57 protein-coding genes (1 of these 57 running past the window's edge) are annotated in these 57,671 nt (G+C 43.5%); 47 read left to right on the top strand and 10 right to left on the bottom strand.

What is annotated here, in order from left to right; translation table 11 throughout:
* The 14 genes from NI469_RS06045 to NI469_RS05980 form a co-directional block, all read left to right on the top strand.
* A protein-coding gene (locus NI469_RS06045) for a hypothetical protein (RefSeq protein ID WP_004647457.1) crosses the window boundary here: on the top strand, positions 1-128 show its end. 289 nt of this gene lie to the left of the window's left edge; the window shows 128 of its 417 coding nt (coding positions 290-417); its start codon lies beyond the left edge, outside the window; its stop codon occupies positions 126-128.
* Between the two features lie 268 nt (positions 129-396).
* Entirely contained in the window at positions 397-1,677 is a 1,281-nt protein-coding gene (locus tag NI469_RS06040; RefSeq protein ID WP_253174604.1) for a glycosyltransferase family 4 protein, read from the top strand.
* 20 nt (positions 1,678-1,697) lie between these two features.
* Complete coding sequence (locus NI469_RS06035) at positions 1,698-2,249, top strand: phosphatase PAP2 family protein (RefSeq protein ID WP_005107877.1); 552 nt, start codon at positions 1,698-1,700, stop codon at positions 2,247-2,249.
* A gap of 87 nt (positions 2,250-2,336) precedes the next feature.
* Entirely contained in the window at positions 2,337-2,537 is a 201-nt protein-coding gene (iscX, locus tag NI469_RS06030) for a Fe-S cluster assembly protein IscX (RefSeq protein WP_004278360.1), read from the top strand.
* Between the two features lie 110 nt (positions 2,538-2,647).
* Positions 2,648-3,079 (top strand): nucleoside-diphosphate kinase, encoded by a 432-nt coding sequence (gene ndk, locus NI469_RS06025; protein ID WP_004647460.1) that lies wholly within the window; start codon positions 2,648-2,650, stop codon positions 3,077-3,079.
* 122 nt (positions 3,080-3,201) lie between these two features.
* Complete coding sequence (rlmN, locus tag NI469_RS06020) at positions 3,202-4,437, top strand: dual-specificity RNA methyltransferase RlmN (RefSeq protein WP_253146958.1); 1,236 nt, start codon at positions 3,202-3,204, stop codon at positions 4,435-4,437.
* Between the two features lie 14 nt (positions 4,438-4,451).
* Entirely contained in the window at positions 4,452-5,252 is an 801-nt protein-coding gene (gene pilW / locus NI469_RS06015; RefSeq protein ID WP_005103248.1) for a type IV pilus biogenesis/stability protein PilW, read from the top strand.
* The gene (locus tag NI469_RS06010) at positions 5,243-6,034 is read left to right on the top strand and encodes a helix-turn-helix domain-containing protein (RefSeq protein WP_004647463.1); all 792 of its coding nucleotides are present in this window, start codon (positions 5,243-5,245) and stop codon (positions 6,032-6,034) included. Before pilW ends, NI469_RS06010 begins: the two co-directional genes overlap by 10 nt.
* Before the next feature lie 23 nt (positions 6,035-6,057).
* Positions 6,058-7,179, top strand: a complete 1,122-nt coding sequence (ispG, locus tag NI469_RS06005; protein ID WP_004278355.1) for a flavodoxin-dependent (E)-4-hydroxy-3-methylbut-2-enyl-diphosphate synthase — start codon at positions 6,058-6,060, stop codon at positions 7,177-7,179.
* Positions 7,180-7,182: 3 nt separating this feature from the next.
* The gene (gene hisS / locus NI469_RS06000; RefSeq protein WP_085064517.1) at positions 7,183-8,478 is read left to right on the top strand and encodes a histidine--tRNA ligase; all 1,296 of its coding nucleotides are present in this window, start codon (positions 7,183-7,185) and stop codon (positions 8,476-8,478) included.
* Positions 8,479-8,508: 30 nt separating this feature from the next.
* Positions 8,509-9,207: a YfgM family protein gene (locus NI469_RS05995; RefSeq protein WP_004278352.1), complete on the top strand. Its 699-nt coding sequence runs from the start codon at positions 8,509-8,511 to the stop codon at positions 9,205-9,207.
* Positions 9,204-10,352, top strand: coding sequence for an outer membrane protein assembly factor BamB (gene bamB / locus NI469_RS05990; RefSeq protein ID WP_004733039.1), 1,149 nt, complete (start codon positions 9,204-9,206; stop codon positions 10,350-10,352). The genes NI469_RS05995 and bamB overlap by 4 nt, the downstream gene beginning before the upstream one ends.
* Positions 10,353-10,520: 168 nt before the next feature.
* Positions 10,521-11,930, top strand: a complete 1,410-nt coding sequence (der, locus tag NI469_RS05985; RefSeq protein WP_004278348.1) for a ribosome biogenesis GTPase Der — start codon at positions 10,521-10,523, stop codon at positions 11,928-11,930.
* Positions 11,931-12,070: 140 nt separating this feature from the next.
* Positions 12,071-12,715: a 4'-phosphopantetheinyl transferase family protein gene (locus tag NI469_RS05980; RefSeq protein WP_253173469.1), complete on the top strand. Its 645-nt coding sequence runs from the start codon at positions 12,071-12,073 to the stop codon at positions 12,713-12,715.
* A gap of 23 nt (positions 12,716-12,738) precedes the next feature.
* Here NI469_RS05980 and NI469_RS05975 read toward each other — a convergent pair whose 3' ends face one another.
* The gene (locus NI469_RS05975; RefSeq protein WP_071850426.1) at positions 12,739-13,509 is read right to left on the bottom strand and encodes an SDR family oxidoreductase; all 771 of its coding nucleotides are present in this window, start codon (positions 13,507-13,509) and stop codon (positions 12,739-12,741) included.
* Positions 13,510-13,601: 92 nt separating this feature from the next.
* On the opposite strand from NI469_RS05975, the gene mazG reads away from it, so the two are divergent.
* From mazG to rffA, 25 genes are all read left to right on the top strand, one after another.
* Positions 13,602-14,414: a nucleoside triphosphate pyrophosphohydrolase gene (gene mazG / locus NI469_RS05970; RefSeq protein ID WP_071850425.1), complete on the top strand. Its 813-nt coding sequence runs from the start codon at positions 13,602-13,604 to the stop codon at positions 14,412-14,414.
* Positions 14,374-14,796, top strand: a complete 423-nt coding sequence (locus tag NI469_RS05965; RefSeq protein WP_071850424.1) for a ComEA family DNA-binding protein — start codon at positions 14,374-14,376, stop codon at positions 14,794-14,796. Before mazG ends, NI469_RS05965 begins: the two co-directional genes overlap by 41 nt.
* Positions 14,797-14,932: 136 nt before the next feature.
* Positions 14,933-16,405 (top strand): polynucleotide adenylyltransferase PcnB, encoded by a 1,473-nt coding sequence (gene pcnB / locus NI469_RS05960; protein ID WP_044109978.1) that lies wholly within the window; start codon positions 14,933-14,935, stop codon positions 16,403-16,405.
* Positions 16,402-16,887 carry a 2-amino-4-hydroxy-6-hydroxymethyldihydropteridine diphosphokinase gene (folK, locus tag NI469_RS05955; RefSeq protein WP_253173468.1) on the top strand — a complete coding sequence of 162 codons (486 nt, stop codon included), beginning with the start codon at positions 16,402-16,404 and terminating at the stop codon, positions 16,885-16,887. Before pcnB ends, folK begins: the two co-directional genes overlap by 4 nt.
* A gap of 53 nt (positions 16,888-16,940) precedes the next feature.
* A complete protein-coding gene (gene panB / locus NI469_RS05950) occupies positions 16,941-17,750 on the top strand; it encodes a 3-methyl-2-oxobutanoate hydroxymethyltransferase (protein ID WP_004278337.1) in 810 nt (269 codons plus the stop codon).
* Between the two features lies 1 nt (position 17,751).
* Positions 17,752-18,600: a pantoate--beta-alanine ligase gene (panC, locus tag NI469_RS05945; protein WP_004647479.1), complete on the top strand. Its 849-nt coding sequence runs from the start codon at positions 17,752-17,754 to the stop codon at positions 18,598-18,600.
* 18 nt (positions 18,601-18,618) lie between these two features.
* Positions 18,619-19,470, top strand: coding sequence for an RNase adapter RapZ (gene rapZ, locus NI469_RS05940; RefSeq protein WP_004278335.1), 852 nt, complete (start codon positions 18,619-18,621; stop codon positions 19,468-19,470).
* Positions 19,467-19,736, top strand: a complete 270-nt coding sequence (locus NI469_RS05935; RefSeq protein WP_016806787.1) for an HPr family phosphocarrier protein — start codon at positions 19,467-19,469, stop codon at positions 19,734-19,736. Before rapZ ends, NI469_RS05935 begins: the two co-directional genes overlap by 4 nt.
* A gap of 2 nt (positions 19,737-19,738) precedes the next feature.
* A complete protein-coding gene (gene yjgA, locus NI469_RS05930; RefSeq protein ID WP_004278333.1) occupies positions 19,739-20,272 on the top strand; it encodes a ribosome biogenesis factor YjgA in 534 nt (177 codons plus the stop codon).
* Positions 20,273-20,985: 713 nt separating this feature from the next.
* Positions 20,986-22,254 (top strand): sensor histidine kinase, encoded by a 1,269-nt coding sequence (locus tag NI469_RS05925; RefSeq protein ID WP_253174603.1) that lies wholly within the window; start codon positions 20,986-20,988, stop codon positions 22,252-22,254.
* Between the two features lie 173 nt (positions 22,255-22,427).
* The gene (locus NI469_RS05920; protein WP_004647482.1) at positions 22,428-23,732 is read left to right on the top strand and encodes an RNA-guided endonuclease InsQ/TnpB family protein; all 1,305 of its coding nucleotides are present in this window, start codon (positions 22,428-22,430) and stop codon (positions 23,730-23,732) included.
* A gap of 94 nt (positions 23,733-23,826) precedes the next feature.
* Positions 23,827-26,577, top strand: coding sequence for a bifunctional [glutamate--ammonia ligase]-adenylyl-L-tyrosine phosphorylase/[glutamate--ammonia-ligase] adenylyltransferase (gene glnE, locus NI469_RS05915; RefSeq protein WP_004647483.1), 2,751 nt, complete (start codon positions 23,827-23,829; stop codon positions 26,575-26,577).
* 24 nt (positions 26,578-26,601) lie between these two features.
* Positions 26,602-27,528 carry a branched-chain amino acid transaminase gene (locus NI469_RS05910; protein WP_004278329.1) on the top strand — a complete coding sequence of 309 codons (927 nt, stop codon included), beginning with the start codon at positions 26,602-26,604 and terminating at the stop codon, positions 27,526-27,528.
* 128 nt (positions 27,529-27,656) lie between these two features.
* The gene (locus tag NI469_RS05905; RefSeq protein WP_004647484.1) at positions 27,657-28,379 is read left to right on the top strand and encodes a hypothetical protein; all 723 of its coding nucleotides are present in this window, start codon (positions 27,657-27,659) and stop codon (positions 28,377-28,379) included.
* A gap of 38 nt (positions 28,380-28,417) precedes the next feature.
* Entirely contained in the window at positions 28,418-29,161 is a 744-nt protein-coding gene (locus NI469_RS05900) for a hypothetical protein (protein ID WP_253173466.1), read from the top strand.
* A 4-nt stretch (positions 29,162-29,165) separates the two neighbouring features.
* Positions 29,166-29,975 (top strand): glycosyltransferase family 25 protein, encoded by an 810-nt coding sequence (locus NI469_RS05895; RefSeq protein WP_253173465.1) that lies wholly within the window; start codon positions 29,166-29,168, stop codon positions 29,973-29,975.
* Positions 29,976-30,095: 120 nt separating this feature from the next.
* Positions 30,096-31,145 (top strand): WaaS/CpsH family glycosyltransferase, encoded by a 1,050-nt coding sequence (locus NI469_RS05890; protein ID WP_253174602.1) that lies wholly within the window; start codon positions 30,096-30,098, stop codon positions 31,143-31,145.
* Between the two features lie 74 nt (positions 31,146-31,219).
* Positions 31,220-32,287 (top strand): dTDP-glucose 4,6-dehydratase, encoded by a 1,068-nt coding sequence (gene rfbB / locus NI469_RS05885; RefSeq protein WP_180040537.1) that lies wholly within the window; start codon positions 31,220-31,222, stop codon positions 32,285-32,287.
* 14 nt (positions 32,288-32,301) lie between these two features.
* On the top strand, positions 32,302-33,195 hold the full coding sequence (gene rfbD, locus NI469_RS05880) for a dTDP-4-dehydrorhamnose reductase (protein WP_180040535.1): 894 nt from the start codon (positions 32,302-32,304) through the stop codon (positions 33,193-33,195).
* A complete protein-coding gene (rfbA, locus tag NI469_RS05875; protein ID WP_180040533.1) occupies positions 33,192-34,076 on the top strand; it encodes a glucose-1-phosphate thymidylyltransferase RfbA in 885 nt (294 codons plus the stop codon). Before rfbD ends, rfbA begins: the two co-directional genes overlap by 4 nt.
* Positions 34,073-34,633 (top strand): dTDP-4-dehydrorhamnose 3,5-epimerase, encoded by a 561-nt coding sequence (gene rfbC, locus NI469_RS05870; RefSeq protein ID WP_253173464.1) that lies wholly within the window; start codon positions 34,073-34,075, stop codon positions 34,631-34,633. Before rfbA ends, rfbC begins: the two co-directional genes overlap by 4 nt.
* A 9-nt stretch (positions 34,634-34,642) precedes the next feature.
* Positions 34,643-35,530 carry a WavQ gene (locus NI469_RS05865; RefSeq protein WP_253173463.1) on the top strand — a complete coding sequence of 296 codons (888 nt, stop codon included), beginning with the start codon at positions 34,643-34,645 and terminating at the stop codon, positions 35,528-35,530.
* 12 nt (positions 35,531-35,542) lie between these two features.
* A complete protein-coding gene (locus tag NI469_RS05860; RefSeq protein ID WP_253173462.1) occupies positions 35,543-36,112 on the top strand; it encodes an acyltransferase in 570 nt (189 codons plus the stop codon).
* A gap of 13 nt (positions 36,113-36,125) precedes the next feature.
* On the top strand, positions 36,126-36,563 hold the full coding sequence (locus NI469_RS05855; protein ID WP_253173461.1) for a MaoC family dehydratase: 438 nt from the start codon (positions 36,126-36,128) through the stop codon (positions 36,561-36,563).
* Positions 36,564-36,602: 39 nt separating this feature from the next.
* Positions 36,603-37,760, top strand: a complete 1,158-nt coding sequence (gene rffA, locus NI469_RS05850) for a dTDP-4-amino-4,6-dideoxygalactose transaminase (protein ID WP_253173460.1) — start codon at positions 36,603-36,605, stop codon at positions 37,758-37,760.
* Here the strand turns inward: rffA and NI469_RS05845 are convergent.
* The 4 genes from NI469_RS05845 to NI469_RS05830 all read right to left on the bottom strand — a co-directional run bounded on the left by NI469_RS05845 (position 37,717) and on the right by NI469_RS05830 (position 41,652).
* The gene (locus NI469_RS05845; protein WP_253173459.1) at positions 37,717-38,586 is read right to left on the bottom strand and encodes a lysophospholipid acyltransferase family protein; all 870 of its coding nucleotides are present in this window, start codon (positions 38,584-38,586) and stop codon (positions 37,717-37,719) included. The genes rffA and NI469_RS05845 overlap by 44 nt on opposite strands.
* Positions 38,587-38,604: 18 nt before the next feature.
* Positions 38,605-38,826 (bottom strand): hypothetical protein, encoded by a 222-nt coding sequence (locus tag NI469_RS05840; RefSeq protein WP_004278319.1) that lies wholly within the window; start codon positions 38,824-38,826, stop codon positions 38,605-38,607.
* A gap of 114 nt (positions 38,827-38,940) precedes the next feature.
* Positions 38,941-40,725 carry an aspartate--tRNA ligase gene (gene aspS, locus NI469_RS05835; protein WP_005103279.1) on the bottom strand — a complete coding sequence of 595 codons (1,785 nt, stop codon included), beginning with the start codon at positions 40,723-40,725 and terminating at the stop codon, positions 38,941-38,943.
* Positions 40,726-40,887: 162 nt separating this feature from the next.
* Positions 40,888-41,652 (bottom strand): DUF4184 family protein, encoded by a 765-nt coding sequence (locus NI469_RS05830; protein WP_004647491.1) that lies wholly within the window; start codon positions 41,650-41,652, stop codon positions 40,888-40,890.
* 140 nt (positions 41,653-41,792) lie between these two features.
* On the opposite strand from NI469_RS05830, the gene znuD reads away from it, so the two are divergent.
* Together znuD and NI469_RS05820 are read left to right on the top strand one after the other, a co-directional pair.
* Positions 41,793-43,907: a zinc piracy TonB-dependent receptor ZnuD gene (znuD, locus tag NI469_RS05825; protein ID WP_253174601.1), complete on the top strand. Its 2,115-nt coding sequence runs from the start codon at positions 41,793-41,795 to the stop codon at positions 43,905-43,907.
* A 106-nt stretch (positions 43,908-44,013) separates the two neighbouring features.
* Positions 44,014-45,477, top strand: coding sequence for a phospholipase D-like domain-containing protein (locus NI469_RS05820; protein WP_253174600.1), 1,464 nt, complete (start codon positions 44,014-44,016; stop codon positions 45,475-45,477).
* A gap of 84 nt (positions 45,478-45,561) precedes the next feature.
* Here the strand turns inward: NI469_RS05820 and NI469_RS05815 are convergent, their stop codons facing one another.
* Entirely contained in the window at positions 45,562-46,020 is a 459-nt protein-coding gene (locus NI469_RS05815) for a hypothetical protein (protein ID WP_004647495.1), read from the bottom strand.
* Positions 46,021-46,200: 180 nt separating this feature from the next.
* On the opposite strand from NI469_RS05815, the gene NI469_RS05810 reads away from it, so the two are divergent.
* Positions 46,201-46,653, top strand: coding sequence for an RcnB family protein (locus tag NI469_RS05810; RefSeq protein WP_253174599.1), 453 nt, complete (start codon positions 46,201-46,203; stop codon positions 46,651-46,653).
* A 183-nt stretch (positions 46,654-46,836) separates the two neighbouring features.
* Here NI469_RS05810 and NI469_RS05805 read toward each other — a convergent pair whose 3' ends face one another.
* Positions 46,837-47,334: a phosphate-starvation-inducible protein PsiE gene (locus tag NI469_RS05805; RefSeq protein WP_004647497.1), complete on the bottom strand. Its 498-nt coding sequence runs from the start codon at positions 47,332-47,334 to the stop codon at positions 46,837-46,839.
* 174 nt (positions 47,335-47,508) lie between these two features.
* On the opposite strand from NI469_RS05805, the gene NI469_RS05800 reads away from it, so the two are divergent.
* The gene (locus tag NI469_RS05800; RefSeq protein WP_004732995.1) at positions 47,509-47,715 is read left to right on the top strand and encodes a hypothetical protein; all 207 of its coding nucleotides are present in this window, start codon (positions 47,509-47,511) and stop codon (positions 47,713-47,715) included.
* A 61-nt stretch (positions 47,716-47,776) separates the two neighbouring features.
* Here the strand turns inward: NI469_RS05800 and NI469_RS05795 are convergent, their stop codons facing one another.
* The 3 genes from NI469_RS05795 to NI469_RS05785 all read right to left on the bottom strand — a co-directional run bounded on the left by NI469_RS05795 (position 47,777) and on the right by NI469_RS05785 (position 52,436).
* A complete protein-coding gene (locus NI469_RS05795) occupies positions 47,777-49,558 on the bottom strand; it encodes an acyl-CoA dehydrogenase C-terminal domain-containing protein (protein WP_253174598.1) in 1,782 nt (593 codons plus the stop codon).
* Positions 49,559-49,726: 168 nt separating this feature from the next.
* A complete protein-coding gene (locus NI469_RS05790; protein WP_253174597.1) occupies positions 49,727-51,529 on the bottom strand; it encodes an acyl-CoA dehydrogenase C-terminal domain-containing protein in 1,803 nt (600 codons plus the stop codon).
* 301 nt (positions 51,530-51,830) lie between these two features.
* Positions 51,831-52,436: a hypothetical protein gene (locus tag NI469_RS05785; RefSeq protein ID WP_216986538.1), complete on the bottom strand. Its 606-nt coding sequence runs from the start codon at positions 52,434-52,436 to the stop codon at positions 51,831-51,833.
* Positions 52,437-52,571: 135 nt separating this feature from the next.
* Here NI469_RS05785 and baeS point away from each other — a divergent pair, with 135 nt between their 5' ends.
* From baeS to NI469_RS05765, 4 genes are all read left to right on the top strand, one after another.
* A complete protein-coding gene (gene baeS, locus NI469_RS05780; protein WP_253146982.1) occupies positions 52,572-54,224 on the top strand; it encodes a sensor histidine kinase efflux regulator BaeS in 1,653 nt (550 codons plus the stop codon).
* Positions 54,225-54,237: 13 nt separating this feature from the next.
* Positions 54,238-54,924, top strand: a complete 687-nt coding sequence (locus NI469_RS05775; RefSeq protein ID WP_004278304.1) for a response regulator — start codon at positions 54,238-54,240, stop codon at positions 54,922-54,924.
* A 93-nt stretch (positions 54,925-55,017) separates the two neighbouring features.
* Positions 55,018-56,424 (top strand): hypothetical protein, encoded by a 1,407-nt coding sequence (locus NI469_RS05770; protein WP_227554897.1) that lies wholly within the window; start codon positions 55,018-55,020, stop codon positions 56,422-56,424.
* Between the two features lie 54 nt (positions 56,425-56,478).
* On the top strand, positions 56,479-57,555 hold the full coding sequence (locus NI469_RS05765; protein WP_171304322.1) for a DUF5723 family protein: 1,077 nt from the start codon (positions 56,479-56,481) through the stop codon (positions 57,553-57,555).
* Positions 57,556-57,671 lie beyond the last annotated feature (116 nt).

The raw sequence follows: 57,671 nt of genomic DNA, 5'->3' as shown, positions 1-57,671 counted from the left end.
TGCCGATATCCCAACCGGCAACTAGCCTAAGTAAATTTATTGTATTGGTACAACTAGCTGAACAACCTTCTGCTTTGACCCCAGCTGGAGTTTATAAAGACAGTTTATATGTGGATCTTATCTACTGAATTCTTTTAGTTGGCTCTTAAAAGAGAATTGGATTTTGGTCTATTTAAGTCCTTTAACCAGATTTTGAAGCTTTCTGACTGGATTTTTTAGGCATGAGCTATGGTTATGAATAGGTGAGTTAATTTACTCTTAATTGTTAGTCAAGTTAATTAGATATCTCTATAAGTACATCAACTTCCGAATAAAATGAGAGAAGGGGGTAATATCATTAAAATGCAATAAATAAGCATTAGACTTTAGCTTAAAATATAATCACATAGGTGTGATATGGAACAGCCCTGCACCTCAGCGTTATCGAAAAAAATGTCTGCACTTCAAAATATTAGCTTTGACTTAAAACAGTTGCGACAGCAAAAAACAAAAATGACCCTGCCTTTGGAAGAGTTGACTCGTCCTCGTCTCAAAATAGCCATTGTGACTGAAACCTGGTCTCCTGAAATCAATGGGGTTGCCCATGCTTTATTGCAACTGTGTAAAGGATTACAAAAACAGGGGCATAAGATTTTATTAATTCGTCCGGAACAACGACAAGCCTATAACGATTTTAAGCCGCATAGCGAATGTCTAGTTAAAGCGCATTGCATTCCTAAATATAGTAATTTGCAGTTTGGTAGGCCGCAATTTTTAAAAATCCATCAAGCTGTTGAAACTTTTACACCCGATATTATCCATGTCGTGACCGAAGGTCCTTTGGGTCTGGTAGCTCAACAGCTTGCAAAATTCCATAAAATTCCGGTTTCTAGCGGTTTTCACTCGTCATTTCAGGAATTTAGTCGATTTTTTGATTTGGCTTTTTTACTGAAGCCAATTCAAGGCTATTTAAAGTGGTTTCATAATAATACTGATTTGACCTGTGTTCCGAGTCGAGGCACGGCTCAAGCCTTAAATCAGTTTGGTGTGACTTGTCCCTTGGCAGTTGTGGGCAGAGGCGTCGATCCAGATACATTTTCACCAAAGTGGCGATCACCAGATTTGCGCTATGCTTGGGGAGTTTCAAACGAGACCCGGGTGATGTTGTATGTCGGACGGCTTTCCCCTGAAAAGGAAATTGACGTGCTGATCAAAACCTATTTTGTGCTGCGCCAAGTTCGTCAGCAAGATATACGTTTGGTGGTGGTTGGAGATGGGCCGGATCGCACTCGACTGCAACAACTGAATCAGGATGGCAGTATTGTTTTTACCGGTAGCTTGACAGGAGAAAAACTGTCAGCGGCGTATGCCAGTGCAGATGTCTTCTGTTTTGCCAGTCAGGTTGAAACCTTTGGAAATGTGGTATTGGAAGCGATGGCCAGTGGCTTGCCAGTGATTGCTTATGATTATGCTTGTGCAAACTTGCATGTGCAGCATGGTGAAACGGGATGGTTGAGTAGACTTGGACATCAGCAGGGGTTGATCCAGCAGATGCTCGGATTTCCTGATCAGCAAAAATTGCAGCAGATGGGTGCGCAAGCACGTAAAAAAGCCGAAAAAGTAGGCTGGCAATATCCGGTCCGGCAATTTGAACAGGCACTGTATTCACTGGTACAGCAACAGGAATACAGGATATAAAACAAGAAAGGAGCACCAGTGTGAAACTCCAGAATGTAAAGATTAAATTTTTAGAAATCGATTTGAAAGGCTGTGTTTATCTGAATCATTTTTCGCATTCAGTCCGTATTGCCACTTTTTTTAAAATGATTAGCCGCTTAGGAAATGGTGCATTTTGGTATTTCATGCTGATATTGGTTTGGATCATGCAAGGCTTGATCTATACCGTGCAGATTGTTTATCTGATTTTGGGAAGCACTATTGGTACCATTATTTACAAGGTGCTTAAAATCAAAACCGTACGGCCACGTCCTTATCAGGTGCATCAGGTGATCCGTTTGGGTGAGCATCCACTGGATCATTTCAGTTTTCCTTCGGGACATACCTTGCATGCCGTCATGGCAACCACCGTTTTAGGTTATGTCGCACCTTTATTACTCATGCTGATGTTGCCTTTTACGATTCTGGTCGCAGTGTCCCGAATGGTGTTGGGATTACATTATCCAAGTGATGTGGCAGTTGGCGCAATTCTGGGTGGCATGATGGCAATTGCCATTGTCCTGACCGCACCTTATCTGAATATTGTGCTGTAAAAATAAGTGAAAGCCGGAGCAAAGGCTCGCAGATTTTCACAGATTTGTTAAAGTACAGCATCAAAGCAATTATGGTGAGAAATAGAGATGGGTTTACGTTGGACTGACACTCTCGATATCGCGATTGAACTCTATGAAGCGCATCCAGATGTGGACCCGCAGTGGATTCGTTTTACTGATTTACATGCCTGGGTATGTGCTTTGCCTGAATTTGAAGATGATCCAACCAAGTCGACTGAAGGTCTGCTTGAAGCGATTCAAATGGCATGGATTGATGAGGCACGCTAAGCCCTCATCTTAAAAAAGCATTTTTTTACAGATGAAAAGCAGAAAAATGCGCATTATCTCGGTATAATGCGCCAAATTTTCATGTCAACAATTGACTTAAGGAGCCTATCATGGCTATCGAACGTACTTTATCTATCGTTAAACCAGACGCAGTTGCTAAAAACCACATCGGCGACATCTTTGCTCGTTTCGAGAAAGCTGGTCTTCAAATTGTTGCAACTAAAATGAAACATTTGACTCAAGCTGAAGCTGAAGGCTTCTATGCTGAGCACAAAGAACGTGGTTTCTTTGCTGACCTAGTTGCATTCATGACTTCTGGTCCAGTGGTTGTTTCAGTTCTTGAAGGCGAAAATGCTGTTCTTGCTCACCGTGACATCCTTGGCGCGACGAATCCTAAAGAAGCTGCTCCTGGTACTATCCGTGCAGATTTCGCTGTAAGCATTGATGAAAACGCTGCTCACGGTTCTGACTCTGTAGCATCTGCTGATCGTGAAGTTAACTACTTCTTCGCTCAAACTGAGATTGCTCCACGTACTCGTTAATTCGCAGTATTCAAGCCAGATAAGTGTTATTATACTTATCTGGTTTTTTTATTCTCTGAATAATTCTTTGCTCACATATTGAGCTTCTCCTTTCATCTTTAGACATGGTTTAGGTAATACACATGAGTACTGAAGCAGTCGCTGTATCAGCAGTTTCTGAGCCACAGCAACACACTCCATCCGCTCCAGCACAGGCAAATACTGTCGAGAAAGTGAATTTACTTGGCATGTCACGTCCGCAAATGGAAAAATTCTTTGAGGACATGGGTGAGAAGAAGTTTCGTGCCGGGCAGGTGATGAAATGGATTCACCAATTTTTTGTGACTGATTTTGCTGAAATGACCAATATTTCCGGCAAACTACGTGAAAAACTGGAAAAGATTTGTGAAATTAAAGCACCGGAAGTAGTGCATAAAAACTATTCCAAAGATGGAACCCGTAAATGGGTATTCCGTGTTGGTGATGGCGAAGGTTCTCTTGTTGAAACGGTACTGATTCCTGCTGAACATCGCAGTGGTTTACGTCGTACTTTGTGTATTTCTTCACAAGTGGGCTGTGCACTGGACTGTTCATTCTGTTCGACGGGTAAACAGGGTTTTCAGCGCGATTTGACCCAAGCCGAAATTATCGGTCAGCTCTGGATGGCGAACTATTCCTATATGGAAGATGTGCCTGTACTTGAGCGTGAACGTTCAGTCACGAACGTGGTGATGATGGGCATGGGCGAGCCATTGCTCAACTACGATGCAGTATTGAATTCAATGCGCATTATGCTGGATGACTTTGCATACGGCATGTCAAAACGTCGTGTGACTTTATCGACTTCTGGTGTAGTGCCGAAAATCGATCAGATGGTCAAAGATATTGACGTGGCGCTAGCTATTTCATTGCATGCGCCAAATGATGAACTGCGTAACGAGCTGGTGCCGATCAATAAAAAATATCCGCTTGAGCAGCTGATTGATGCATGTCAGCGTTACATTGCCAAAGACGGGAATGAAAGTTCACGTAAACATGTGACGATTGAATATGTGATGTTAGATGGCGTGAATGACCATCCTGAACATGCTCAGCAAATGATTAAGCTATTGAAGAATTTGCCAAGCAAGATTAATTTGATTCCTTTTAATCCGTTCCCGCATGCGCCATATGGCCGCTCAAGCCGCAACCGGATTATTTCTTTCCAAAAAACTTTGTCTGATGCCGGTTTTGTGTGTACGATTCGTCAGACACGCGGTGATGACATTGATGCCGCGTGCGGACAGTTAGTCGGACAAGTTGCTGACCGCACCCGTCGTGCGGAACAGTGGAAAAAGAAAATTGCGCAATCGAATGAGATCATGCGCTCACAAGGATAATAAGAGGTCGCCAGTTGAGAAATCTAACATCTAAGTTTGCTTTGATTTCAACAGTATGTGTGTCTTTGGTTTTAGTCGCGTGTCAGACGCCAGATCTGGGTCAGAAAGACCCTGAAAAGGCCACCAAAGTCCGTACCCAATTGGCGGTAGAATATTTGAGAACAGGTGACCTGGATGCAGCTAAACGTGCGCTGGATCAGGCACTTGAAAGCAGTCCGCGTGATTCTCAAGCGAATATGATGATGGGCGTGCTATTGCAGCAGGAAGGTAGCAAGCTTAATCTCGAAAAAGCAGATCATTATTTCAAGCGTGCGATTTCGGCAGATCCGAAAAATGCACAGGCGCGAAATAATTACGGCACTTATTTATATCAGCTTGAACGCTATAATGATGCGATCGAGCAGTTTCAAATTGCTGGTGCCACGTTGGGTTATGATCAGCGATTCCGTGCATTGGAAAATATGGGGCGGATTTACCTGAAACTGGGTGATACAGCAAATGCTGAAAAATCATTCAAACAGGCGCTGCAAGCCAATCGCGATTCTTATATTTCAATGTTAGAGTTGGCAGAAATATTTTATTTGAACCAGCAGTTCCCGGCGGCGACACAAATGTATCAACAGTTTGTGCGTGGTGTGGGACAGAAAAATCAGGGTGCCCGTGCGCTCTGGGTCGGCATTCGCACTGCGCGTGCCGGGGGTGATCAGTTGGGTATGCAGGTATTGGTCAACCAGTTACGTGCACTTTTTCCTGAAAGCCAGGAATACCAACGTTATTTGCAATTACAGTACAGTACTGAGGCCGTATGGAAGTAAATCCTAATTCACCATCGAATCATTCGAGCGTAGCTCCAAATGCGTTAGGAAATATTCAACGTCCGGGCGAGTACTTGCGCCAGATTCGTATCAATCAGCAGCGCAATCTGGAAGATGTAGCGAAAGAGCTGAACATCCCGGTCAAAACCCTGACTGCACTGGAACAGGACGAATATAAGTCTTTGCCTGAAGCGACCTTTATCAAAGGTTATTACCGGACTTATGCCAAATTTCTGGGTGTAGATGCGTCTAGTATTATTCAGCGTTTTGATGAAATTTATACCAATGATACCGGGCTGCTGCCGAACCATGCCCTGAACAATTCTCCAATTAAAATTATGGGGAAATTACCAGGTTCCAAGCGTGACCGTAATCGTAAGTGGTTAAAGCGCATTTTTATTACGCTGGTACTTTTGCTGATTTTGGGCGCACTGTTTGCCATGATTCAGAACTGGTCGAGTAGTAATTCCCAAAATAGCAGTGAAGTCTCTGGAGTAGGCGCTTCTAATGTCGAGATTCTGAATCTGGATACAGGTGCCGCACTTTCCGGTGATCAGCTGAAGCTTGATTTTAACCGTCCGACTTCGGTGCATATTGTCGACTCGGCGGGTAATGTTCTGGCAACTGGCCGTCAGGCATCGAGCTTGCAACTGAATGGTGAAGCGCCATTCCAGATTCGTCTGGATGATGCATCGGCTGTATCACTCAGTTTAAATAATGAAAATATTTCATTGTCACCCTACACTGTGAACGGAAAAGCAGAATTCCGTTTATCACCTTAACAGATCAAGAGTAGAGCAGAACGATGATCGTAAATCCAATTAAACGTCGTCCAACACGTAAAATTCGTGTGGGTTCAGTTTATGTGGGTGGTGATGCACCAATCAGTATCCAGTCGATGACCAATACTGAAACCTGTGATGTAGCAGCTACGGTTGCTCAGATCCAGCGCTGCGTCGATGCAGGCGCGGACATCATGCGGGTTTCTGTGCCTACCATGGAAGCGGCGGCGGCATTTGGTGAAATTCGCAAGCAGGTCAATGTACCTTTGGTGGCGGATATTCACTTCGATTATAAAATTGCTTTGGCAGTTGCCGATTTGGGTGCAGACTGCCTGCGGATTAACCCGGGCAATATCGGTTCGGAAGCGAAAATCCGTGAAGTGGTGGCCGCGGCACGTCATAACGACATTTCCATGCGGATCGGTGTCAATGCCGGCTCCCTGGAAAAAGATATTCAAAAGAAATATGGCGAGCCGACTGGTCAAGCACTGCTTGAATCTGCAATGCGTCATATCGATATTCTAGACCGTCTGGATTTCCAGGAATTTAAAATTTCAGTCAAAGCATCGAATGTGTTTCTGACCATGGATGCGTATCGTTTGCTGTCACAGCAAATTGATAATCCGCTCCATCTGGGTGTCACAGAAGCAGGTATTTACCGTACCGGTTCGGTTAAATCTGCGATCGCTTTGGGTGGCCTGCTGATGGAAGGCATCGGGGATACCATGCGTATTTCCTTAGCTGCCGAGCCTGAAGAAGAAATTAAAATTGGTTTTGATATTCTGAAATCGCTGGGTCTGCGCTCCAACGGGATTAACTTCATTGCCTGCCCAAGCTGTTCACGTCAGGAATTTAATGTGATTTCGGTGATGCAGCAACTTGAAGAGCGTTTAGAAGATATTCGTACTCCAATGGATGTGTCCGTGATCGGGTGTAAGGTGAATGGGCCGGGCGAAGCCAAAGAAGCGGATATTGGTGTTGTAGGTGCAGCACCACGTTCACTAGTATACCGTAATGGTGAAAAGAGCCATTTAATTGACACGAATCAATTGGTTGATGAAATCGAAACCATGGTTCGTCAACGTGTTACCGAGCTTGAAGAAGCTAAATCTAAAGAAATTATTCGTACAAGTTTTCCTGAGTAGATCATGAGTTCAATCGTCGCAATCAAAGGTTTTAATGACATTCTCCCAACGCAAACCCCAGCTTGGAGACGTCTTGAACAGCATCTATCCGGTTTGATGGATGCCTATGGCTATCAACAAATTCGTTTGCCTATCGTAGAACAGACCAACTTGTTCAAACGTTCGATCGGTGATGCAACCGATATCGTTGAAAAAGAAATGTATACCTTCCTCGACAAGGGTAATCCGCCTGAATCGTTGACTTTGCGTCCTGAAGGGACGGCAGGTTGTGTACGTGCCATGCTAGAGCATAACCTGCTGCGCGGTGCGACGCCTCGCGTCTGGTATATCGGACCCATGTTCCGTTATGAAAAACCGCAAAAAGGTCGTTACCGTCAGTTTCACCAGTTTGGTGTGGAAACCTTTGGTGTGGCAACGCCAGATATGGATGCTGAACTGATTCTGATGACGGCGCGTCTGTGGAAACGTATGGGTGTGGCAGACAAGGTTCAGCTTGAGTTAAATACACTCGGTGAGTCGGATGAGCGTGCAGCATATCGTGCGGCACTGGTTGAATTTCTGGAGTCGCATAAAGCGGATATGGATGAAGATTCACAACGTCGTTTAACCACCAATCCACTGCGTATTCTAGATTCTAAAGATGCCAAAACACAAAGCATCTTGGAAAATGCACCGAAACTTCATGATTTTATGGGTGAAGAAACGCTGGCGCATTTTACCCAGCTACAACAGTACTTGACCGATGCAGGCATCAGTTTTGTGATCAATCAAAAACTGGTACGTGGTCTGGACTATTACAACAAAACTGTTTTTGAATGGACCACAACCCATTTGGGTTCACAAGGTACAGTTTGTGCCGGTGGCCGTTATGACGGTCTAGTGGGTCAACTTAAAGGAAAGGCAGATCAGTCTGTCCCTGCGGTCGGTTTTGCTATGGGGATCGAGCGTTTATTGCTTCTGCTGGAACAGGTTGAAGACAATACCCCGACACGTGATTGTGAGGTTTTCCTGGTGGCTGAACCGGCTTCTCAAGGTAAAGCTTTGGTCATTGCGGAGCAGATCCGTGATCAGCTTGAAGCAGCAGGCAGTCAGGTTCGTCTGAAAGTAGGCTCACAGGGTTCAATGAAATCGCAAATGAAAAAGGCTGATCAAGCCGGTGCTTTGTATGCGGCGATTTTGGGTGAACGTGAACTGGAAGCTCAGGCGTTTACTGTGAAAGAGCTGGCAACCGCAGAGCAATCGAATGTACCATTTACGGACTTCGTTGCATTTTTTAGTACTAAAATTTCTTCAAAATAATCGATAAAACATTAGGAAAAGGGTAATCTCATGAGCGCAATGAGTGGTGATGAACAGTTTGAAAGCTTAAAATCCTTTACGAAGAAATATGGTTCTTCGATGATTACCGGGATTTTAATTGCGCTGATTGCCTTTTTTGGATGGGAATATTGGCAGAAGAAAAACTTGGCAGAGTCGCAAATGCACACTGCCAAGGTTCAGCAGTTGATGGATGATGCGCAGGCATCGAAAGGTGATGGTTTTGCCAAGTTGTCTGAAGCTGCGGACAAGATTGTCAAGGAAGCACCTGATTCAGCTCAGGCGATTCAGACCCAGTTGGTGATGGCTAAACTGGCTTATGACAAAGAAGATTATGCTGCGGCCGAGAAAGCGCTACAGAAAGTTGAAAACTCGAAGGTAGATGATAAAGGGCTAGTTCAGGTAGTCAAACTTCGTCTGGCCTATGCACAACTGGCACAGAAAAAATATGATGCTGCATTGAAAACTTTAGAAGCAGTCACTGAGCCTGCATTTAAAGCAACTGCTGATGAAGCACGTGGCGATATTTATGTTGCCAAAAATGATATTGAAAATGCGAAAAAAGTATATCAAAGTGCATGGGATGCTTTGATTGAACGTAAAGAAGAACGTCAGATTTTACAAATTAAGCTCGAAAGCGTAGGCGTATTGGTCGATGATCCGGAAATCGAACGCCCAATTATAGAAACACAAGCGGAAGAAGCTGAATGAATAGAAAATACAAAATTACCTGTGCCTTGACTGTTTTAACGCTTGCATTGGCTGGCTGTGCGGGTAAAACCAATAAAGTTCCAGAAGTAAAACCGAATCCACTTCCAAAACTGACTCAAGCCAAAACACTGGTCCCTGTATTTTCCACCAGTGTGGCTTCGACAGATGCTGCTGATCCGTTGCGTTTGCGTCTGGATGCAGACAATGGTGTGGTCTTTGCGATTGACCCGAAAGGCGAAGTGTCTGCATTTAAAGGCAAACAGCGTCTGTGGCAGAAAAAAGTCAGCAAAGACAATTTAAGTTCTGGTGTTGAAGCTGCTGAAGGTCTTGTTGTCGTGGGTAACCAGAAAGGTCAGCTGTTTGCGCTGGATCAGCAAACCGGCGAGCAAAAATGGACTGCGCAATTGACGGGTGCTTTACTGGCACCTTCATTAATTCATGCTGGTCGTGTCATTAGTGTCAGCAATGATGGCACCGTATATGCGCATGAAATTGCGACGGGTGCACAAGTTTGGACTTATAACTTACCTAATGTACAATTCAGCCTGCGTGGTATGGCTGCACCGGTTGCATTAGATGCCCGTAATGTACTGATTGCATCTTCCAATGCTTATATCTATGCACTGGATGCCTTAAGTGGTGTGCCAAAATTACAGCGTCGTGTCGCAGTGTCGGATGGACGTTCTGATATCCAGCGTCTGGTTGATATTGACGGGGAACCGGTCGTTGCAGGCCAGTTTGTGGTGACTACCAGTTATCAAGGTCAGGTGACTGTGCTGGATTTAGCTTCACAACAGGTGGTCTGGAGTGAAGATGCCAGCAGTATCCAGCGTCCAGAAGTTGTGGGCAATGGTGTATTTGTGGCGCAAACCGATGGCAAAATCAAAGCCTTTGAAATTACCTCGGGTCAACCGCTTTGGGAAAATGACCAGTTGCTGAATCGCAAGTTAAGTAATCCGGTGATGCTAGGTACTGATCTTGTAGTCGGCGATCTGGATGGTGTCTTGCACCTGATTGATCCGCGTACCGGACAGATTACTGGTCGTTCGAAAACCTCTGGGGAAGTGCGTAGCTTACGAGTCATCGACAACCAGCTTTATGTTTCTACACGCAAGGGCGCATTAAGCATTTGGCAGAACCGTTAATTTTAACGAGCCTTATGCTAAACTAGCCACAACCGTATTTTTGTGAACGCGGGGTGATTGAAAAATCAATGCCCCGTGTTTTTATTTAGGGTATTTACCCCTTATATCTTCCTATGCTTTCTGATGTTCAGGCCACTTTGACGCCTGATATTGAATAAAGGTTACTCTATGAAACCCGTAATTGCGCTCATTGGTCGTCCGAACGTCGGAAAATCAACGCTGTTCAACCAGATTACCAAGAGCCGTGACGCATTGGTGGCAGACTTCGCAGGTCTGACACGCGACCGTAAATATGGCGATGCTACCTATCAAAATAAATCTTTCATTGTGGTCGATACCGGCGGTATTGGCGAAAATGAAGGTGGGATTGACTCCTATATGGCAGAGCAATCCAAGACTGCCATTCATGAAGCTGACATCATCATTTTTGTGGTTGATGCGCGTGCCGGATTGCTGGCATCTGATGAGCAGATTGCCCGTGAATTGCGTACTTTAGGTAAAAAAGTCTTTCTGGTGGCCAACAAGGTCGACGGCGTACATGCTGAAGCTGCCTTGGTCGAATTCTACAAACTGGGTATGGGCGAACCGCTACAAGTGGCAGCCAGCCATGGTCGTGGTGTTCAGCAGATGCTGGAAGACGTACTTGCCGATGTACCGGAAGATGAAAATCCGGAAGAACATGACAAAAACACGGGTCTGCGTTTAGCGATTATTGGTCGTCCAAACGTAGGTAAATCAACGTTGGTGAACCGCTTGCTCGGTGAAGAACGTGTGGTGGCATTTGACCAGCCGGGTACAACACGTGACTCGATTTATATTCCATTCGAGCGTGATGGCCGTCAATACACCCTGATTGATACTGCCGGGGTGCGCCGTAAAGGTAAAGTTGATGAAATGATTGAGAAATTCTCGATCGTTAAAACTTTACAGGCAATGAAAGATGCTAACGTAATTGTTGTTGTGGTTGATGCGCGTGATGGTATTGTTGAGCAGGACTTGCATTTGATTGGCTATGCACTTGAAGCGGGTCGTGCCATGGTCATTGCAGTCAATAAATGGGATAACATGACTGAATATGATCGTAAGCAATGTAAGCTCGATGTAGAGCGTCGCTTCGATTTCATTCCATGGGCCAAAGTGCATTTGATTTCTGCATTGCATGGAACGGGTGTGGGTGATCTTTATCCATCGATTCACCGTGCTTATGATTCATCTCGTTTGAAAGTGTCACCAGCAAAAATCACCCAGATTTTAAATGATGCGACAGATGCCCACCAACCGCCGATGGTTCAGGGTCGTCGTATTAAAATGCGTTATGCGCATATGGGTGGGCAGAATCCGCCAACGATCGTGATTCACGGAAACAAGGTGGATAAAACCCCTGCGGATTATCGCCGTTACCTGGAAAACGTGTTCCGTAAAGTGTACAAGCTTGAAGGTACGCCCATTAAAATCGAATTTAAAACCTCTGAAAACCCGTTTGAAGGTCGTAAGTCTCAAGTGGATGAGCGTGCAGCTGCACGTAAACGTCGTTATGTACAGAAATTCAAGAAAGCCGAGAAGAAATTTAAACGTTAATTCTATAGTTTAAATTTTTTGGATAAAAGGCCTGCGTAAAGCGGGCTTTTTTATTTTGAGAAAATAATAAATTTCTTTCCCAATAAAAGTTTAAATTCTTTTACACTCAAATCAATTGACATCTTTTTTAATGGATTCACGTGGCTCGGCTGATTCAAATACATCTGCATCAACTCTCTGATCTGACTTGTGATCAATTGTCAGACCGCAAAACCCAGATTGCCGAACGGAAACGCGAAGTGGCATTTTTGCGCAATCAGCTTTTATCCCAATCTTTTGAATTGCCAGTTAGTGATCAACAGGTGGTACGGACGAATTTTGGCAAGCCTTATTTAAACGACTATCCGGATTTCAGTTTCAATCATAGCCATAGTCAGAATTTCTACGTCCTGGCAACGAGCAGAGATGTCCAAAACTTAGGAATTGATATTGAAGAACTGAGTCGTAAGGTTCGTTTCGAAGCCTTGGCACAGCACGCCTTTCATCCCGAAGAACTCAAAACTTGGCAAACGCTGGCTTATGACCCTGAATACTGGTTTAAAGTCTGGACGATTAAAGAGGCCGTGTTAAAGGCATCAGGCTTGGGAATCCGGATCAACCTGAATGAGCTCAATACCAATATCCATCCTGAGCAAAATGGTGGGCGCTGCGAACATCCAGAGATTGGCATCTATGCCTATCAAAATTATACGCTTGCTGGCTGCATGCTCACCGTGGCCTGGCAAAGTGAGGATTCCTGCAAGGGATTGAGATTTCCTGTGATCCAGATTCATCACACTGTCTAAAACAGAATCAACCCAAATATTTTTTATTTTCTAGAAATGATCAGATTACTCAGCCGATTCACAAATTGTGGACTCATCCGCGATAAATGAAATAAAAACTGGCTTTTGAATCCGACAGGATGATGGGTGGCTTGCCAGATGGAATCTTTGAGTTCTGCCAGTTTAAGAATATCTTGTGCAACATCTTCTGCTTTTAAATGCACGCCCATCTTTTTGATGCTTTCTGCCTGCATATCTTTGACCATGGCGGTACTGACGAAAAGCGGCATAACATCCAAGACTCGAATCCCATAGGGTTGCCACTCAATATCCAGACTTTCAGTCAGGCCACGCACTGCAAACTTGCTGGTGGAATAACTGCTTAAATCGGCTTGGCCATAAATCGCCGAAGCTGAAGATAGATTGATGATGCGGGCAAATGAAGATTCTTTTAAATAAGGGAAAGCGGCATGACAGCCGTTCATGACTCCTTTAACATTAATATCCAGAGTCCGATGATGCGCCATAATATCAGTTTCTTCAAAAGGGCCTGAATATAAAATCCCGGCATTATTGACCAGAATATTGATTTTCCCCGCCCAGGCCGAAAATTCAGACAAGGCTGTTTCCCAGGAAGCATAATCGGCCACATCGAGAAAGCCGGCTTTGGCATGTTCGCCCAGTTGCTGGGCCAGCTGTTCAGCCTGTGCTGTATTGATATCATAAATACCGACTTTATAGCCGTGCTGGTAAAATAACTGGGCGGTTGCTGCCCCAATTCCTTGTGCTGCCCCACTAATCAATATACTGTGCATGTGTTTGATCTCCTTATTGTCTTTTTTTTTTGAGCATAACAAGAAACCGGCAGATTGACGCGATTATTTGGTAAAAAAAGAGGTTTTTGAAAATGGAACAACTACTTCAGGTCATGCGCGAATTACGTGAAAAATGCCCATGGGATCAGCAGCAAACTCCCGAATCGCTGACCAAATATGCGATTGAGGAAGCTTATGAAGTCGAAGCAGCAGTCCGCTCTGGAAAAGTCGACGATGTCCGCGATGAGCTGGGTGATTTGCTGTTACAGGTGGTGTTCCAGTCGCAAATGTATAGCGAGCAGGGGGCATTTGATTTTCAGGATGTGGTGCAGGCTATTACCGAGAAACTGATTCGTCGTCATCCACATGTATTTCAGGCTGAACAATTTGCAAAAATGAGTCCGGAAGATGTGTCTGAGCTATGGAAAGAAATCAAACAGCAAGAAAAGCAGGGTAAGCCGCGTTCACGCCTGGATGATATTAAACATGCACCGGCTTTGGTACAGGCCGATGAAATTCAAAAAAATGTCGCTAAAATCGGTTTTGATTTTCCTGACATGGCCAGTGCCTATGCCAAGCTGGAAGAGGAGCTGGCTGAATTAAAAGAAGCGGTAGCTGGACAAAATTCCGATGAAATACAGGAAGAATTTGGCGACTGCTTATTTTCTCTGGTGAATGTTGGTCGTAAACTTGGCATTTCCAGCGAGATGGCATTATTGGGGACGATCCATAAATTCCGGACCCGCTTTGCCTTAATAGAAGATCAGGCACAATTACAACAATTAGACCTGGAAAAGCTGTCATTGGCTGAACTTGATCAGCTGTGGGAACAGGCTAAATTAGAATTAAAACAAAGAGCGGCACATGAAAAAAATACCTTATCAAATCGGTCGAACGTGGATTAATCTTCTTCTGAGTTGCTGGCTGGGCTTTATTTTTATCGGAACAGCGCATGCGACTGCGACCGATTATATGGAATGGAAGACCCAGCAACAGCAACATGACGCCCGCCTGAAGAAAAAAACTGCCGCTACGGCTTCATCGGAAAGCAATCACTATCTGGCGAAGCCTGCATTATCGGCATCTTCCGCTGCTAATAAAATCAGTTTGAATAATGCAACAGTGGAGCAATTACAGCAGCTAAATGGTATTGGTCAAAAAAAGGCTGAAGCCATTATTGAACATCGGCAAAAAAACGGAAAATTCAAAAGCATTGAAGAGATCCAGCTGGTCAAAGGCATTGGGCCGGCATTGTTTGCCAAAAACAAGGCCAAATTGGCCTTGTAAGGCGACAGCATGGATCATGACTAGCTGATTGATTTGACTCGCAGGATTGACATAATCAAATTGCCCTTTAGGCGTGTAAGCGATATGATTAGCGTCATCTTAGAATTTTACGTTCAGACGTAGGAGACAGCGTCTTTTGCAAACTTTGCGCGCGTCAAAATGTGGTTTATCAACCGCTCAATTACCTTCTTATATTCTCGATGTGATTGATGCCTTAAACAAGGCAGGCTATGAAGCTTATATCGTGGGTGGTGGTGTTCGAGATCTGATGTTAGGTTTGAATCCTAAAGATTTCGATGCAGTTACCAATGCAACCCCGGCTCAGGTCAAGGAAGTTTTCGGACGACGTTGTCGAATTATCGGACGACGTTTCGAACTGGCGCATGTCTATTCAGGGCGGGAACTGGTTGAAGTGGCAACCTTCCGTGCACCACCAAAAAAAGCAGTGACCTCGGCCGCGGGAATGATTCTGCGTGATAACAACTGGGGCAGCATCGAGCAGGATTTTGCCCGTCGTGATTTCTCCATCAATGCAATGTATTACCAGCCACGTAAAGGCATTGTGCTGGATTTCTGCAATGCAGTGGATGATATCCATAGCAAAACCTTACGCTTACTCGGTGATCCGACTTTAAGATTTGAAGAAGATCCAGTGCGGATGCTGCGAACCCTACGTTTTGCCGCCAAGCTGAACTTTAATATTGATGAAGCGATTCTGGATGTCTTTACGCCGGAAATGACCCAGTTGCTGCGTGATGTTTCTCCACATCGACTTTATGATGAATCACAGAAACTGTTTACCATGGGACACCTGAATCGTGTCTTGCCAATGCTGATCGATTTTGGGATCTGGCAGCAGTTATTTGCAGATATCAAGCCTGAAATTACGCCATTTATGGAACGCGCTGCGAAAAATACCGATCAGCGTATTTCTATCGGCAAGACCATCAACCCGGCCTTTTTCTATGCGGTATTGTTGTGGCAGCCATTCCTCGAGCGTTGTGAATTCTATCTAAATAAAGGCGTGGTAGCCGCCGAAGCTCGTGCCCAAGCTGGTCTGGACGTGTTAAAACGTCAGGCGACTCGTACCATTATTCCACGTTTTGCGGAAACCTTTATTCGTGAAGTCTGGGAAATGCAAACCCGTTTGTTGAATCCAAAACCACAGCAAATCGAGGCCTTGTCCAGCCATGCGCGTTTCCGTGCCGGCTTTGACTTTTTGCTGCTGCGTGAAAAATCAGGCGATGCAACTGCACAAGGCATGGGCAGCTGGTGGGATGCTTACCAGCAAATGAGCGGTGACGAGAAAGAACGGGCCATTAGCCAGTATAACCGTCAGCGTGCCAAGAGCCGTCGCAAGGCGAGTCAAGAAGAACATCTGGAACAGAAATTGACCCAGCAGCAAGATCTCACCGAGATCGAACCGTTGGTAAATGAACCTGAACCACGCAATCGTCGAGTGCGCAAAGCCAAGTTTGAAGACAAGGTGAAACCTCTGTCGCATGTAGCAGCCAGTGCCAGCGGTGAAATTGGCGCAGATCATCCGATTATGAAACGTAAGCGGGTGAAACGTGATCTGAGTCAGGTGGTATTTGGGCCAACACAATGATCGTGACGTATATTGGCCTGGGCAGTAACCTGGGTGATTCACGCCAGATTCTGGCAGAAGCTGTACAGAAACTGGCGACCTTGGGGCAGGTGAAAACTTCGCATCTGTATCAAAGTCCACCGATGGGACCACAGGATCAGCCAAACTATCTGAATGCAGTGGTGCAGTTAAATACCGATCTGGCCGCTTTAAGCTTGCTAGATCGTCTGCAAGCCTTTGAGCACGACGCCGGTCGGGTACGTTTACGTCATTGGGGCGAACGTACGCTGGATCTGGACTTGCTGCTCTACGGCAATGAGCAGATTCAAAATGAACGCTTAACTGTGCCGCATGTTGGTGTATTAGAACGTGATTTTGTCCTGCTTCCACTTCTGGATATTGATCCTGAAATACAGGTTCATGGACACAGATTAAAAGACCTAGACATCGTTAAACAGTCGACCCTCGCGGTACTCGATGACAGCAACTGGGCAAATATTTAATTTTTAAGTGATGGTAGCTTCGTCAGAACTTTCAAGCATAGAGGAACATTTTCATGGTCAGTCTGAGTGATTTAAGACGCTTTAAAGCAGATGGACGCAAATTTTCATGTCTGACTTGCTATGATGCCAGTATGGCCAAAGCCATGGAAATTGCCGAAGTGGACAGCATTTTAATTGGCGATTCTCTGGGAATGTCAATTCAGGGCCGTGATTCGACTTTGCCGGTTACGGTTGCAGATATGGCTTATCATACGGCTGCGGTACGCCGTGGTAACCAGCATGCCTTTATCATGACTGACTTGCCATTTATGAGCTATGCCACCTTGAATGATGCCTTGCAAAGCTCGAAAACCGTGATGCAGGCTGGCGCGCAAATGGTCAAGATGGAAGGCGGTGCATGGTTGGCAGAAACCGTGCAAGTGCTGACCCGTAACGGTATTCCGGTGTGTGTGCATTTGGGTCTTACTCCGCAGTCGGTACATGTCTTTGGCGGTTATAAACTGCAAGCCCGTACCCGTGAAGCGGCCGATCAGCTCATTGCGGACTGTAAGGCAGTGGTCGAGGCGGGTGCTGCACTATTGCTACTTGAATGCGTACCAGCACAGCTTGGCCAGGAAATCACCGAACTGTTTCCGCAGATTCCGGTCATTGGCATTGGTGCAGGTGCAGCTACAGACGGCCAGGTGCTAGTGGTACAGGATATGTTGGGTCTGACCTTTGGCCACACTGCAAAATTTGTACGTAATTTTATGCAAGAACAATCGGGTGCGACCGCCATTCTAGATGCTTTTAAAGCTTATCATGCTGCAGTTTTAGATGGATCTTTCCCGGCACCAGAACAAACTTTTCAGGTTGAATTGTAAGATGAAAACAGAAACCACCATTCAGGGCTTAGCGGCATCATTAAATCCGGCGCGTACCAGTCGCAAGATTATTGGTTTTGTACCGACCATGGGCAATCTGCATCAGGGACATTTAAACTTGGTGCGTGAAGCGCGTAAGTTGTGTGATGTGGTGGTGGTCAGTATCTTTGTCAATCCGATCCAGTTTGGACCCAATGAAGATTTTGACAGCTATCCGCGCACGCTTGAGCAGGACCAGCAGCTTTTGGCAGAGGTCGGTTGTGACATCGTTTTTGCGCCGACGGTTGAGCAAATGTATGGTAAAAAACCGCGTCTGACCAATATCAGTGTTTCTGACATTACCAATGATTTATGTGGTTTACAGCGTCCCGGTCATTTTGATGGTGTGGCGGTGGTGGTGACTAAATTGTTTAACATCGTACAGCCGAATTACGCCTTCTTTGGCCAGAAAGATTATCAGCAATTGGCGGTCATTCGTCAGTTTGTACAAGATCTGAATATTCCACTGGAAGTAATTGGTGTGCCGATTGCCCGTGCAGAAGATGGCCTGGCTTTAAGTTCGCGCAATGGTTATTTAAGCGAAGAGCATCGTGCAATCGCACCGGTCATTTATCAAAGCTTGCAAAAGGCTGAACAGCAATTACAGGCAGGCGTGGAACTGGATACGGTATTGGCGGAGCTTCGCCAGACTTTAACCGATGCTGGATTTGTAGTGGATTATATTGAAGCCAGAACTCCAGAATTACAAAAAATTCATACGTTTAATCAAGATCTTGTGTTATTTATAGCTGCAAAGTTGGGGAATACACGTCTGATCGATAACCTGCAGGTTAAATACACTGCCGGCTAAGATGAAAGGGTAGCATGCATGAAGCGCATTTTAATCGTCACGGGACAATCTGGTTCGGGGAAATCATCTGCATTACAGGTGCTTGAAGATCTGGGTTATTACTGTATTGATAATCTGCCTTTGGCATTGCTTCCCGAAATCGTGGCCAAACTGGACAGTGAAAATAATCTGGAACAGTTGGCGCTGGGCGTCGATGTGCGCAGTACCCGGGCAGATTTACAAGAATTTGATCATGTATTTGAGCAGCTGCAACAGCATGGTTCGGTCGATATTATCTATCTGACCACGCAGGATCAGGAGCTGATTGCCCGCTTTAGTGCTTCGCGTCGGCCGCATCCTCTGGCGTCACGCTTTAAAAGTCTGAATCAATGCATTCAGGAAGAAAAAATCCTGTTGATGCCGATTCAGTTGCGTTCTACAGTTCATATCGATACTACCGATAAAAGCGTACATGACCTGAAACATACCTTATTGTCCAAGCTGGGACAGGCCGATAACCTGATCCTGATTCTGCAATCCTTTGGTTATAAGCATGGCATTCCACTGGATGCCGATTATGTCTTTGATGTCCGGCATTTGCCAAATCCGCATTGGGAACTGGAACTGCGCAAATTTTCAGGGCTAGATCAGCCGGTGCAGGCGTTTTTACAAAAGAGCGATCAGGTCGAGGACATGTTCAATGATCTGTATCATTTTCTGGACAAGTGGTTGCCGACCTTTGCCGAAGGGCATCGTCATTATATGACCGTGTCGATAGGTTGTACCGGTGGTCAGCATCGTTCTGTTTATATTGTGGATAGACTAAAAAAAGCCCTTGAGGCAAAATGGTCTATTCAAGTCCTCCATCGAGAAATGAAGCACTGGTCATGATTGATACGACAGTTGACGTAATTAATAAATTGGGTTTACATGCACGCGCATCTGGTAAACTGATAGAAGTTACCACCAAATTTCGTTCCAGTATTCGGATTGGCAAGGCTGACAAATTGGTAGATGCCAAAAATATCATGTCATTGCTCATGCTTGGTGCAGGCAAAGGAACAACTTTACGCTTAGTGATTGAAGGAGCAGACGAGGACAAAGCCTTATCTGAAATTCAGGCACTATTTGCAGCAAAATTTTATGAGGCAGATTAATCGTGGCACGTCGACCGAACAGTTTAACTGAAGAAGATTTTGATTCTTTAGAGGGACGCGCAAGTAAGACCGAACAGAAAAAAGCAGTCCAGCGTATGGCTGCTTTAGGTGCGCAGCTTGCAGAGCTGAGCGCTAAACAAATTAAAAACCTACCCGTAGATGAGCGTTTGATTGACGCCTTACTTGATGTGCAGGCAATTAGTTCGCATGAAGCACGTCGCCGTCAATTTTCACGGATTGGTAAATTATTACGCAATGAAAATGAAACGGTAATTTTGTCTTATTTAACACCTAAACAAGGTCTTAAAAAGACAGCTCAATTACAGCGTTGGGTGGATCGAATTGTCAAAGATGGTGATCCAGCCATCAATGAATTTACCAAAACCTATAATGCGACAGAGCGTCATACCTTACGTCAACATTATCTTCGGGTACACCGTGATTTAAAGAATCAAGCACCTGAAGAAGAAGTGAATGCTTCTAAATTAAAGCTGTTTAACTATGTACAGCAAGTGGCGTTGATTTCTGACAATTAAGCAGCCATGTAAAAAGGCGGTCTTTTTTAGGCCGCTTTTTTATAGCTGTTTTGAACTGATTGGTTTGACTTGGACATGCATAGTCTATAAGTGGTCTATCTTAATATTACTATTCCAGCTTCTAAAACTGCATTGATGATAAAAAATACAAAATTTCTGCAATTAATTTGTTAATGAATGTAAAATCTTTACAATTCTCAGTGGCTTTTTTGGCCTGTTTTTAGTCAATATCCTGATATTTAAATATTTCGTAGACTGGAATTGTTAAGATAGTTTTAAAAATTAAAAAATAATTCTGAGTGTTATTAGATAGATGAGACCTGATATAAAATTTCTTTTTAATCATAAGGTCAAGTTATATAATTGAAAAATCATTAGCTTTTACTCCAAATAGAGTAAAAAGCTATAGTGGGTATTTTTTAGTCAATAGTGTGTTACAGTAAATACAAATAAACATGCTTATTTTAGGTGAGATATATTAATTTCAAATACTTATGTAGGTTTTTTTCGAATAGTAAATTTTCAAGTTATTCTTAATCAATTAAATATCAGTGCTTTGCGGTTAAGAATGTATCTGGATAGAAACAGGTTAACAAATCCTTTAACCTATAGGTGAGTTTTCATCGTTGAGTAAATATAGAATCTTTGTTATTGATTGTATGAATTTGGTCGGCAGTGTTTTCTATATTCCATAAACATTCAGAGAGGCAGACATGGAACTAAAACTGCTAGAGGTCGGTCAGAATACGGAGCAATTAAGCTCGTGCCGTATATCTCTCATTTTAGGTGTCTATACCTCCAATAACCTATTAGACACCTTTTGTAAGATCGCCCGTAAAGTTTTAAACGTTAAAACCAGCATTATTCGCTTCCACACGGAGCCCTATATCTGGTACAGCTGTCCGCGCGGTTTCCGGGCTTTGCACGCCCCGCAGGACGTGAATCTGCCTACGTATCTGCAACACGCAGATGTCATCGACCAGATGCATCCTGCTTATACAGAACTGTCAAATTATGTGAAAGATCTCGGTGTAGCGCATCAGAGATTGGTCGCCTTTAATTTAAAATCAAGTAGCGGTGTGTCTTTTGGACAGGTCATTTTCTTTGATGATCAGACCGAACTGTTCGATCAGGACGATATTGCCACCATCAAACAATTTGCTGAAAGTTTAGTGATTCGAATTCAGCTCAATCAAGAACATACTGAACTGAAAGAATTATATGAACAGCAATGCGCACTCAACTTCAGTAAAACCAAATTTTTCCAGATTATTGCGCATGACTTGCGTGCACCATTTCATGGTTTACTGGGCTTTTCCGAAGTGCTAGCGCAGGAGCGTGACACTCTGGACGAATCCAGTATCCAGAGCATCGCGGATTATTTATATGATAATGCACAATCGACCTATAACCTGCTGGAAAGCCTGCTGACTTGGGCGATGGCAGAGGGTGGACGCTTTATTTATCATCCGATTAATTATGAATTGAAACAATCCAGTAATATTGTGTGCAGTGTGCTGAAAAGTCTGGCCTTAAATAAAAAAATTGAACTGGTTGATAATATTCCTGAAGACATCAAGGTACATGCGGATATCAACATGATTACCTCTGTCTTGCAAAACCTGGTGTCGAATGCGCTTAAATTTACCCCGGTGAATCAAGGCGGTAAAGTGATTTTAGCTGCAGAGATGGAAGGCGAGCAGGTCAAGATTACGATTCAGGATACTGGCCTGGGCATGACCGAAGAACAGATGCAGAATCTGTTTAAACCGACTTTGGGTGTGAGTGTCAGAGGCACAGCTGAAGAGAAAGGGGTAGGTTTGGGTCTGGTACTCTGCAAGCGCTTTATTGACCTGAACCATGGTCAAATTGCTGTAGATTCCAAAGAGGGCCGTGGTACGACCTTTACTGTGCATTTGCCGATGGTTACCAATGATCATCAGGCGCTAGTGCTTGAAGATGTACATGCCGAGCAATCTTAAAAGGTAAATTTCAAACTAAAACATTCCCACTGAGACAAAACTCCTGCTATCTTTAGTGTGAAAGAGGACTCCACCCAACATTAGGGTGGAGGTGAATTTCACGACTTTTTTTTAGTGCAATATGATAGAATAATTTGCATTAAGTTTCTGTATCTAAATAGATTTAAGGCGAAATGAAGATCAACAAAGCGTACAAATTTAGGCTTGAGCCTAATGCGGAACAGGAGCTTGTTTTAAACAAGTTGCTTGGCTCTGCACGTTTTGTTTGGAATCAAATTTTAGCTGTTTCGTTCGAGATGCTTGCTAATAATGAGCGAATCAACAAAGTTAATTTAGTCAATAAAATTCCTGAATTACGCAAAAAACCTGAATGTGCTTTTCTAGAAAACAGCTCAAATGGCGTTTCACTCCAACAAAAAGTTCGTGATCTTGGTGATGCTTGGGGGAAGTTTTTTAACAAAAAGGAACAAGCTAAGTTAAAGCAAAAACCATTTAGAGCTAAGAAGCCACGATTTTTTAAATTATCCGATGGTGGTGAAGTTCAACTTAGAACACTTATGCCACGATTCAAAAAGAAATCTGATGGTTATGATTCCATTCGTATTGTTCAATTTGGCAGATATTGTTGGGTTAAAGGCAACCAAGTTAAGTTACCTAATGACATTGGCGTTGTGAAATTCAGAAAATCACAAAATATTGTGGGTGAGATTAAGAACGTCACAATCTCAAAGCATGTCGGGAAATGGTATGTGTCATTTGGTGCTGAAAACACAGTAGAAGCACCAGTCCACCCATCAAAATCAGCCGTTGGCATTGATTTAGGTGTTAAAAAGTTAATTACAACGTCTAGTGGTCAAGTATTCGACCCGATCAATAGTTTCAAGGCCAATCAAGTAAAGTTGGCTAGGCTTCAGCGCAAGCTGAGAAAGAAAAACAAGTTCAGTCAAAATTGGAAAAAGCTGAATCTCAAGATCAATACATTACACCATCATATTGCCAATATTCGGCATGACTACTTGCACAAAGTCACCACAACGCTCAGCAAAAACCACGCAATGATCGTAGTTGAGGACTTAAAAGTAGCCAATATGTCGAAGTCAGCGAAAGGCTCAATCGAGAAAAAAGGAAAGAATGTTAAAGCCAAGTCCGGCTTAAATAAATCAATCCTGGATCAAGGTTGGTCAATGCTTGTTAATATGTTGGTGTACAAACAGCAATGGCGAGGTGGTTTACTCGTTAAAGTTGACCCTAAATATACAAGTCAGACTTGTAGTTCATGTGGTCACGTTGCAAAAGAAAATAGGCTTACTCAAGCAAACTTTAGTTGTGTCGAGTGTAGCTTTGGCGAGAATGCAGATATTAATGCTTCTCGCAATATTTTGGCGGTAGGACATACCGTTTTGTCTGTGGAGGGTGGATGCGGTAAAGGTCGCCTTGCGAAGCAGAAAGCAAGTGAAATCCGTGAGGAAGTCACCTAAGAGCTTTTACTTTTAGAATCCCCCACTTGAACATCGTGAAAGTGGTGGGAGTATGTCAAAACTAAGCAGAATGTTTCAGGGGAAGAGTTGAGTGATGAATGCGGCACAATTGCAGAAAACCTTAAGAGCTAGCCAATATACCGAACAGGTATTGGCCAATCACCAGAGTTTACTGGAACAGGATTATGCAATTGATCAGTTTCAAGGCTCACTCAGTCGGGAATATATTGATCAGCTGGTGCAGCACTGCATCCTGAATATAAGCGATGAAGCAACGTGGATGCGCGCAATGCGTATTCTGCGGGCTCGTTTGATGTTTCGCTGGATCTGGCAGGATGCCAATCAACTCACCGATGTTATTACCCTCACTCAAGAACTCTCCGATTTTGCCGATGCCTGCATCTGTGCGGCGAAAGATTTTGCCCGTATTCCGGTCGCTGCCAAGTATGGCCAGCCGATTGGCTATAACGGAAAAGTCCAGGATCTGATTGTCATCGCGATGGGCAAACTCGGCGCCCAAGAACTCAATCTTTCCAGTGATATCGACTTGATTTTTGCCTTCGATGAGCAGGGTGAAACCGATGGGCGCAAATGTATTGATGTGCAGCAGTTTTGCATCCTGTGGGGACAGAAACTGATTCATTTGCTGGATCAGATCACGGCGGATGGTTTTGTATTCCGGGTGGATATGCGCCTCCGTCCCTGGGGCGATGGTTCGGCGCTGGCCATTAGCCACGCGGCCTTGGAAAAATATCTGAGCCAGCATGGGCGTGAATGGGAGCGTTATGCCTGGATTAAAGCGCGTATTGTCAATCCAAGTCCGGAAGGCGATGAGCTGCTGGAGATGACCCGTCCATTTGTATTTCGCAAGTACGTCGATTACAGCGCTTTTGAAGCCATGCGCGAAATGAAAGCTATGATCGAGCGCGAAGTACAGCGCCGTAATATTGAAGATGATATCAAGCTCGGAGCCGGTGGCATTCGCGAAGTCGAGTTTATCGTGCAGGTGTTTCAGTTGATTTACGGCGGCGCCAAACTTGAATTGCAGGATCGGCAGTGTCTGGTGAATCTGAATCATCTGGATGATGCCGAGTTACTGGATGAACAGGCGGTGCAGGATCTGGAAGATGCTTACTTATTCCTGCGTCGGGTCGAGCACGCGATTCAGGCACTGCATGATCAGCAAACGCAATCACTACCGACTGAGCCAGAGTTAAGGGCGCGTATAACGGACACGCTTGGTTTTGCTAATTGGGATAGCTTTATGGCATATCTCAATGAGAAACGTGACAAAGTTATGTATCAGTTTGATCATTTAATTAAGGAAAATGGTCCAGATACCCTGGTTGAAAGTTTTTCACAGCTGGAAAAGAAACTCAAAGAAGTGTTGGATGAGAATGCGAAGAATCTCGTTTATGAGTTTTGGAATGGGCATGCCTTAAAAAAATTACCGGCAAAGGCGGTACAACGTTTAAAAACCTTCTGGCCACATTTAATTGAAGCCGTTTTACAGTCAAATGATCCTCAGGTGGCGTTGGTACGCTTAATGCCCCTAGTTGAATCAGTGATGCGCCGTACGGTATATCTGGTGATGTTAATCGAGAGCAAAGGCGCATTGCAGCGTCTGGTTAAAATGGCAACGGTTAGTCCATGGATTTGCGAAGAACTGACTCATTATCCGGTACTGCTGGATGAATTCCTGTCAATGGATTTTGAATTGCCAAAACGTCAGGATCTGGAAGATTCCTTGCGCCAGCAACTGTTGCGCATTGAAGTTGATCAGGTCGAAGACCAGATGCGGGTCTTGCGCCTGTTTAAAAAATCCAATGTACTTGCTGTAGCCGCCAGTGATGTGCTGGCAGAAAGCCCGTTGATGAAAGTTTCTGATGCCTTGACCGATATTGCTGAAGTATCGGTGAATGCAGCGCTGCATCTGGCCTATCAGATTGTGGCGAAAAAGCATGGTTTTCCACTGGATGCAGAAGGGCAGCGCTGTTCAGTCGAGCATACTGCTTTTGCAGTCATTGGTTATGGTAAAGTCGGTGGTATTGAACTGGGTTATGGCTCGGATCTGGATCTGGTCTTTATTCACTATATGGGTGAACAGGCCGATACCGATGGACTCAAGCCGATCAGTGGTTTTGAGTTTGCCATGCGTGTCGCACAAAAGTTTATGTCCCTCATGACCACGCAAACCCTAGATGGACGCGTATATGAAGTCGATACCCGCTTGCGTCCATCGGGCGAAGCTGGGCTTTTGGTGACCAGTTTGAAAGCCTTTGAACAATATCAGTTCAAGAGTGCCTGGTTATGGGAGCATCAGGCCTTGGTGCGAGCCCGTCCGATTGCGGGTGAAATGAGCTTGCGGAAAAAGTTTGAAGTCTTGCGCCGGGATATTTTGATTCAGCCTCGCGATGAAAATTATGTACGGGCAGAAGTACTGAAAATGCGTCAGAAAATGAAGGAGCATCTCGGTTCTTCTAAAGAGCAAAAAAAAGATGGTATTTTTCATTTAAAACAAGATGCAGGTGGTATCGTAGACATCGAATTTATGGCACAGTATGCGGTGTTGGCCTGGAGTGGGACGAATAAAGATCTCGCCCATTTCTCCGACAATGTACGAATTCTTGAGGATGCCGCAAAATCAGGTTGCTTATCCAGCGACGATGCGACTGCTCTGATTCAAGCTTATCTCCGTGAACGCGCCGAGAGCCATCGCTTAGCCCTTGCAAATCAATCCATGCAAGTGTCTGCAAGCGACTGGCACGATACCCGAATGACCGTTTGCAAGTTATGGCAAAGACTAATTGATCCAAGTGCAGACTTTGTACTGGATAGTGAATAATTGTGAGAAATTGGAGTTTGTGGCATGAATTTGGCTGATCGTGATGGTTTCATTTGGCAAGATGGACAACTAGTTGACTGGCGTGAGGCAAAAACTCACGTATTAACACATACTTTGCATTACAGCATGGGTGTGTTTGAAGGTGTCCGAGCTTATGAAACCCCGAATGGAACGGCTATTTTCCGTCTAAAAGAACATACCAAGCGTTTGTTGAATTCTGCAAAAATTTATCAAATGAAAGTTCCATTTGATCAAGCAGCATTAGAACAGGCTCAAATTGATGTTGTTCGTGAAAACAAATTAGCGTCTTGCTATTTACGTCCAATTATTTTTATTGGTTCTGAAAAACTCGGTATCGCTGCAACTGACAATACCATTCATGCCGTAGTTGCGGCATGGAGCTGGGGGGCGTACCTGGGCGAAGAAGCAATGGCGAAGGGTATTCGCGTAAAAACTTCTTCATTTACCCACCATCATCCGAACGTGACCATGTGTAAGGCCAAAGCATCAGGTAACTACACCTTGTCCATTCTTGCACATCAGGAAGTGGCGCATTCAGGTTATGACGAAGCAATGCTGCTCGACCCGCAAGGCTATGTATGCCAAGGTTCAGGTGAAAACGTATTCCTGGTGCGTGATGGCGTGATTCATACGCCTGATATCGCAGGCGGTGCATTGGATGGTATTACCCGTCAAACCATTATTACTATTGCTAAAGACCTGGGTTATGACGTAATTGAACGCCGTATTACCCGTGATGAGTTCTACATCGCAGATGAAGCATTCTTTACCGGTACTGCTGCAGAAGTCACACCAATCCGTGAATACGATGATCGTCAGATTGGTGAGGGTGTACGTGGTCCAATCACCACTCAAATCCAGAAAGCATACTTCGATGCAGTTCAGGGCAAAGACCCTAAATATGCACACTGGTTAACTTATGTGAAGTAATTAAGAATTTACTGATTGAAAAAACCTCTCATTTGAGAGGTTTTTTTTAACTGATGTACTTATTCTGCCGAACTTATGTCATCATATTCACCATCAAGAAGATTTTAAGATGAGCTTAGGCATACGCAATGAGTAACATCGTTATTTGTATGAAATGGGGAACCAAATACGGTTCGGAATACGTCAATCGTTTATACAATATGGTTAAACGACACACGACAGTCGACTTTAAAATGGTCTGTCTGACGGATCGTACTGAAGGCATTGATCCTGCGGTGCAATGTTTTCCTATTCCACCTCTGGCATTGCCTGAAGGTGCGCCTGAGCGTGGCTGGAACAAGCTGTCTACTTTTGAGCCAGATCTGTATGGCTTGGAGGGGAATGCACTCTTCCTCGATCTTGACGTGGTGATTGTCGATAATATCGATGAGTTCTTTACCTATCCGGGCGACTTTCTGATTATTCATGACTGGAAACGGCCGTGGCGTATTACCGGTAACAGTTCGGTTTACCGGTTTAAACTGGGTGCTTTCCCGGGGCTTTTGCCTTATTTCCGTGAAAACTTTGATGAAATCCGTAAAAAATTCCGTAATGAGCAAGCCTATTTGTCTTGGTACGTAGACCGTGAAGGTAAACAGACCTATTGGCCAGAAAGCTGGTGCAAGAGCTATAAGTATCATTGCCTGCAAAAAATTCCAATGGCTTACTTTAAGCCACCTGTGAAGCCTGAAGGTGCTAAAATTATTGTATTCCATGGTGAAATTAATCCACCTGATGCAGTCAATGGTGGTGGTGGGAAATGGTACCGTTATGTGTTGCCATCGCAGTGGATTAAGGATGCTTGGCAGTAAGCTGAATCAATGAGAAATTGAAAGAGATTTAATTTCAAATGCCGGTAAGAAAGAAAAGTAAGTTCGAACAATGGTTTTCATTTAGTCGTCATCAGCGTCGTTTTGGCGCTGAAAAGATTTATGCGCAATTTGGTCAAGCCGATTTAAACCAGTTAAAAAATACCATCATTGATGGGGATCAAATTCAATATACGCATGGTTCGACCAAAGATCTCAATGAGCATATTGAACAGCTCAAACAAGAGTTTGTGGGGCAGTCTGCATTAAATCATTTCCATGCCAGTCTGATTGTTCTCATTCGCCGTGAGGTCGATACTCAAAATAATTATGACAAATTCAAGGCATTATGGATGGCTGAACGAGATTTTCTTGTACAGTCATTGAATATACGCTGGCTGATTTCAGCCTGTGATACTTTTATTGATTTTGATGAAGACGTAACTCTAAAAGCCATTCTGATGAATGCAGTGATATTGATCAATACCATCAAACTACAAGAAACAGAGCGTTTCTTGTGTGACCAGTCACTCGAAGTCAATTTACTGCATCAGGACTTATTGCAACAACAGCGCTATGCCTTGTTTGATGGTACTTCCGCATTTGCGGTTGGAACAGATGATACTTTACGTAATATGCGCTGGCGTTTAGACCAGATCTGTGCGGCGCATCCACTGGGGCAGTTGGTGATTGAAATCTTTGATCGGGTCAATCTCGATGAACATGACACGGTGTATTCGCGCTTTAAACAGCGTCACACCCGTGAAAAGACACGATGGTGGTAAGTCGATGCAAGTGCTTATTATTAATTTAGCGCGCTCAACTGAACGCCTTGATTTTCAGATGCAACAATGTACGCGTCTTGGTTTAGCATTTCAGCGCTTAGCCGCAGTCTCTACTGATGACATCAGTGAGGAAGATTATCAAGCGTTGGGTTTTGGTTGGCAGCGGCCTTTGCGTAAAGTTGAAGTGGCATGTTTTCTGAGTCATAAAAAGGCGTGGGAAACGGTACTTGAACTGAATGCACCTGCATTGATTTTAGAAGATGATGCTGTGTTGGCGCAGCACATGCCAGATGCATTGGCAGAGATTGAGCAAGCGCACAATCCACAGGTGGATCTGATTAACTTTGAAGTGCGCAGCCGTAAAAAAATCATTTCAAAACAGCCTGAAGTTAAACTTAATGCAGGGGATACGGCACTGTATACCTTGTACCAAGATCGTACTGGTGCAGCAGGTTATGTGTTGTATCCATCGGGTGCGCAAAAACTGCTGCAACGTCTAGCAGAAACAGCACCCGCAATTGCGGATGGTTTTATCTCTAGCCATTATGGCTTGCACTGCCTCCAAGCAGAGCCTGCTGGAATCATTCAAGAAGACCAAATGTCAGCATATGGTTTAGTGCCTGCTGAACAGTTTGAATCGGTGATTGGTCGTTCAGAGCATCATAAGCCCGTGTATGCGTCAGCTGCTGAAAAAAGAACATTTAAAATGCGCCGTCTTGCCGGACAATGGGCGATGGCGTGTCGCTATGCCAGTGTTGTGTTTAAAGCGCAAAAGCGTGAAATTCGATTGGATCAGACGCAATTTAAAAACTAACGCGATGATAAGAATGGCGTTGATGCTGTAAATACGTGTAGAAAATATGGGGTTTTACACAGCTTTAGAGCAGATGCTCATGTGATTTGATGACCTGAGAGTGTCATTTTGGAAAGCAATATGTCAAAACCTAGAATTATTTTAGCCATGCCCGATCATTTGGGATTGATTCATTTGGTTGCAAAAAGTTTGCAGCAGCAGGGTTTTGAAGTGATGTGCTTTGACCAGCTGGTGTCGCCTGAACCCTTTAAATACCCGAATCTGTTTTCACGGATCTATAAGGGCTATCGTAAAACAGTCTATAAAGACACCAGTTATAAAATGACCTTACGCAATGCCATAAATATGCAGCATATTGATCAGCAGCTGCAGGCATGGGGTGGCTATAGCGACTACACCTTGGTCATTCGCGCTGACATGTTTAGTGATGAGGTGCTGGCGCTATTAAAATCACGCACGCATCAAACCTTTGCGGGTTATCAGTGGGATGGACTGACGCGTTTTCCAAATGTCTCGCATCGTATCAAGTTATTTGATCGCTTCTTTGTCTTTGATCCGCAAGACTATCAAAACAATAGTAATGCGCGTGTTTTACCGCTCACCAATTTCTGTATGAATGATGTATTGGTCGTTGATCAAAAAATATCAGACAATCAAAAACCTATCGTTTATTTTGTCGGGTATCATAATCCGAGTCGACAACAGGCGATTGAGCAATTGGTCGGCGAATTAGCGCAGCATGACGTAGAGATTAAGTGCTTTATTAATCATGCGCCTGCGCAGGCATATCTCGATTTGCCAATTAGTAAGATTACACAAAATATTGAATTCAATGATAATTTGGCTCATGTGCAAAATGCCGATATTTTGATTGATTTGGTGATTGGAGCGCATACAGGATTGTCGTTTAGAACATTTGAAGCGCTGATGTTTAAGAAGAAATTGATTACCAATAACGCGTCGATTGTGCATTATGACTTTTATCATCCTGATAATATTTTCGTGTGGGATGGCAAAGACACGAGTGTACTACAACAGTTTTTAGCGCAGGCGTATAACACGGTCACTGATGAGATTGCACGCAAATATCATTTTGCCAATTGGATTCGTTATGTATTGGATTTGGGTGACTATACGCCGATTGATTTACCCAAGATGACGACCACATAAGATGAATTGTAGGGTTTGAGCTTGGCATGGGCCATTTCAGACCGCTTAGAGATAAAGTAATTGAAGGATTAAATGTGAATATTATTGTTACCGGTGGTGCAGGTTTTATTGGCTCAGCAGTGATTCGCCATATTATTCAGCATACCTCGCATCATGTATTAAATATCGACAAACTCACCTATGCAGGGAATTTAGAATCATTGGCTGAGGTTGCAGGGAGTGAACGTTATCAGTTTAGCCATACTGATATTTGTGACCGTGCAGCACTTGATACGCTCTTTAATCAGTTTCAGCCTGATGCCGTGATGCATTTGGCCGCTGAATCACATGTTGATCGTTCGATCTCAGGCCCGTCTGATTTTGTTGAAACCAATATTATTGGCACCTATCAGTTGTTAGAAGCTGCGCGCCAGTACTGGAGCAACTTGCCTGAGGCAGCCAAAGCGACCTTCCGTTTTCATCACATTTCAACCGATGAAGTGTATGGTGACTTAGAAGGGACGACAGATCTATTTACTGAAGAGACCTCATATTCACCAAGTTCACCTTATTCTGCGTCTAAAGCCAGTTCAGATCATTTGGTACGTGCGTGGCATCGAACGTATGGCTTACCCGTGATTGTAACCAACTGCTCGAACAATTATGGACCGTATCATTTCCCAGAAAAATTGATCCCACTGATGATTTTAAATGCTTTACAGGGCAAAGCATTACCTGTGTATGGCAATGGTCAGCAAATTCGTGATTGGTTATATGTGGAAGACCATGCGCGCGCACTGTTTAAAGTGGTGAGCGAGGGTGCCATTGGTGAGACCTATAATATTGGTGGGCACAATGAAAAAGCAAATATTGATGTGGTGCATGGCATCTGTGCATTACTAGAGGAATTGGCGCCAAACAAGCCGACAGGTGTTGCCCAGTATCAAGATTTAATTACCTATGTCAAAGATCGTCCAGGGCATGATGTGCGCTATGCGATTGATGCTTCAAAAATTAAAAAAGAACTCGGTTGGGTGCCTGAAGAATCCTTTGAGACTGGTTTACGCAAAACCGTGCAGTGGTACTTGGCCAATCAACAGTGGGTGTCGCGTGTGCAAAGCGGTGAGTATCAAAATTGGTTAGACCAGCAGTACCAAGGCTAAAGCAAGGCAAACGTATGAAAATTCTTTTGCTTGGAAAAAATGGTCAAGTGGGCTGGGAGTTACAACGTGCGCTAGCGCCAGTGGCTGAGCTGATTGCTTTGGATCGTCATGGCTTAGGCGGCTGGTGCGGTGACTTGGCTCAGCCTGAGGCCTTGCTACGCACTATTCGTGAGATTCAACCCGATGTTGTAGTCAATGCCAGTGCGTATACTGCAGTGGATTTGGCTGAATCGAACCAAGAGATGGCGCAGCTGATCAATTCAGATACTGTGGCGCAAATCGCTGAAGTGTGCAAAAGTCTAAATATCCTGTTGGTGCATTATTCAACGGATTATGTGTTTAGCGGCCAAGGCACAACGCCATTTAAAGAAACTGATCAGACGCAGCCTTTAAACGTCTATGGACAAACAAAACTACAAGGTGAGCAGGCGATTGTGGCATCAGGATGTCGACATTTGATTTTTCGAACCTCGTGGGTCTATGCCGCCAAGGGCAAAAACTTCTTAAAAACCATGCTGTCTTTGGCGCAACAACGCGAACAACTCAGTATTATTGATGACCAAATCGGGGCACCGACCTCGGCAGTGTTGATCGCGGACATCACAGCACATGCAATTGTACAGACAATGGCCGATTTCAACAAAGTCGGGATTTATCATTTGGTGGCTGCAGGTGAAACCTCATGGTTCGCCTATGCCAATTATGTATTTGAGCAGGCTAAACAGCAGGGTATGTCACTCAAAGTGCAAACCGTTAACGCGATTTCTACAGCAGATTATCCAACGCCTGCTAAGCGGCCGCATAATTCACGATTAGACATTCAAAAAATTCAACACACGTTTCAGCTACATGTGCCTGAGTGGACGACCCATGTGCAACGAACAATCTCGGAGTTATTAATTCAATGAGCTTACAACGTAAAGGTATTATTCTTGCGGGCGGTTCGGGAACACGCTTACATCCAATCACCAAAGGGGTGTCGAAACAGCTGTTGCCTATTTACGATAAACCGATGATCTATTATCCATTGTCGGTACTCATGTTGGCGGGTATCCGTGACATCTTGATTATTTCTACGCCTGAAGATTTACCGAATTTTGAAAAATTACTGGGTGATGGTCATCAGTTCGGCATCAAACTCAGTTATAAAGTTCAACCTTCTCCAGATGGTTTAGCACAAGCCTTTATTATTGGTGAAGAATTTATTGGTGAGCATCCAGTGTGTTTGATCTTAGGCGATAACATTTACTATGGTCAAAACTTTAGCCAGCAATTAAAAGCAGCCAATGATGTGAGTCATGGTGCGACTGTTTTTGGCTATCACGTGACTGACCCTGAGCGTTTTGGCGTAGTGGAATTTGATGCGACAGGTAAAGTGATCAGTATTGAAGAAAAACCTGCACAACCGAAATCCCCTTATGCGGTGACTGGTTTGTATTTCTATGACAATCGTGTGGTGGAATTTGCCAAACAAGTGAAACCATCACACCGTGGTGAACTCGAAATTACCGACATCAATAATGCCTATTTAAACGATGAATCGCTCAATGTGGAATTGTTGGGGCGTGGTTTTGCATGGCTTGATACAGGTACACATGAATCGTTACTCGAAGCAGGGCAATTTGTTTATACCATTGAGAAACGTCAATCATTAAAAGTTGCGTGTTTAGAAGAGATTGGTTTCCAACAAGGTTGGATTTCTTCAGATGAACTCCGTGAAAGTGCCGAAGCTTTAAAGAAAACTGACTATGGTCAGTATTTGTTTAAATTGTTGGACGATGCGCAATGAAGGTAGAAATCACCAAAATTGCAGGCTTACTCATTCTTCACCCACAGGTATTTGGGGATGAGCGTGGCTGGTTTATGGAAAGCTTTAACCAACAGCGTTTTGAGACAGCCTTACAAGAACTGAATTTGCCAATTCCACACTTTGTACAAGACAATCATTCCTTATCACAAAAAGGCGTATTACGTGGCCTACATTATCAACTGGCACCGTATGGTCAAGGCAAGCTTGTGCGTGTTGTACAAGGTCGCGCATGGGATGTCGCAGTGGATGTGCGCCCTGAATCGTCAACCTATGGTCAGTGGGTGGGTGTCGAGCTGAGTGCTGAGAATAAAACCATGTTTTGGATTCCAGAAGGTTTTGCGCATGGTTTTATGGCTTTAGAAGAGAATACTCAGTTCTTGTATAAAACTACCAACTATTATCATAAAGACAGTGAGCGCGCGATCATGTGGAATGACCCAACATTGGCCATTGAGTGGCCATTGGCACAGGTCAATGATCAGGTGTTGGTGAGTGAAAAAGACCAACAAGCCAGCGCATTTCAGCCGCAGCTTTGAGCAGAACACGTGAATATTTTTATTTATACCTACTCATATGATGCCAATATAGGCGGTGTGATTGCGCTACACCGCCTCTGTCATATCATCAATACCACGACGGCTCATCAGGCATTTTTAGTCTCGGATAAATGGACGAAACCGTGGTTAAAACGGGTGCGTTCTAAGCTCAAAAAGAAAAACATCTTAGGTGTACATGTAGGTTGGGTCACACCTGTATGGACGAAACGTCATTTCCCTGACGATGCCGTTGTGATTTACCCAGAAGTGGTTGAGGGTAATCCACTCGGTATTCAGCATGTGGTGCGTTGGTTGTTGCATCAACCTGGCTTTCATACCGGCAAAATTGCGTATGGTCAAAACGAGCTGTATTTTAAGTTTAATTCAGCGATTCATGACTTTCACCGTGACAGCTGTACCGTGGCGAGGAATGAGCTGAAAGTCATTTACTATCCGATTGATACCTATGCCAATCAAGGGCTGAAGCGTGATATTGATTGCTGCTATATGGTGAGAAAAGGAACGGACAAACCAAAAATCCATCCTGAAGATGCCATTTGTTTAGATGGTCAATCACATAAAGAAATCGCCGCGATTTTTAATCGGGCAAAACGCTTTATTTCATATGATGATTATACGGCGTACTCATTATTTGCCGTATTGGCAGGTTGCGAATCGGTTGTTGTTCCTGCTGAGGGCGTGGGCTTAACTGACTGGTATTCACAGGTGTCTGATCGTTATGGTCTTGCTTATGGCCTGTCTGATGAGCAATTGAGCTGGGCACATCAAACGCAGGCCAAAGTGCTTGAGCATATTGTCAGTGAACACCAAAAAGTGGAGCAGTGTGTGGCACAGTGCCTACATGAAATGAAAGAATTTTTTGAATTGAATCAGTAGGTTTTATACAAAATGGCATATTTATTAGAAGAGCAATTACAGGCATTTGGCTTTAAATCATTAGGCCAAAATGTCAAGATTAGTGATAAAGCCTCGATTTATAATCCTGAGCTGATTGAAATCGGAGATCGTTCAAGAATTGATGATTTCTGTATTTTATCTGGACGCCTCACCATCGGTAATAACGTCCATATTGCACCACTATGCTTGGTGGCTGGTGGGGAAAAAGGTATTGTTTTTAAAGATTTTTCAGGTTTAGCCTATCATGTACAGGTGTTTACCCAATCGGATGATTATAGTGGCGCCACCCTGACCAATCCGACTGTGCCTGTAGAGTTTAAATGCGAAACTAAAAAAGCGGTGGTGATTGGTAAACATGTCATTGTGGGCGCGGGTTCGATTATTTTCCCTGGGGTTGAAGTAGCTGATGGTTGCTCGGTGGGCGCACTGACTTTAGTGAATAAAAGCACTGAAGAGTGGGGGATTTATTTGGGTAATCCTGCGCGCAGAATTAAAAATCGCAAAAAAGATCTATTGGATTTAGAGCACGCGTATATGCAACGTATCAATCACGCAGAATAGGGCAAAGATTCATATGTATTTTTCTTTGTGTGAAACCAATGAATGTCCTCAAAATTCAGCAGACTATCAATTGACCTATGCCTTTGAGTTCTCGCAAGCCGAAGTGGTGAGCTTCGCTGAATTATCTGGGGACAATAACCCGATTCATATTGATGAAGCCTATGCCAGAGAGACCGTCTTTAAAAAGCCGATTGTGCATGGATTTTTAGTGGGCAGTATATTTTCTCGTATTTTTGGTACGCAATATCCAGGCATTGGCACGATCTATTTGAGCCAATCCATGAAGTTTTTAGCGCCAGTGTTTGCCGGTGAGCGTTATCAGGCCAAGATCACCGTTAAAGAGGTCAATCTGCAAAGGAAGCGAGCGGTCGTTTCCACAGAAATATTTAATCATCTAATGAAAAAAGTGTTAACAGGCGAAGCTGTTATTCAACATCCTATTTTTCATTGATGGATTTATCTAATCGTTCAGAGTGAATAATATAATTTTATGATTCCATTTAATAAACCGCCCTTTGTCGGCTCAGAAAAACAGCATATTTTAGATGTTTTGGGATCAGGCAAAATTTCGGGTGATGGTGCATTTGGGCATCGTTGTCAGGATTGGTTTGTTGAGACCTTGGGGGTAGCAAAAACCTTACTGACACCGTCATGCACCCATGCCTTGGAAATGGCAGCGTTGTTGATTGACGTACAAGCAGGTGATGAAATTATCATGCCGAGCTATACGTTTGTGAGTACAGCAAATGCCTTCGTATTGCGTGGCGCCAAAATTGTCTTTGTAGATATTGATCCAGCTACCATGAATATCAATGCAGATTTGATTGAAGCGGCAATCACTGACAAAACCAAAGCCATTGTGCCTGTACACTATGCTGGGGTTGGTTGTGATATGGATAAAATCATGAAATTGGCTGAGCAATATCAATTGTTTGTGATTGAAGATGCCGCACAGGGCATGATGTCTACATTTAAAGGTAAGATGCTCGGTACGATTGGCCATTTGGGTGCGTACAGCTTTCATGAAACCAAAAACTACACCAGCGGTGGTGAGGGTGGATTATTAATTATTAATGATGCACGTTTTATTGAGCGTGCTGAAATTATTCGTGAAAAAGGCACCAATCGCAGTCAGTTCTTCCGCGGTATGGTAGATAAATACACATGGACTGATGTCGGTAGTAGCTATTTACCCAGTGAATTACAGTGTGCATATTTATGGGGGCAATTGGAAAATGCGGATTTAATTAATGAAAATCGTCTAAATAGCTGGCAGCGTTATGCGCATCAATTGGCTCCTCTTGAGGCCAAAGGTCATCTTATTTGCCCGCACATTCCAACAGATCGCGTGCACAATGCTCATATGTTCTATATTAAAGTGGCAGATTTAGCACAGCGTACGGCTCTACTTGAGATGTTAAAACAGCATGAGATTGGTGCTGTGTTTCACTATGTGCCTTTGCATTCTTCACCTTTTGGTGTGCAGCATTGTCGCTTCGTGGGCAAAGACCAATTTACCACACAAGAGAGTGAGAAGTTAATCCGCTTACCCCTTTGGTATGGTATTTCAAATGATGAAATAGATTACATTGTGAATACAATTATCAATTTTTTTGATAAATGGTGTGAGGTGGTTTTAATTTCCTAAACCGTTTATACCCCCACAAATACTGTTCTGGAGCGACATTAATCATGCGCTCCATTTCTTTATTTAAAGTATCAACAGAAAGCTGTAGGTCTTTCGACGAAATATCGTCAGAAAGTTGGGTCACAACAATATCATAACCGGATAAATCATCACGTCTGAGACAGCTTAAACCTACGACTGAACATTGTGTTTTGGCTGCCAGTTTGGAAAGAAGCGTAGAGGACAGCGCATTTTGACCATAAAAATAAGAATAGATTCCACCAGATTCTTTAGGAACATGATCCGGCAAAATTGCAGAAAAACCACTCTGTTTTAAATGCTTAAACACAGCACGTACCCCAGAATCATCTGTAGGGACCAGTGTTGCATTCAGGCGTTGCCGAGCTTCAAGCATAAAGCGGTCAACATCTTGATTCTTGCTGGGCTTATACATAATCACAGGAGAAGTGTGTTGATTGACCCAGACATTCAATAGCTCCCAAGTACCAAAATGAGGCACCACCGCCAAACAGCCATGAGGATTTTGCAGAGCTTGCAGGAAAATATCTTCACCCTGCACATCTCGAATTAAAGACAGTGCATATTCAGAAGATGATCCCCAAATCTTGACTGATTCCGCATACGTCATGCACTGACTTTTCAGGCTGCGTTTAGTCAAGTCAGCCCGTTCAGATTCAGAAAGTTCAGGATAAGCAGAGGCCAGATTAATCTCGGTCACTCGGCGTGCAGAAGAATGGCTGAGATACAAAAGCGATCCAGCCAGTTGCGCAAGATTTTGAATGAATCTTAGTGGAAGCTTAGAGAAATTTTTGAGTAGGGTGTACATGGTATCCAGATGGTCAGATTATAGGTCTTTGTCCGGATTGCCCTTCAGCACCATATAAATCAAACCTACAAAAATCAGCAGGGCACCTAAAATACTGCTCAGGCAAAAATACACAATACGATCATTGGTATCGAGGTTGAACAGATTGTTGGCAAGGATATAGCGCATGAACAGCCATTGAACCACTGAAAATACAATAAGCATAATGCTGCGATTACGAACTGCAGGACGCATAGCCATTGCTAATTACCTTAGATTAAAAACTGTGGCTATTATGCCACTGTTCCAGATACGACTCAATCACACAAAAAAGCCCCACACGAGGCAGAGCTTTTTCACTTAATACTTCAAGAATTATTCTTGAGATTCAGCTTTTGGTTTTTCACGTAAGCGAATACCAAGGTCACGCAGTTGATTTGATTCAACTGGAGCAGGTGCTTGCGTTAACGGACATTCAGCAGTTTTGGTTTTCGGGAATGCAATTACGTCACGAATAGAAGCACCGCCAGTCATGAGCATCACAAGACGGTCAAGACCAAATGCCAAACCACCATGCGGAGGAGCACCGTAACGTAAAGCATTAAGCAAGAAGCTGAATTTCTCTTCTGCTTCTTCTTCACCAATACCAAGTGCTTCAAAGATCGCTTTTTGCATTTCAAGGTTATGAATACGCAGTGAACCACCACCGATTTCAGTACCGTTCAATACCATATCGTAAGCCACAGACAGAGCAGCACCTGGATTGTTCTTCACTTCTTCAACGCTAGATTTTGGCAGCGTGAATGGGTGGTGAACAGAGGTCCATTTGCCATCATCAGTTTCTTCGAACATTGGGAAATCAACAACCCAAAGTGGCGCCCACTCACAAGTTGATAATTTAAGGTCATGACCGATCTTCACACGAAGCGCGCCCATTGCATCGTTAACAACTTTCGCTTTGTCTGCACCGAAGAATACGATGTCGCCATTTTCAGCGCCAACACGTTTCAATAGATCAAGCACGATTGGCTCGATGAATTTCACTATTGGAGATTGAAGACCTTCGATACCTTTTTCAAGTTCGTTGACTTTGATGTAAGCCAAACCGCGTGCACCGTAAATGCCTACAAATTTGGTGTATTCATCAATCGCGCTACGTGGAAGTGAACCAGCACCCGGTACGCGAAGCGCAACGATACGACCTTTAGGATCTTTAGCAGGGCCTGCGAATACTTTGAACTCAACGTCTTGCATTAAGTCTGCAACGTCAACCAGTTTCAAAGGAATACGCATATCTGGTTTGTCAGATGCATAGTCACGCATTGCATCGTTGTAGGTCATGCGTGGGAATTTATCAAACTCTACGTTTAGAAGTTCTTTGAACATCTTCACGGTTAAAGTTTCCATTAAATCCATAATGTCATCGTCACTCATGAACGATGTTTCAACGTCGATTTGGGTGAATTCAGGCTGACGGTCAGCACGTAAGTCTTCATCACGGAAACATTTCGCGATTTGGTAGTAACGATCAATACCGCCGACCATCAACAACTGTTTGAATAGCTGTGGCGATTGTGGAAGTGCGTAGAAGCTACCGTTAGATACGCGGCTTGGCACTAAATAGTCACGCGCACCTTCAGGCGTTGCACGAGTTAAGATCGGAGTTTCAACGTCTAGGAAGCCATTGTCTTCGAAGTAGTTACGAATCAGGTTGGTTAATTTAGAACGAAAACGTAAACGATCTAGCATTTCTGGACGACGGATGTCCAGGAAACGGTATTTCAAACGAATTTCTTCAGAAATATTGGTGTTTTCGTCATTCAAAGGGAATGGCGGAGTTTCAGACTGAGCAAGAACTTCAATTTCTTTACCCAAGACTTCGATTTGACCGCTCACCATATTGGCATTTTCTGTGCCTTCATAACGGCGACGCACACGGCCTGTAATTTTTAATACAAATTCTGAACGTACTTTATCAGCAGTTGCGAATGCTTCAGGAGTATCTGGGTCAATAACCACTTGAACAAGACCATCACGGTCACGCATGTCAAGGAAGATTACACCACCGTGGTCACGGCGACGGTGTACCCAACCGCATAATGTTACGGTTTGGTCAATTTGAGCTTCGGTTAAAGAACCGCAGTAATGAGTTCGCATCATAGCGTTAGAAATCCAACTATATGGGTTAAGGTCAGCGAATACGTAAACAGCGTACCGCTTTGAGTAAAGGTAGGATTATGCCTCTTTGGGCATGTTGTCACAAGAACTTGGGTCAAAAACAATATCATTTTAAAGTGAATAGGCGCAAAGCCAGTGCTTTGTTTAATCCATCCTGTGCTCTCTGTCTAAAAATAAAAACAGTAAACAGCCCAGACTGAAGGTGATCAGAAAGCCTTGGCTAAATTCATTGATCGAGCGACCAGTAAAATAATAGAGGTCTGATTGCCAGACTTCCGTAGAAATATAGCGCGCATAATCCCAGACAGAAAATAGGCCGGTAAATATAGAAAAGAGCAATAAGCCCCAGGCAAAGGATTTGATTTTCACACTGACTGCAAGATATTGCTGATGAGTTTTATAGTAATGCAGGCTCATCCACAGGATAAGAGGCAAGACAATCACTGAGGTGCCAATCTGTAAAATTCGGTGCAGCGGATAACTTTGTCCAAGCAACTGAAAATGTTGGGCTAAGACGTTATGAAAGGCAAAAGTTCGAAAGTCGACATGCGTTAGTCCATCCCAGATTAAATGGGTGGCTGTACCAATGATGACTGCCAGACACATCACCAGGATGAATTTTAGTGCTGCAAGGATATTGTGAATCTTTAAATCATGCTGAATACCGATGAAACGGTAAATAGCTGGGCGATATAGACCATACCAGATCATGCAGAAAATAAGTCCGATCCACAGGTCAGGATGTATCAGCGAAGACCATAAATGCGTGATATTTGAATTACTCGAAGTAAAGAGACGATATAAATCGGGCACCATACAGCCAATCGCCAGCGCAGCAACAGGAAGTCTATTCCCAGTCAAATATGAAATAGGTGGAGCAAGCACAGCATGCGACAAGGTAAAGGGCATAAAGATAATGTTTTAATGTAATCAAAAATATTCAAAGGACATTCTAATAAAATATAACACTGAGTATCGTAAAGGATTGCAAAAACAATGAAATGTTATATTATAACATTCACCCAGATTACTGAATTTGAGCTTCGGTCATGTCCTTTCCTAAGAATCTAATAACATTGTCAATTTTTGCTGTAGTTGCACCTACAGTATTTGCAGAGCAATCCTCATCTTCTATTCCGGTTCAGACCATGGACACGATTCAGGTGCAAGCTCATCCATTGGTGCAGACTGCAGCAGATTTTGCAGTTGCAGATCATTTCGTGGATCAGAAAGCACTGTCTGAACGCGCCCCCACCATTGGTGATGCCTTGGCAGATGAGCTTGGTGTTTATTCTAATCAATATGGTTCAGGCTCAAGCCGTCCGGTGATTCGGGGTCAAGATGGTCCACGTGTGAAAGTGTTGCAGCATGCGTCTGAAACAGCGGATGTATCCACTTTGTCTCCTGACCATGCTGTCACCGTTGATCCGATTCTGGCGAAACAGGTCGAAGTGATTCGCGGTCCATCGACCTTGCTTTATGGTGCCGGTACAGTTGGTGGGTTGGTGAATGTCACTGATCAAAAAATCCCAACTCAAATGCCTGAAGATGGTTTGGAAGGTACAGTCGGCCTGCGTTATAACAGCGGCAGTGATGAAAAACTGGCAAGTGCTGGTGTAACAGCGGGTATTGGTGAAAACTTTGCTTTGCGTGTAGAAGGCTCAAAGCGTAACGCCAATGATTATATTGCACCTGATTATTTTCATGAGCATGATGACGAATTAGAAAAAGAACGTCGTGTGGGCAATACTTTTGCTGAAGGGCAAACGGTCAATATTGGCGGATCATGGATTCATGATCGTGGTTTTGTTGGTTTGTCTTATAGTAACCGTCAGGATCAGTATGGTTTGCCAGGTCATAGTCATGAATATCATGGTTGTGTTTTACATGGTGATCATTTTCATGGTTGTCCAACACCTGACCCAGATGCATCAGCCCATGAAGAGCATGGTGGACCATGGGTAGATTTAAAATCTGAACGCTATGAAGTACGCACCGAACTGGAACAGCCTTTTGCCGGTATTGAAAAATTACGTGCACATGCCAGCATTACTGATTATGAACACGATGAACTTGAAGAAAGTGAAGTCATCAGTAACTTTAAAAGCAAAGGTTATGACGGCCGTTTAGAGTTAGTTCACGTGCCAGTTGCAGGCTGGGAAGGGGTGATTGGAACCCAGATTTCACAGCAAAAAATTAATCTTGCCGCATCAGACCATGACCATCATGAAGATGGCGATGAGGACGATGAAGAACATCATGCTCATGGTTCAGGTGTCGTGATGCCGGACACAAAAACTGACAAATTCAGTCTTTTTGCTTTAGAACATAAGCAACTTGGCGATGTGCATGTTGAACTTGGTGCGCGTGTCGATCATCAAAAAGTGAAAGTAGATTCGGATCAGAAAGATTATTCGGGGACTGGTGTCTCTGCATCCGCTGCTGCCAACTGGGAATTTGCACCGAACTACAAACTTTCTGTGGTGGGATCTCATCAGCAGCGTTTGCCTTTAGCTCAAGAACTCTATGCTGATGGCTTGCATTTTGCGACCAATACCTATGAACTCGGTAATCCTGATCTCGATAAAGAAACTTCAAATAATCTCGAGTTAGGTCTGCATTATGAAGGGGATAAACTGGATTACCATGTGCATGTCTATCACAACTGGTTTGATGATTATATCTATGGCGAAACGGTAGCGCAGAAAGGTAATTTACGTGGCGTGCAATATACCCAAGACAAAGCTAGATTTTATGGTACAGAAGCACAAGCCGGTTATCAGATCAATGATATGTATAAAGTCAGCGTCTTTGGGGACTATGTGCGTGGCAAGATTGAAGCTGAGAATGCACCACGTGTACCTGCAGGTCGCTTAGGCACCAAAGTAGAAGCAGACTTTGCCGATGGCTGGTCAGGTTTGGCTGAGTATTATCATGTCTTTAATCAGGACAAGATCGCCAGCTATGAAGATGAAACCCAAGGCTACAATATGGTGAATGTTGGCCTGAGTTATGCCAATAGCATTGCAGATAACAATGCTTATCGAGTTTATTTCAAGGCCAATAACCTGCTCGATGATCAGGTGTATTCACATACTTCATTCCTGTCTAATATTCCGCAGGTGGGTCGCAACTTTACCGTCGGCGTACAGTATGATTTCTAACAGGTCTACTGAAATAATCGACTAAATCATCTAGATCTCACTGAAATCTACTTGAAAAATCATAAGATAAAACCTAGCCTGAGTATATTGGGTTAGGTTTTTTCTTATGCGTATCTTTCAACGAATTCACAATAAATTAAACTGGTCGAATCGCCGTTATGTGGCTTTGATCATTAGTATGCTGGCCGTGGGTTATCTGGCTTCGGCGATCTACCACACGTATAAGCCTTTGCCGGAAGGTCTGAATTATACGGGCAAGCTGCGCCATGCCGAAGTCAAGTTTCTAGCCGATCAGACTTATCTGGATGCCGAAGGAAAACAGCATTTAGATCATCGTATTTTTAATGAAATGCTGAAAATGATTGAAGAGGCCAAATCGCTGATTGTGCTAGATATGTTTTTATTTAATCAGCAAACCGGTGCATCTACGCAGCAGCATCAGGCATTGAGTCAACAGCTGAGTGATGCTTTAATCAGTAAGCGCCTGCTGCAGCCTGAGGTGGAAATCAAGTTTATTACCGATCCGATCAATTCAGTTTATGGCGGGATTAGATCCGAGCAGTATCGGGAATTACGTCAGCACGGTATTGATGTGATTGAAACCAATCTGACGCCGTTGCGGGCCTCCAATCCAAGCTGGTCCGGCTTCTGGTATATCTGTTGCCAGGGGATTGGCAATAATCCGGAAACAGGCTGGTTGCCGAATCCATTTGGAACAGAAAAAATTACCCTGCGCAGTTATTTTGATTTGTTTAACTTTAAAGCCAATCATCGCAAAACTATGGTGGTGGATACCGATCAAGGCTGGAAAGCACTGGTCACATCCATGAATCCGCATGATGGCAGTTCACGGCATTCCAATATTGGTTTATTGGTCTGGGGGAGCACAGCTGTGGATATTTTGAAAACAGAACTGTCTGTGGGCATGATGTCACAAGCGAATATGCCAGCCATTGTCGCTGGGGATTTTCAGGCAGACAGTAGCCAGCCACAAGCTCAGGTGCTGACTGAAAAAGCCATTTATGATGCGATTCTGAATCTGATTCAGACCGCGAAAGCCAGTGAACAGATTGATCTGGCAATGTTTTATCTGTCTGAGCGAAAAATTATCAAAAGTCTGATAGCGGCCCATGAGCGTGGTGTCAAAGTCCGGATTTTACTCGACCCAAATAAAGATGCCTTTGGCCGTGAAAAGAATGGAATTCCAAACCGGCAGGTGGCTTCAGAATTGCACGAGGCAGGTATAGATGTGCGCTGGTGTCGTACTCAAGGCGAGCAATGCCATAGCAAAATACTGATAAAGCGCAGCGCTCAGCAAGCTGAAATGATTTTAGGCTCGGCCAATTTTACAGTGCGCAATTTGAAAAACTATAATCTGGAAACCAATATGCGCGTGGTGGGTCAGCCTCAGGCTGAAGTCTTCCGGGATGCCCAGCAATATTTTGAGGGTGCATGGTCAAATCTAAATGGCCGTTCGATGAGCGTAGATTACACTCAATATGCAGAAAACTCGTTCTTTAAATATTGGCTGTATCGTTTTATGGAATGGAGCGGCTGGTCGACGTTTTAATTTTAAATCCCTCCTGACCTCCCTTTTTAAAAAGGGAGGAAAGTCCCTCTTTGAAAAAGAGGGAGTTAGGGAGATTTTTTATTATCAGCTTTTTGATTCTGGATTCGGCGGAACCAGCTGATCCAGCTCTTTATCCGTTAATTCATCCAGCTCAGAAATATCGGTTTTAATTTTCCATTGCGCTTCATCATCAACCGGATTTGGTAAACGCGCTTCTAACCAGTCACAAACTACATCGGGTGGGAAATCTGCGTGATTACACTGGATCACCCAAGACAGGAAATCTTTGGCTACACCATTCATATATGGCGGTGGCGAAACTGGAAGGAACTGAGTTGGGAGACGTTCATTTTTAGAAATATAATTCAGGACATGACCTAATTCTTGCACAGTTTGCCAAGCCAGCGGATGATCGACATTGATCTGAAACTTAAACCACCATGCCTGTTTGCCATCTGAACCATAGCTATCAATCCGTTCTTTCTGAACACTCGGCACTTTAGAAAAATATTCATGTAAACGATCGAAATTTAAATCAGACACAGTATTCAACTCGAAACATTAAAAAAAGTAATTTTAGCATAAAGCAGTAGCTTGCCGACGTGCCTGTCAGATTGAAAATAGGCGAGCGCATTACAAAAAATTGCAGCTCCAGCGAGCTTATCCATATTTTCTGCATCTATTTTGTTTAAAATATAAGCAGATTATTCGGAGGAAGCTCAAATGAGAATCGTACTATCGAGTGCAATATTCGCTGCTTTGCTATTGGGGGCTTCTGCACAGACGATGGCTGACAATGCCTGGGTGGGTTATAGCGGTGTAGATCGATCTGTACCGAATTATCGCAGCGCTCCACGATCTTATGATCCACCACGGCAGCATTATCCGCAACGTCCGCTGCCACCAAAACCACATTACCCGCAACGACCACCACATTGGGGCTATCCACCTGCACAGAGTCAAAGTGGATTAAATATTCAGTATCAGGCACCGACCACCATTTATCAAAATTCGAATAGTTATAGTTGGGTCAATGGCGATCCGGATGTAGCCCGAATTGAAAGTTCGAGATATACGGTAATTACCGATTGGCAGCGTTTAGGATTACCAGCACCACCGCGTGGCAGCTACTGGATTTATGAAAACGGACGCTATGTACTGATGCCGAATCGTTAAACTGTTTTAAATTCTGAACGGATAATTCAGTAATAAGCGTAAATAACTAAAAAGACCAAAATAGTTCCCTCTCCTGTGAGGAGAGGGCTAGGGAGAGGTTGCTTGAGATAAATCTCCCAAAACCCTAAACGAGGCTTAAGTATTACTTTAAGCTGAAGTGCAAAAAAAAGAGGGCTTAAAAGACTATGCCAATTCATCATCTTCTGGGCGCGGTGTTTTGCCGAGTGGCAGTGGCTTTTCACTATGTTTGTCACGAATCACGGATGGATAGGTCCATGAGGCATAGCGCACCACTAATATCGCAAAGGCCAAAATCAGAATTGAACCAGTAATAATCACCAGATCCATACTGGCTTTATGCGTGTGTTGAATATCTGCAATCAGCAAACGGGTCAGTGCAGTAATCGCAATATAAATCAGGAAACGTACTGGCATATGGTTGGTTTTGAAATAGATGCCGACCATGGCACCAAGTTCCAGATAAATAAACAACAGAAGAATGTCGTCAATGGTGGCGAACTGTTTCACGGTCAGAATGTCAATGACGGTATGGCCAGCGGACCAGATCACCATACAGCCAATAATAAACAGCGCAATATAATGAAAGCTTTCTACAGCAAGATTGCCAAGACGGTCGAGGAGAGCTTCAAATTTTTCAATTTTCGGACGTGATTTAGACATATTATCCTCCTGATTTTTCATGTGAAATAAAGATAGTTGCAGAATAACGTGCAAAGATCATGCACAGAATGATTGAATGAAAAATAAAGATTAAATTATTTGAACTTTTGCGCTTTTTTTAGACTAAATTGCTATATTGTATGGGTGGTAACATTGAATAAATAGGAGAAAAAAGTGTTAGATAAAATTCAAACAAAAATTAGCCAATTAGAAGCCGGAAAAAAATTAATCCTCGGCGTAGGCATTAAGGTTGAAGATATGCAAAAGGTGGTGGAACTCTGCGAGTCTTTAGAGTCAGAGGGGAATATCAAAATTGTGAATAAACATCTGAATCCGAAGAGCAATAATCAGCCGGATACCTTACTGATTCAAAAAGTTTAATTGTTGCATTTTCATAAAAAACGCCTGCTGATGCAGGCGTTTTTTATTGCAGATTTTCAGCTTAAGCTTGAGTCGTGAAATAATCTTCAGAGAAGTTCATGATGATGTCAGAACCTGATTTCACTTTAGTAATGCGTAATGCCAGTTCAGGCAGAATGCGTTGTACAAAATAACGTGCCAGAGCGAGTTTATTTTGATAGAACTCACCTTCTTTATTTTTCGCTGCATTGGCAATGCGCGCAAACATATAAGAGAAACTCAACAGACCTACAGCGTGCAGATAGTCGACTGCGGTCGCATTCGGAAAGTCATGACTTTCTCTTGCTGCTTCCAGAATATACTGAGTCACTGATTCAACTTCAGTCGCTGCATCCAGTGTGGCATCTTTAATGAAGTTCAGGTCTGCATCCAGACTATTGGCAAAGTCACGGATTTCAGAGATATATTCAGAGATATATTCGCCGCCACATTTAATGGTTTTACGGCCGATCAAATCTTGTGACTGTACGCCGTTGGTGCCTTCATAGATCTGGGAAATACGCAGGTCACGGATACATTGCTCCAAGCCCCATTCACGGATATAGCCATGACCACCGAAGACCATTTGTGCATCTAATGTCGCTTGGAATGCGGTATCCGTTAAATACGCTTTCGCGATTGGTGTTAATAGCGCAACACGGTCATTGGCTTTTTTCACCGCTTCAGGATCAGTCGAGAATTTGGTGATATCCAACTGTTGACCTACATACACGGCGAATGCACGTGAAGCTTCATTATTGGCACGTACATTCAGCAGCATACGGCGTACATCACCATGCACTAGAATACTGTCCGCAGGTTTGTTTGGTGATTGAACGCCAGCCGCGCTGCGACCCTGTAAACGGTCTGTCGCATATTGCGCAGCGTTTTGATAAGCGAATTCAGAAGCACCTAGGCCTTGGATACCCATCGACAGACGTTCATAGTTCATCATCACGAACATTGCAGCGAGACCTTCATTTTCTTTACCAACGAGGTAACCTTTCGCACCGTCAAAGTTCATTACACAGGTTGCTGATGCCTTGATTCCCATCTTGTGTTCGATTGAACCTGGGCCGACCGGGTTACGTTCGCCAATAGAACCATCTTCATTCACCAGGAATTTCGGTACGATGAAGAGGGAAATACCACGAGAGCCGGCAGGCGCATCTGGGGTTTTTGCCAGAACTAAATGAATGATGTTTTCCGCCAGGTCATGGTCACCGCCAGTGATGAAAATCTTGGTGCCGCTGATGCTATAAGTGCCGTCTTCGTTACGTTCAGCTTTGGTCTTGATAATACCCAGATCAGTACCGGCATGTGGTTCAGTTAAGCACATGGTGCCTGACCATTCGCCCGAATAAATTTTAGGTAAATAGGTTTCTTTTTGTGCTTGTGAAGCATAGCTATTCAACGCCATGCCTGCACCAACAGAAAGCAGTGGATACAGCATAAAAGATGGGTTGGTCGCGAACAGCATTTCATCAGAAAGTACTGTCAGCATTTTCGGCATTTCCTGGCCGCCCCATTCCATATCTGCGCCCAGACCAATCCAGCCGCCTTCTGCATATTGTTTGAATGCTTCTTTAAAGCCAGCAGGTGTGGTCACATTGCCATTTTCAATTTTTGCGCCTTCTTCATCACCTGTACGGTTCAGTGGAAGCATGACGTTTTGCGAAAATTTTGCCATTTCTTCAAGAATCGCTTCTGCTGTCGCAGCATCCAGATGCGCTAGATTTTCATTGGCCTGCCAGAACTGTTCTGCATTGAAGACATCGTTCAGGATGAATTTCATATCGGCAAGTGGCGCGTTATAAATTGGCATGGTGTGTCACCTGTTTATTGTTTGATTAAATGAGTTTTAATCAGTCTAAAACACTCAAAATCTGAATGTTAGACGACTAAAGGTTAATTCTGTAACGCTTTATAAAGAAAAAGGACTGCCTGTTGATTGACCGTCCTTTTTCTATGATGTAGCTAGTCTGAGCCTAACTTAGAATGCAAAGTGTTCCGCATCCAGGTTCATCAATGGCTCTACACCTGTCGCGATCACGTCAACGTGTGAACGAACGCGTGGCAAGATTTTCTTGAAGTAGAAGCGTGCTGTCGTCACTTTGGCATTGTAGAAATCAACCTCAGTGGTGCCCGCAGCCAGTTGCTCCTGAGCAACCAACGCCATACGTGCCCATAGGTAAGCTAGAGTGACATAACCAGAGAAGTACAGGTAATCCACTGCAGCCGCACCGACTTCTTCAGGGTTTTGCATCGCGCGCATACCAATTTGCATAGTCAGGTCGCCCCATTCTTTGTTCAAGGCAGCCAATGGTTCAACGAATTCTTTCATTGCAGCATTGTCTTTGTGCGCTTCAGCAAATTTATGGATGATCTTAGTGAAGTCTTTCAACATTGCACCTTGCGTACCCAATACTTTACGGCCTAACAAGTCAAGTGATTGGATCTCGGTTGTTCCTTCATAAATAGTAGAGATGCGTGTATCACGTACAATTTGCTCCATACCATATTCAGAAATAAAACCATGCCCACCTAACACTTGAACGCCATGTTTTGCAGACTCTGAACCTGTTTCGGTTAAGAACGCTTTTGCGATTGGAGTTAGGAGCGATAAGATGTTGTCAGAAGCTTTACGTTCCTCTTCTGTTGCCGCTTGTTCAACGATATCTGCATGTAGACACAATAGATACACTAGCGCGCGACCACCTTCTGCAAATGCTTTTTGCGTCAACAGCATGTTGCGTACCGCAGGATGCACAATGATTGGATCTGCTTCTTTTTCAGGTACTTTCGGGCCAGAAAGAGAGCGCATTGCCAGACGATCTTTTGCGTATGCAAGCGCGCCTTGGAATGAACCTTCAGATGCTGCAAGACCTTGAACTGCTGTACCGATACGTGCTGTGTTCATGAACGTGAACATGCAGTTCAGGCCGCGGTTTTCAGGTCCAATCAGAAAACCTTTCGCGTTTTGAAAGTTTAGCACACAGGTGGCGTTACCATGAATTCCCATTTTATGTTCGATAGAACCACAACGAACTGCGTTACGCTCTCCTAAAGAGCCATCTGCATTTACATTGAACTTCGGTACGATAAATAAAGAAATACCTTTGGTGCCTTTAGGTGCACCTGGCAAACGTGCCAATACAATGTGCACGATGTTTTCTGCCATGTCATGTTCGCCAGCAGAGATAAAAATTTTCTCGCCAGTGATGGCATAACTACCGTCGGCCTGAGGTTCGGCCTTGGTGCGAATAATACCTAAATCAGAACCTGCATGTGATTCGGTTAAACACATGGTACCCGTCCATTCACCTGAAACCAGTTTAGGCAGGTAAGCGTCTTTTTGTTCATCTGAACCGTGATGTTCTAAAGTACGTACGGCACCATGAGAAAGACCTGGGTACATGCCCCATGCCCAGTTTGCTGTACCTATCATTTCTGAAATCACGTTTCCTAGAGAAACAGGTAGAGCTTGACCGCCATATTGTTCTTCAGCAGAAAGAGAAGGGAAGCCAAGCTCGATGTATTTTTGGTACGCTTCTTTAAAACCAGTTGGAGTAGTGACAACGCCGTCATTCCAGGTGCAGCCTTCACGGTCACCGGTCTGGTTGATTGGAGACAATTCGTTTTCACAGAAGTCGGCCGCAGCTTCTAAGTACTGATCTACCAGCTCACGGCTTACGTTTTCTTGGAATGCAGGGAGATTTGCATAGTGTTGTTCAGCATTTAATAATTCATGCAACACAAATTGCATATCACGTAAAGGCGCTTTGTATTGTGGCATATCGGTTTCCTCAATACTGGTTGAACCAGCGTTATAATCTTAGATGAACTAAAACCTGTCTTCACTGACACGGTTTGGAATGATCTAATCGTGCAACAACTTCCCCTGCGGTACAAGCTTTTCGGGGTGTTTTCTTGGTGACTGTAAAGTCAAAGATTAATCTGCATGATGCATTAAAGGTCTTGAGTATAAAGACTTTAGCCATATTTTATAGGAAAGGAATAGTCAACTGTATGCATGAAACAGCACGCAATAAAAAAGCACCCGAAGGTGCTAGTCGTGAAGCCTTGATTCCTATGCATTAATAGGCAGAGGCTGTAGGCTGGAAGCGAACATGACATTTGCCATTGATGGTTTGTTCACCCATCTTGATCTGTGCAGCAGTCCCGTCTTTTTTGCCTTGACAGGCTTGCAGCATGGCTTGTTGATGTGCCTGACGTTGAGCGAGGCGCTGATCAAACTGTTTGGTCAATTCTGCACGTTTGGCATCAGTCAAGACTTCACCGTGCATCAGGCCTCTACGCATATCGGCACGCATTGGATGATGTTCAGCTTTCATGCCACGATGTTCGCCGCGATGGCTTTTCATCTCTTTATGATCTGCTTTAAAGACCATCTTGCAGGTGCCGTCTATGGTTTTATCGCCACTCTTGACTTGAATGGCTGAGCCCACAGCTTTATTGTCACAAGCTTGTTGAAGCTGTTTGGCAAACTGCATGCGTTCTGCACGCTTTGCCTTAAACTGCTCACGCTGTTCAGGAGTTAGATGCTGTTTTTTGCCTTCATGATGTTTCATCATGTGGGGATGATCGTTATTTGGGACATTGCTGGTGGATTGACAGGCAGTCAACGCACCCATTGATAAAACACTGGCACTGATGAATGCTATTTTTGTCATGGTTTGCATATGATTAATCCCGTTAAAGGTCTGATTCTTTTGATCGTTAAAGATTAAACAATAAAGATGTAGAAACAATGAAGGGTTTTTTGATGCAGTGTTCGCTACAATAATGAATATAGAAGAAAAATTGAGATTTCTATTTTGAACATTCGCCGCATTCCCATTGCATTACGTCTATTTTTGACCGTGCTGTTGACCACGCTGGTCATTACCACGGTGAGTCTGGGTGTATTGCATCTGAATATGCAGCGTAATTTTGCCCGCTATGTCGCCGATGTCGAAATGCAAAAGCTGGATTATGTGATTGAAAATCTGGCAGATGTCTATGCGGTATATCAGGACTGGGGCAATGCGATTCAGGCACAGATTCTCCAGATGGAAGGTGAAGCCGCACCAGATGATTATGACCGATTATCACGCTGGTGGCTGCGCCGTCAGTATGATATTGCCTTGCAGCAGCGTTATTTTCAGGAACAGACCCTGGCTCAAGTGGCACCGAGTATGGTGGATCCAGAGTTGCCACAACGTCAGGTCAATGAAGAAGAATTACGGGTGCTGGCGTCTAATTTGCCCTCCCAGTTTCAGCCTTTTGAAGGCTTAAAATTCCCGCTCAGTTCCAATCAGAATCTGTTTAGAACCGATCGCAAAAATGGTGAGCAGCCAGCACAGCAACCGACTGGCAAGAAACAGTTTATCCAGATGCCGGACCGTCTTGGCCTAAGTTCACGTCTTTCTCTTTATGATGCAAAACGCCGTTTTGTGGTGGGTGAAGCTTCGGATGAGCAAATTTCTTATCGCCCGATTATGGTGAATAATCAGATTGTCGGCTATTTGGGTTTAAAACCGGTTCTGGATCAGGATGATGCCTTAAGTATCAATTTCTTCAGTAACCAGAAGCGTTATTTATTTCTGGTTTATGCACTCAGTATTTTGGCGAGTCTGATTGCGTCCTTGTTATTGGCGACTTATTTCAAAAAGCCGATTCAACGTCTGCTCAATGGTACGCGTGCCTTGACTCAGGGAAATTATCAATATCAGGTTAAAGTGAACCGGAATGATGAACTGGGTGATTTATCCAATGAATTAAATGCATTGGCGGTGATTCTGGATCAGCATGAAACCTCGCGCCGTCAGTGGGTGGCAGATACCTCGCATGAATTAAAAACGCCATTGGCAGTGTTGCAGGCACAGATTGAAGCGATGCAGGATGGGATTCGTAAACCAACACCTGAACATTTTTCTTCCATGCTGGCTCAGGTGAACAGCCTGAAAAAACTGACCCAAGATCTGGCCGCGCTGGCACAGGTCGATGCCCAGCAATTGCAATTCTATTTCTCGACGGTGAATCCGTGGGAGGTTGTGCAGCAGGAACTCATTAACTTCCAGCCGAACTTTGAACAGGCTGAATTAGTGGTTACTGCAGATGGCGAAGGGACTGATTTAAATCTGGATCTAGATCGTTTTAAACAGATTGTGGCGAACTTGCTGAGTAACAGTATTCGCTATACTGAAGCAGGCGGGCAAGTGCATATTCACACCACGCAAGATGATAAAGAATGGACCTTATATGTCGATGATAGTCCGTTTGGCCTGACTGATGAACAACTGACGCGTATTGGTGAGCGTTTCTACCGTGTCGATGATTCGCGTACCCGGGCGACTGGCGGAACCGGACTGGGTTTGGCATTATCATGTAAAATTACACAGGCGCTGGGCGGCAGCTTAAGCTTTGCACATTCACCACTGGGTGGTTTACGATGCAAGCTGAGCTTTCCTAAACAATTGAAACCATAAAGGAAATATATTGATGAAACATGTCATGCTGGTTGAAGATGAAATCGAACTTGCACAGTTGGTGCGAGACTATCTGGAAGCTGCTGGTTTTGAGGTCAGTATGTTTCATGATGGGCAGGAAGCATATAACAGTTTTACCCAGCGTAAACCGAGTCTGATGATTCTGGACTTGATGGTGCCGCGTATGGACGGCCTGACCATTTGCCGTAAAGTACGTGAACAGTCGGATTTACCGATTATTATGGTGACTGCACGTACTGAAGAAATTGACCGTGTGTTGGGGCTGAATATGGGTGCAGATGATTATCTCTGTAAACCATTTAGTCCGAAAGAACTGGTCGCGCGTGTACAGGCTGTGTTACGTCGTCTGGATCGTAAATCAGAACCGGAAAGCAATGATTTATTCCGTATGGACAAATCACAACAGCGCATCTGGTATCAACAAAAAGCCTTGAATTTAACGCCGACCGAATTCCGTTTACTGGAGTTATTCCTGGAACATGTCGGACAGGTATATTCACGTGCGCAATTGCTGGATCATATTAATCCGGACAGTTTTGATGTGGCTGACCGTGTCATTGACAGTCATATCAAGAATTTGCGCCGCAAGATTTCAGATGCAGCTGAAACCGGCAACCGTCATGAGTGGATTCAGGCGGTGTATGGGGTCGGTTACCGTTTTGAATATCCTGAAGATTGAATAAATAAATATTTTTTTAGCATTGTAAAGCTCCTTTAAAATGGTTATTTTTTAGGAGCTTTTTATTTATAATTTTTAGAGGGTTGGGGTAAAATGATTTTAAAAAAAACATTACTAGTACTAAGTTGCTCTGTGTTTTTAGTGGCTTGTGGTGGAGGTGGGAGTGGAAGCGAATCATCTTCACCTAGCGGAGCAAATGGGGGAGAGGTAACGACACCTGCTTCGGATTTAGAAAAAGCAAAACAACTTGTTAAAACCACCAATGCTATCATTTCTTATTATGATGGTTTTCAAAATATTGCTGATCAATATAAAGTTCCTGCAGAAGTAATAAATAACACATCTTCAGATTTGAGCCGTGCAACAAACTTATTATTAGTGATTGCAGAGGTTGTTACTGAGAATGCACAGGGGCAGACCAAGACTTATACAGCACAACAAATTCAGGATTTAATTAATCAGGATGATGCATATAATTTTAAATTTAAGAGCAATACTTTAAAGGCTAATGTTACGGGTACTTCTATTACTATTTCAGGTGATGCTAGTGTCCAATATTGGCAAGATTTTGATTGGGATAAAGTTACAGCGGACAATGCTTGGAATAATGCAAATTGGTATAACGATCCTGCATATTCAATTTATGGTGATGATGCTGAAGTTACAGTATCAAATTTGGTCTTAGAAGCACCGTTTATTGATACCGCACGTACAACTTATAATTATAAGATTCAGAATAATGGAAAAATTTCTACCAAGAATCTTAAAAATCAAACTGCGAGTTTTAGTTTCACTGCAGATAGTACAGCATCTATGGTTTATGCTACCGCAGATACAATGGAAAACCGTGAAGATATTCCGAATCAAGCCACAATGAATTTAAAAGGACTTTTGTTTGAAAGTGCAGATGTGAAAGCCAATTTAGCAGAAGTTTCTTTAATTGCACGCAAAGCTAAATTTGATAATGGTGTTGAAACTTTAGAACAATTGATTCCATCTGAGTTGGTGCTGAAAGGTCTTGTAAGTTATCAGCAGGAATCGTTGAATTTAGAAGCTAAATTCAATTTGAATAATGATTTATCTAAAGCTATTGATGTGAGTGCTGGGCAGGAAACATCGACTAATTTCATCAATGCGAATTTAAATGTCAAATTAAGCGGTAACTTAAAAGGTGCTAATGCAGTACCTACACCATTTAGCATTGATATTACTGCAAAACGTGCTGAATTTACCAAAGGCACAGCTACTGTTGCCGTTGTCGTTGATAAAAATGCATTGGATATTGAGTTAACTGCAAAAGACTTAGATCAAGAATATCAAGTTATTGCGGGTGTAATTAAGCATAAAAATGGAGCATCCATCAGTATTGCAGATGTACAGGGTTTTACTTCAGCGAATATTATGGTTGCAGGAAAAAGTTACGGGGATCTCACTAAAAACTCATCTGGGCAATATGTGGTGAAATTTAATGATGGCACAATAATTTATATCGCTCCTTAATCTAAAACTTAACTTTGAGAAGAAGGCAGCATTTGCTGTCTTCTTTTATATCTAATGAAAAAAAATTTATTCATATTGGCCGTAAGTTTGCCATGCTCTGCTTATGCGGAAAAAACGATTCAATACAGTATAAATGCTGATATTTATAGTGAGCCTGTTAGTGTACATGCCTTTTTAAATGGTTGGGAAACCCCTAATTTTAAAAAAGGCAATAATGCCTTTGCACATGGGAAAATGAAATTAGAAACCAAACAGGATAATTGGACTGTAGGTTGGGTTTGGGCTTATGACTATCAGATTCATTTTAGTGATGATATGGCAAAGTTATATTATCAAATTGAAAATGATCAGTTAATTGATGCAAATAAACATAATCAATTGGAATTAGAAGCTCAGCATGTCGAAACGGTGGGAACTCGTTTTGCCTATGATTGGAAAGTTCATCCTGATTGGACAATTGTGACAGGGGCAACGGCTCTCATCGGCCGTCATTATGTGGATGGTAAATTTCAAGCAACAGGACAAACAACCAATTTGACTGAATTGATGGATCGAGTAGCTTGGTTAAATGGTTCATTGGATTATAGTTATGACCGTCCTGCTTTAAAAGAAGAAGAATTAGGTTGGGATGGAAGAACCAGTAAAGGTTATGGCTATGGCCTAGATTTTGGTTTACATGGGCAAATCAAAAAAGATTGGAATATTAATCTTCAGGTCGATGATTTACTCGGTTACTTATATTGGGATAAGGCTCCATTTACACGCTACAATCTTTATTACGATCAAAATCAGCGTCCTCGAATGGATCTAAGTGGACAATTAAGTAAGAGCAAACAGTATCGTCAAAAACTGCCTTTTAAATTAAGTTCGGAAATTAGCTATGATGTTCAAACTAAGCCTTGGAGTGCGAGCATTAGTAGTTTTTCAAATGAATATATAACATTAGCTCAACTCAATGCCTTTTGGAAAATGGAACAATTAAAATATGGACTGCATATAGAGCCGCAAACACAAGCTTGGGGATTATCAATACAGCATAAAAATTTTGGTGCTAAATATATGACTGACAATTTAGAGAGTAATCAGGCACATCGTTTTAGTGCCTCTTTATATGCTCAATATTACTGGTAAAATCTTTCAACATTAAAATTTTCTAACGCGGATTCAAATCCCAAGTGCGACACATTTGTAGTTAGTTGAAAAAGTTAGGTGTATTAGAATCATTAGACTTTTTCAACTCGCAATTG

It is taken from the genome of Acinetobacter lwoffii (assembly GCF_024129735.1).
Taxonomy (GTDB): Bacteria; Pseudomonadota; Gammaproteobacteria; order Pseudomonadales; family Moraxellaceae; genus Acinetobacter; species Acinetobacter lwoffii_H.
This window is presented reverse-complemented; position numbering and strand designations above follow the sequence as displayed.

Bases quoted from the DNA above. Each gene is read 5' to 3' on its own strand.
- panC (WP_004647479.1), top strand. From the start codon at position 17,752: ATGAAAACAGAAACCACCATTCAGGGCTTAGCGGCATCATTAAATCCG.
- NI469_RS05965 (WP_071850424.1), top strand. From the start codon at position 14,374: ATGAAAAAAATACCTTATCAAATCGGTCGAACGTGGATTAATCTTCTT.
- rfbD (WP_180040535.1), top strand. From the start codon at position 32,302: ATGAAAATTCTTTTGCTTGGAAAAAATGGTCAAGTGGGCTGGGAGTTA.
- NI469_RS05895 (WP_253173465.1), top strand. From the start codon at position 29,166: ATGCAAGTGCTTATTATTAATTTAGCGCGCTCAACTGAACGCCTTGAT.
- rffA (WP_253173460.1), top strand. From the start codon at position 36,603: ATGATTCCATTTAATAAACCGCCCTTTGTCGGCTCAGAAAAACAGCAT.
- folK (WP_253173468.1), top strand. From the start codon at position 16,402: ATGATCGTGACGTATATTGGCCTGGGCAGTAACCTGGGTGATTCACGC.
- aspS (WP_005103279.1), bottom strand. From the start codon at position 40,725: ATGATGCGAACTCATTACTGCGGTTCTTTAACCGAAGCTCAAATTGAC.
- NI469_RS06040 (WP_253174604.1), top strand. From the start codon at position 397: ATGGAACAGCCCTGCACCTCAGCGTTATCGAAAAAAATGTCTGCACTT.
- ndk (WP_004647460.1), top strand. From the start codon at position 2,648: ATGGCTATCGAACGTACTTTATCTATCGTTAAACCAGACGCAGTTGCT.
- panB (WP_004278337.1), top strand. From the start codon at position 16,941: ATGGTCAGTCTGAGTGATTTAAGACGCTTTAAAGCAGATGGACGCAAA.
- ispG (WP_004278355.1), top strand. From the start codon at position 6,058: ATGATCGTAAATCCAATTAAACGTCGTCCAACACGTAAAATTCGTGTG.
- NI469_RS05830 (WP_004647491.1), bottom strand. From the start codon at position 41,652: ATGCCCTTTACCTTGTCGCATGCTGTGCTTGCTCCACCTATTTCATAT.
- NI469_RS05775 (WP_004278304.1), top strand. From the start codon at position 54,238: ATGAAACATGTCATGCTGGTTGAAGATGAAATCGAACTTGCACAGTTG.
- glnE (WP_004647483.1), top strand. From the start codon at position 23,827: ATGAATGCGGCACAATTGCAGAAAACCTTAAGAGCTAGCCAATATACC.
- rfbC (WP_253173464.1), top strand. From the start codon at position 34,073: ATGAAGGTAGAAATCACCAAAATTGCAGGCTTACTCATTCTTCACCCA.
- NI469_RS05765 (WP_171304322.1), top strand. From the start codon at position 56,479: ATGAAAAAAAATTTATTCATATTGGCCGTAAGTTTGCCATGCTCTGCT.
- NI469_RS05840 (WP_004278319.1), bottom strand. From the start codon at position 38,826: ATGGCTATGCGTCCTGCAGTTCGTAATCGCAGCATTATGCTTATTGTA.
- NI469_RS05855 (WP_253173461.1), top strand. From the start codon at position 36,126: ATGTATTTTTCTTTGTGTGAAACCAATGAATGTCCTCAAAATTCAGCA.
- NI469_RS05905 (WP_004647484.1), top strand. From the start codon at position 27,657: ATGAGTAACATCGTTATTTGTATGAAATGGGGAACCAAATACGGTTCG.
- NI469_RS05975 (WP_071850426.1), bottom strand. From the start codon at position 13,509: ATGCACAGTATATTGATTAGTGGGGCAGCACAAGGAATTGGGGCAGCA.
- NI469_RS05790 (WP_253174597.1), bottom strand. From the start codon at position 51,529: ATGCCACAATACAAAGCGCCTTTACGTGATATGCAATTTGTGTTGCAT.
- NI469_RS06010 (WP_004647463.1), top strand. From the start codon at position 5,243: ATGGAAGTAAATCCTAATTCACCATCGAATCATTCGAGCGTAGCTCCA.
- NI469_RS05805 (WP_004647497.1), bottom strand. From the start codon at position 47,334: ATGTCTAAATCACGTCCGAAAATTGAAAAATTTGAAGCTCTCCTCGAC.
- NI469_RS05890 (WP_253174602.1), top strand. From the start codon at position 30,096: ATGTCAAAACCTAGAATTATTTTAGCCATGCCCGATCATTTGGGATTG.
- NI469_RS05995 (WP_004278352.1), top strand. From the start codon at position 8,509: ATGAGCGCAATGAGTGGTGATGAACAGTTTGAAAGCTTAAAATCCTTT.
- hisS (WP_085064517.1), top strand. From the start codon at position 7,183: ATGAGTTCAATCGTCGCAATCAAAGGTTTTAATGACATTCTCCCAACG.
- NI469_RS05860 (WP_253173462.1), top strand. From the start codon at position 35,543: ATGGCATATTTATTAGAAGAGCAATTACAGGCATTTGGCTTTAAATCA.
- NI469_RS05795 (WP_253174598.1), bottom strand. From the start codon at position 49,558: ATGCCAATTTATAACGCGCCACTTGCCGATATGAAATTCATCCTGAAC.
- bamB (WP_004733039.1), top strand. From the start codon at position 9,204: ATGAATAGAAAATACAAAATTACCTGTGCCTTGACTGTTTTAACGCTT.
- mazG (WP_071850425.1), top strand. From the start codon at position 13,602: ATGGAACAACTACTTCAGGTCATGCGCGAATTACGTGAAAAATGCCCA.
- NI469_RS05935 (WP_016806787.1), top strand. From the start codon at position 19,467: ATGATTGATACGACAGTTGACGTAATTAATAAATTGGGTTTACATGCA.
- NI469_RS05900 (WP_253173466.1), top strand. From the start codon at position 28,418: ATGCCGGTAAGAAAGAAAAGTAAGTTCGAACAATGGTTTTCATTTAGT.
- rlmN (WP_253146958.1), top strand. From the start codon at position 3,202: ATGAGTACTGAAGCAGTCGCTGTATCAGCAGTTTCTGAGCCACAGCAA.
- NI469_RS05785 (WP_216986538.1), bottom strand. From the start codon at position 52,436: ATGCAAACCATGACAAAAATAGCATTCATCAGTGCCAGTGTTTTATCA.
- NI469_RS05845 (WP_253173459.1), bottom strand. From the start codon at position 38,586: ATGTACACCCTACTCAAAAATTTCTCTAAGCTTCCACTAAGATTCATT.
- rapZ (WP_004278335.1), top strand. From the start codon at position 18,619: ATGAAGCGCATTTTAATCGTCACGGGACAATCTGGTTCGGGGAAATCA.
- znuD (WP_253174601.1), top strand. From the start codon at position 41,793: ATGTCCTTTCCTAAGAATCTAATAACATTGTCAATTTTTGCTGTAGTT.
- NI469_RS05770 (WP_227554897.1), top strand. From the start codon at position 55,018: ATGATTTTAAAAAAAACATTACTAGTACTAAGTTGCTCTGTGTTTTTA.
- NI469_RS05920 (WP_004647482.1), top strand. From the start codon at position 22,428: ATGAAGATCAACAAAGCGTACAAATTTAGGCTTGAGCCTAATGCGGAA.
- rfbA (WP_180040533.1), top strand. From the start codon at position 33,192: ATGAGCTTACAACGTAAAGGTATTATTCTTGCGGGCGGTTCGGGAACA.
- iscX (WP_004278360.1), top strand. From the start codon at position 2,337: ATGGGTTTACGTTGGACTGACACTCTCGATATCGCGATTGAACTCTAT.
- NI469_RS05910 (WP_004278329.1), top strand. From the start codon at position 26,602: ATGAATTTGGCTGATCGTGATGGTTTCATTTGGCAAGATGGACAACTA.
- NI469_RS05925 (WP_253174603.1), top strand. From the start codon at position 20,986: ATGGAACTAAAACTGCTAGAGGTCGGTCAGAATACGGAGCAATTAAGC.
- NI469_RS05820 (WP_253174600.1), top strand. From the start codon at position 44,014: ATGCGTATCTTTCAACGAATTCACAATAAATTAAACTGGTCGAATCGC.
- NI469_RS05810 (WP_253174599.1), top strand. From the start codon at position 46,201: ATGAGAATCGTACTATCGAGTGCAATATTCGCTGCTTTGCTATTGGGG.
- der (WP_004278348.1), top strand. From the start codon at position 10,521: ATGAAACCCGTAATTGCGCTCATTGGTCGTCCGAACGTCGGAAAATCA.